Genomic DNA, 57,327 nt, shown 5'->3' with positions numbered 1-57,327 from the left:
TGGTCCGCGTCGCCGATCTGACGCGCCGGGGCTTCATCAACGGCGACATCTCCACCGTGATGAGCCCGCGCACCGTCATCACCTGGGCCCAGAACACGCTGATCTTCGGCGATGTCGGCTTCGCGTTCCGCCTGTCGTTCCTCAACAAGTGCGACGAGGCCGAACGCGCGCAGGTCGCCGAATATTACCAGCGCGTCTTCGGCAAGGACCTGCCCGAGAGCGTGGTGGGGAAGGCGTAAGCGAGCGATGGCCGCCGACACGCCGCTGGAACGGCTGCGCAACGTCCTGGGCGGCACCGCACGGGCGCTGTCGGGCGAGGCGGAGCTGGAGCTGAGCTTCACCTCCGATGCGCCGCGCCAGGATGGCAAGAGCATCAAGGTGCCGATGCCCGCGCGCGGCGTGCCGGTGGAGCAGGTGGGCGAGGCGCGCGGCTTTGCCGATGGCTTCGCGCTGCGGCTGCGGCACCATGACGTGAAGTTCCACCAGCGCACCGCGCCGCAGGAGGCGGTGGCGCGCGCGGTGTTCGACGCCGTGGAGACCGCGCGAGTCGAGGCGCTGGGGTCGCGCGGCTATGCCGGCATCGCGGACAATCTTGAGGCGTCGCTCAACCTGAAGCTGCGCTCCGACCCGATCGCCCGCGCGCGCAATCGCGACGAAGTGCCGCTGTCCACTGCCGTCGGGCTGCTTGTGCGCGAGCGGCTGACCGGGCGCGCGGCGCCGGCATCGGCGGCGATGGGCATGGCGCTGGTCCGCGACTGGATCGAGGAACGCGGCGGCGGCGATCTGGACGCGCTGGGCCTCGCGATCGACGACCAGCGCGCCTTTGCCGCACTCGCGACCAAGCTGCTCCAGGACCTGGAACTCGTCGAGGGCGACCGGGTGCCCGAGGAAAGCGAGGACCAGGACGGCGGCGACGACGAGGAAGGCACCGACGACCAGGACCAGCCCAGCGACGACGAAGGCGATGCCGAAGCCGGCCAGGGCGAAGGCCAGGCCGAGGCGCGCGGCGAACAGCGCGAGTCCGACCAGACCGAGGAAGGAGACCAGCAGGACTCCGAGGCGATGGACGATGGCGACGGCGAGCCGGGCGACGATGGCGAGGAAGGGATGCTCCCCACGCGCCCCAACCGCCCGTGGAGCGACCTGCCGCCGCAATTCGAATACAAGCCGTTCACGCGCCAGTTTGACGAGGAAGTCTCCGCGCTCGACCTGTGCGATGCCGAGGAGCTGGACCGGCTGCGCGCCTATCTCGACCAGCAGCTCGTGCATCTGCAGGGCGCCGTGACCAAGCTCGCCAACCGGCTTCAGCGCCGGCTGATGGCGCAGCAGAACCGCAGCTGGGATTTCGACCAGGAGGAAGGCATCCTCGACGCCGCCCGGCTGGCGCGCGTGATCGTCAATCCGATGCTGTCGCTCAGCTACAAGTCCGAGCGCGATACCGAGTTCAAGGACACCGTCGTCACGCTGCTGATCGACAATTCGGGGTCGATGCGCGGGCGGCCGATTTCGATCGCGGCGATCAGCGCGGACATCCTTGCCCGCACGCTGGAGCGGGTGGGGGTCAAGACCGAGATACTGGGCTTTACCACGCGCGCGTGGAAGGGCGGGCAGAGCCGCGAGAAATGGCTGGCCGACGGGCGCCCGCCCCAGCCGGGCCGTCTCAACGACATCCGCCACATCGTCTACAAACAGGCCGACGAGCCGTGGCGTCGCGCCAAGCGCTCGCTGGGCCTGATGATGCGCGAAGGGCTGCTCAAGGAGAATATCGACGGCGAGGCGCTGCTGTGGGCGCACAACCGGCTGATCGCGCGGCCCGAGGACCGCAAGATCCTGATGGTGATCTCCGACGGTGCGCCGGTGGACGATTCGACGCTGTCGGTGAATTCGGGATCGTATCTGGAGCGCCATTTGCGCCAGGTGATCGGCTGGATCGAGTCGCGCTCGCCGGTCGAGCTGGCGGCGATCGGCATCGGGCATGACGTGACGCGCTATTACCAGCGCGCCGTGACGATCATGGATGCCGAGCAGCTGGCCGGCACGATGGTCGAGCAGCTCGCGGCGCTGTTCGACACCGAATGACGATCGATCCGCCGCCGGGCGGGTTTCGCGGGCCCGTGAAGCGATCGGTGACGATCGCGGGGCACCAGACCTCGATCAGCCTGGAGCCGCTCTTCTGGGACGCGCTGGAGGCGCAGGCGGCGTCGCGCGCGCTGCCGCTCAACGCGCTGGTCGCGGCGATCGATCATGCCCGCATCCAGTCCGACGATCCGCCCAATCTGGCGAGCGCGATTCGCACCTGGCTTGTTGCGACAAATTTGCGACAAGTCTGATAACTCTTCGCAATAGCGTTGACTCTGAGAACGCTTCGCAATAGCTGACCCCGCAAAGATACCGTCAAGGGGGATTTATTTCGTGAAGCGTTCCGCACCTGCCGCGTCGCCGGCCTTTCTTGCGCTCGCCTGCGTCGGCTTCATCGCCAGCGCCCCCGCGCACGCAGCCGAGCCGGACCCGGATCACGGCGCCAAGGCGACCGATGCAGCGGACAACGACGCCCAGGACCGCGAACAGATCCTCGTCACCGGCGCCCGCCAGGAGTTGGAAGGCCCCAAGGCGACGGCGAAGGTGGTCAATACGCCGCGCTCGGTAGTCGTGCTCCCCGCTTCGGTGATCGAGGAAACCGGCTCGGCCACGCTCGCCGATGCGCTGCGCACCGTCCCCGGCATCACCTTTGGCGCGGCGGAAGGCGGCAACCCGATCGGCGACCGTCCCTTCATCCGCGGTTTCGACAGCCAGGGCAGCACCTTTGTCGATGGCGTGCGCGACATCGGCGCGCAGACCCGCGAAGTCTTTGCCACCGAACAGGTCCAGGTGGTGCGCGGCTCCGATTCGACGCTGGGCGGGCGCGGCAGCGCGGGCGGATCGATCAACATCGTCTCCAAGCTGCCCGTCACGAACAATTTCGTCGCCGTGAACGCCAGCCTGGGCACCGCTGATTACAAGCGGCTGACGCTGGACGTGAACCAGAAGCTGACCGACTTCATCGGCGTGCGCGTCGCGGCGATGGTGCACGATCAGGACGTGGCGGGTCGCGACGCGATCTGGTCGCGCCGCTGGGGCGTGGCGCCGTCGATCACCCTCGGCCTGGGCACCGACACCCGGCTGACCGCCGCCTACTACTATCTGGAAAGCCATGAGCTTCCCGACAGCGGCATCCCGTTCCTCTACACGCTGGCCAATGCCCCCGGCACTGGCGAGATCCTGAGCGAGCCGGCAATGGGCGACGTCACCACGATCGCTGGCACCAAGGGCCATGTTTCGCGCTCGAATTTCTATGGTCTCACCAACCGCGATTTCCGCGATGCCAAGACGCATCAGGCGACGCTGCGCTTCGAGCATGATTTCGGTGGCATCACGCTGCGCAACACTGCCCGCTACGGCTTCAACGAACAGAATTACATCTTCACCCTGCCGGACGACAGCCAGGGCAATGTCTATGGCACCGCCGCGACCAACCCGACGACGGGCACGGCAGGCACGCGCGGCGACGTGCTGACCGGCGGTTATGTCTGGGTGCGCGGCAACACCCGCTATGGCTATTCGGAAACGCTGACCAACCAGACCGACCTGTACGGCACCTTTGAAACCGGCGGGATCAAGCATAGCTTCGCGGTCGGCGCGGAAGTGAGCTGGGAGAAGGCGCGACGCGGGGCCTATGTCTCCGCAAACGGATCGACGGTCAGCCCGCGTTGCAACACCGCGACGATCGCGCGCTATTACTGCACCAGCCTGTTCACGCCCAACTATGACGCGCCCTGGGTCAACTATGCCAGCGACACCTCGACCGTGGCGACTCCCATCGTCAAGGGCGCGCCGCTGAGCGAGACCCAGAACGATGCCAGCACGGTTTCGGTCTATGGCTTTGATTCGATCACGCTGCTGCCGCAGCTGATGCTCAACCTCGGCGGGCGCTTCGATCGCTTCAAGTCGAAGGTGACGCCGGGCCAGGCGGCGAGCGCCAACCCGACCACGGCCTTCTCGCTGTCGCGCACGGACGAACTGTTCAACTGGCAGGCGGGCCTGATCTTCAAGCCGACCGCGAATACCAGCCTCTACGCCAGCTACGCCACTGCCGCGACGCCGCCCAACAGCCTGTTGGGCGAAGGGCAGGAAGCCAACGGCCTGGGCACCACGATCGCCGCCGCCGACCTGCTCGACAGCCTGAAGGTGGAAAAGACCAAGTCGTACGAGGTCGGCGCCAAGGCCAGCCTGTTCAACGAACAGCTCGCCCTCGGCATCGCCGCCTTCCAGACCGACACCGACAATGCCCGCGTGACGGGCCCGGGCAACACGGTGGAGTTCGTCGGCAAGCGCCGTATCCGGGGTGTCGAGCTGACCTTCAACGGCAAGGTCACCGAATGGCTGACCGTGTTCGGCGGCTATACCCATCTGGACCCCAAGATCGTCGATGGCGGCATGACCATTCTGACCGCCGCTGCGATCACGCAGACCACCGGTGGTGTCACTACCGTGATCCAGCCTGCAAAGACGCTCGCTGTCCCCTCGGTCAACACCGGGCGCCAGGCGACCCAGACGGCGAAGGACAGCTTCACGCTGTGGGCCGACCTGAAGCCCACCCGCCGGCTGAGCATCGGCGGCGGCGCGTTCTACACCAGCCGGGTGTTCGGCGGGTATCAGGACAACCGTAGCTACACCCAGAATGCAGCGGGAGTGACGACGTTTACGCCGGCGACCAAGGTGATCCTGCGCTCGATCCCCGAATATTGGCGCTTCGACGCGCGGCTGGGCTACAAGGTCAGCGACAATATCCAGCTGAGCGTCAATGTGCAGAACCTGACCGACAAGGTGTATTACACCCAGGCCTATGCCTCGCACTACGCCACGATCGCGCCGGGCCGCTCGGCCTTTGCGACGCTCGGGTTCAAGTTCTGACCGGGTTTCAATCCCTCTCCCCCCAGGAGCTCGCCGCCCGCCTTTCCGGTTCGCCGGAAGCGCGGGCGGCGCTGATTCGCGAAGGTGCCGAGGCGGGCGTGGCCGAGGCGCAGGCGGTCTATGGCCAGATGCTGCTCGACGCGGGCGAACCCGGCGCGGCGTTCGGCTGGTTCAACAAGGCGGCGGGGCAGGGGCATCTGATGGCGCTCAACATGGTCGGGCGCTGCTATGACCTTGGCTGGGGCGTGCGCGTGGACAAGGTGCGCGCTGCCGAATGCTTCCGCATCGCTGCGACGCGCGGGCTCGACTGGGGCATGTACAATTATGCCACCGCCCTGACGCTGGGCGAAGGCTTGACCGAGGACAAGGCGGCGGCGCTCGGCTGGTTCGAGAACGCCGCGGCGCAGGGTGGCGATGCCGCGGCCAAGGCGACCAACTATATCGGCAGCTTCCACGAGGATGGCTGGGTAGTGGCGCCCGACCGTGCGCGTGCCGCCGAATGCTATGGGATCGCGGCCGAGGGCGGCGACTTCCGGGGCATGTTCAACCATGCGCGCATGCTGGCCGAGGCGGGCCGGTTCGACGCGGCGCGCGGCTGGATCGTGCGCTGTGCCGAAACTGCCACCCCGGCCTTTCTTGCCAAGGCGCGCGCGTTCCTGAAGGCGTCGCCCTGGCCCCTGCTGCACGAGGCGCTGTGATGCTGATTACTATTCCCGACCTGCTGAGCGCCGATCAGGTCGCGCGCATCCGTGCCATCATCGACGCAGCGGAATGGGTGGACGGCAATGTCACCTCGGGCGTCCAGTCGGCACTGGCCAAGCGCAACGAACAACTGCCGGAGGGCACGCCGGCGCATGCCGAAGCCGGGGCGATCATCCTGGATGCGCTGGCAGCCTCGCCGCTGTTCGTCGCCGCCGCGCTGCCGCTCAAGGTGTTTCCGCCGCTGTTCAATCGCTACGCGGGCGGGCAGGCCTTTGGCAACCATGTCGACAACGCGATCCGCATCAAGCGCGGCAGCGATTTCCGCATCCGTTCCGACCTGTCGATGACGGTTTTCCTCGAATCGCCCGAGGCCTATGACGGCGGCGAACTGAAGATCGAGGGGCTGTTCGGGACCGAGGGGGTGAAGCTGCCCGCCGGCCATGCCGTGCTCTATCCCTCGTCCAGCCTCCACCGCGTCGAGCCGGTCACGCGCGGCGCGCGGGTGGCCAGCTTCTTCTGGCTCCAGTCGATGGTCCGCGACGATGGCGAACGCCGCATCCTGTTCGAGCTGGACCAGTCGATCCAGGCGCTGGCGGGCAATCTGGGGCAGGGGAATGCGCAGGTGATCGAACTCACCCATGTCTATCACAACCTGCTGCGCCGCTGGGCCGACGCCTGAGGGGAATCTCTCCGGCGCGGCGGGGGAGAGCGGTTTAGCGCGAAGCGCTATTTGGTTCACGCGAAGGCGCGAAGGCGCGAAGATTTTTTCGCGCAGAGGCGCAGAGAGCGCAGAGAGCCTCGCCCCCCGCGCAAAGCGCAGAAATCGCATCCGAGCAACACGCGATGAAGCCGCGATGGCGGAGATACGCTGCCACGGGCGCACCCCCTCTGCGTCCTCCGCGCCTCTGCGCGAAATATATTCTAAAGCGCTTCGCGCCTTCGCGTGCGACCCAATGCGCAGGCTGGACCCGCGCCCCCACCCGGCCACCCATAGAATATTGCTTGGATGGCCGAATGGGAGAGCGGGCCGGCGCCGCTCGCGGTCAGAAGGCGGCGGAGACCGAGAACACGACCTTGCCCGATGCGATCGACGATCCATCCTTGGTCGACGAGAAATTGGGCAGCAGGTAGCGCGAATCGGCGCGGGTGATGTCGGTGCCGACATAGGCGATGCCGAGCACCAGCGGCCCGACGGCGACATCGGCGCCGACCAGATAGTCCAGATACTTGCCGGTCGGCGCGACGCTGGTGCCGTTCGGGCCCAGCCCCGGATTGCCGTCCGAATAGCCCAGATGCGCCTTGGCGGTGATCGGCGAGCCCGGAATGCCCGTGGACAGATCGCCCCAGACGTAGAAATTATCCTCGCTCTGCCCCCGGCTGTACGGCGTGTTCGAGAAATTGCCGAGCGCTTCCTGCTTGGGGGCATAGGCGACGCCCGCCAGCGCCGTCACGGGGCCGAGCGTGGTCGATGCCTTGGCATAGAATTCGGCGAAGTCGGTTTTGTCGGCACCGCCGGGATACATGTACCAGGTCAGCCCGACGTCGAGCGCCGATCCTTCGCCCAGCGGCAGCTTGTAGCCGGCGACCAGGTCGAGTTCGGTGTTCGATCCGCCGAACGTGCCCCACCCGGCCAGGTTCGATCCCCAGGCCGCGACATAGGCGCCGCTTTCATGGCTGATGGTAATGCCGCCCTGGACCGCGATTTCCTCATCGGACTGCGATACCCCGCGGAAGCGATAGTCGGAGACGAGCGCGACCGATCCGCTGACGGTGACGGGCGGCGGCGGGCTGGTATCCTGGGCAAAGGCCGGTGCGGCGATGGCGAGGCAAGCGGCGGTGGCCGTAGCTGCGGCGATAGAACGGAACGTCATGGAACCCCCTTGTGTAACGGTTGGGTGGTCCCTGCCTGCACCCGGTCGCCACAGCCTCTCTGCATGTCTTGCGACACGGGGGCAGGATCGATCCGGATGCCTTTTTACTATGCCTGGCGCGCTGCTGGTTTCTTGCTGAAGCGTGACGAACTGTTGCCGGCGCCGTATCGGCGGGGCTGTTGCATGAAAGCATCGGGCCCGCCTCCAGGGGGTGGAGACGGGCCCGACGGTTGGGTCGAGACTCAGGCGCCTAATGCGCCATGGCGAGCCCGGCGGTCTTGCCCGACGCGCCGTGCAGCTCGACATCGCCGCCGGCGGCGCGGCGGCGTGCCAGCCAGTCCTTCATCAGCTCGGAGCAGGTGTGGTCCATTGCCGAAAGACCCGCGACGTCAAGGCGCACCGGGGCACCGCTCGGCACCGAATCCAGCGTGTCCGACAGGCGCGGCAGCGTCAGGAACGTCGCCCCACCGGTCAGGCGAACGGTTTCGCGGTCGCCATCCTGGTCACGGAACACCTTCAGGCGCAGATGGCGCAGGTTGGGGATCAGCTCCAGCAGCGACAGGCCGATGCCGACCAGCACGCCGGTCAACAGGTCCTGCGTCACCACCAGCACCAGCGTGATCGCCCAGATCGCCACGGGCAGCGCGCCGTAATCGCGGAACAGGTGCTTGGCGTGCTTCAGGTTCACCAGACGATAGCCGGTGACGACCAGCACCGCGCCCAGCGCCGCCATCGGGATTTCGGCAAGGACGAACGGCAGCGCCGCGACCATGCCAAGAATCCAGATGCCGTGCAGGATGGTGGACAGCCGGGTCGTGGCGCCCGCCTGGACGTTGGCCGAGCTGCGCACGATCACGCCGGTCATCGGCAGCGCGCCGGCAACACCGCAGAGCAGGTTGCCGATGCCCTGCGCGCGCAGTTCCTTGTTATAGTCGGTGCGCACGCCGTCGTGCATCCGATCCACCGCCGCCGCCGAAAGCAGCGTCTCTGCGCTGGCGATGAACGCAATGGCAAGCGCCGCGCCGATCACGGCGGGGTCGAGGAAGCGTGCGGCAAAGCCCGAATCGGGCAGCGCGATCGCGCCGGCGATGTTCGCCGGAACGGTAACCCGCGAAACGTCGAGCCCCAGCGTGAACGCGATCAGCGTCGCCGCGACGACGCCCAGCAGCGCGCCGGGGACGAGCCGCAGCGCCTTGGGACGGAATTTCTCCCAGCCGATCATGACGCCGATCGTGACCAGCGCAATGATGATCGCCAGCTCGGCCGCCGCGATGTCGGGGGACAGGCCGAACAGGCGGCCCGGCATCGCCATCAGGTTCTGGAGGCCGCTGGGCAGCGGCTTCTGGTCGAACATGACGTGGAACTGGCCGACGACGATCAGCACGCCGATGCCGGCCAGCATGCCATGGACGACGGCCGGCGAAATCGCGCGGAACCAGCCGCCCAGGCGGAAAATGCCCGATACGACCTGGATCGCACCGGCAAGGATCAGGATGGGACCCAGCGCCGACAGGCCCTGGTCGCGCACCAGTTCATAGACGATCACCGCCAGGCCGGCGGCGGGGCCGCTGACCTGGAGCGGCGAACCCGCAAGCGCACCTACGACGATGCCGCCGATGATGCCGGTGATAAGCCCCTTTTCCGGGGGCACGCCGGACGCGATCGCGATGCCCATACACAGGGGCATCGCGACCAGGAACACGACGATAGACGCCGTGAAATCGCGTCCGACGACGTTCATCGACGGGAGTTTCACTCCGCTGCCTCCGCATAGGTGACGTCCGACGCAATCCGCTGGCCGGCGGCGAGTGCCACGGGCAGGGGCTGGTCTTCACGGATCTGCACGAAACGGCCGGTATTGCCGTCCAGCGCCAGCATCGCGCCCGCGCCGATATCAAAGAACCAGCCGTGCAGCGCGATCTGGCCGCGCGCGATCCCGGCGGCGACCGACGGGTGCGTGCGCAGGTGCGCGAGCTGGGCGACCACATTCTCCATGCTGGCGGTGCGCACCGCTTCGCCGTTCTCCATTTCCGGATAGCCCTGGCGCACGACGCATTCGGCGGCGTGGCTGTGGCGCAGCCAGGCGGCGACGTTGGGCATGCCGTTCAGCATTTCCGGGTTCATCAGCGCCTTCATCGCACCGCAGTCGGAGTGACCGCAGATGATGATGTCACGCACGCCCAGCGCCGCGACGGCATATTCCACCGTCGACGAAACGCCGCCATTCTGGGTGGCGAAGGGGGGCACGATATTGCCCGCATTGCGGCATACGAACAGGTCGCCGGGTGCCGCCTGCATGATATGCTCGGGCACCACGCGCGAGTCCGCGCAGGAAATCATCAGCGCCTTCGGGCTTTGCCCGTGTGCCGCCAGCTTGGCGTAAAGAGCGCTCTGGTCCGGAAAAACCTGCTTCTCGAAACTGAATACTCGGCCGATTAGCTCGTTCACGAAACTGCTCCTTCCAAGACCCGCACGATGCGGGATTAGGAACAGTACGTAAGTGCTCCGCTTTGCCGCAGTGCAGCGGCTACGTTACGAAAGGTTGCTTGGCGGCACTGGCAGGCAGATCTCGGCGCGAAGCCCGCCCTCGGCCCGATTGGTCAGCGTCAGTGTGCCGCGATGCTCGGCCACCGCGCGCACGACGATCGCCAGTCCCAGTCCGAGTCCGATCGTGTCGCGCGACCGCGCCGTGTCCAGCCGGACAAAGGGTTCGAGCACTTGCGCCAGCTGGTCCTCGGGGATGCCGGGGCCGTCGTCCTCGACCGCGATCCGCACCTGATCCGCGTGGCGGGTCAGCGTGATCGTTACCGTGTCGCCATGATGGAGGGCGTTCTCGACCAGGTTGACCAGCGCGCGTTTCATCGCGGAGGGGCGCACTGCCATTTCGAGATGCGCGGGGCCGCGATAGTTGCCGTCACGCCCGCGATCGGCGATCTCGTCGCACAGCGAGGCGCACAGCACGGCCAGATCGATCACGACCAGCTTCTCGCTCTCGCTCTCGCCGCCCAGATAAGCGAGCAGCGACGCGATCATCGCTTCCATCTCGGCGACATCCGCCTCCACCGCGTCGCGCAGCGCATCGTCGGGAATGCCGTCGGCGCGCAGCCGCAGCCGGGCCAGCGGGGTGCGCAGATCATGCCCCACCGCCGCCAGCGCCTGGGTGCGATCGGCGATCAGCCGGTGGATGCGGGCGCGCATCCGGTTGAACGCGCGGATCACGCGGCGGACTTCGCTCGACCCCCCTTCGGGGACTTCCTCTTCGCTGCCGCTGCCGACATTGTCGGTCGCCTGCGCCAGCCGGCGGAGCGGCAACAGCGTCTGGCGCACCATCAGGCCGCCGATCAGGATCAGCGCCGCCGCCGGAATCATCGCCAGCAATACGCGCTCGATCACGAGATTGGGCTGGTGGACCGACTCCTGTGTCGTGAAGTACAGCCAGCTGCCATCCGACAGCCTGAGCCCCCCGGTCGTCACCGCGTCGCGGCCCGGCGAGGCCAGGTTCAGCCGCAGGTCGGCATCGGCCAGCCCCGGCTCCCATCCCACGATCTGGTGGTACATCCGGTCGAGCGAGGGGGCGAGGCGGGGCGGGGGCAGCAGATGCGGCGCCCAGCGAATCTCATAGCGATTGGTGGTCAGTTCGTGCGCCATCGCCGGGCGCTCGATCGCGGGGCGCTCCTCGACCAGCTTGCGCGCGATGACCAGATGCTCGGCCAGCCGCCGCGCCTCGTCGTCCTGGAGCGAGAAGTGGCTCGCGCGTTCGTAGAGCAGCGTCGAGACGCCGAACTCCAGCGTCAACGCGAGCAGCAGGATCGCGAAGATGCGCCCGACCAGCCCGGCCGGGGCGTGGAGCCAGGGCTTCAATCGCGCGTGACCGGCGCGTTCAGCATATAGCCGACGCCGCGCACGGTGACGATCGGCGCATCGACGCCGGTGCCCGAAAGCTTGCGGCGCAGGCGGCTGACCAGCACGTCGATGCTGCGATCCGAACTGTCGCCCAGCCGCGTGCGCGACAATTCGATCAGCCGCTCACGCGCGATGACGCGGCCGCTATGGTCGCACAGCGTGACGAGCAGGTCGAACTCGGCGCCCGTCAGGTCGACGACACCGCCGGTGGGGGACAGCAATTCGCGGCGCGGCAGGTTGATCGTCCAGCCATCGAACTTGAGCAGCCCGCTGGGGCGCTGCGACGGCTGGCGTTCCACGCCGCCCCGGCGCAGCACCGCGCGCACGCGTGCGATCAGCTCGCGCGTGCTGAACGGCTTGGCGATATAATCGTCCGCGCCCAGTTCCAGGCCGACGACCCGATCGGTCTCGCTGCCCTTGGCCGAGAGGAAGATGATCGGCACTTCGCTTTTCTGGCGGATCGCGCGGCACAGGTCGATGCCGCTGGTGCCCGGCAGCATGATGTCGAGCAGCACCAGATCGACGGGCCCCTGGTCGAGCGCCAGCCACATTTCGGGCGCCGAACAGGCCGGGCGTACCGTATAGCCATTTTCCTGCAGCGCGCGCGTGGTCAGCGTCCGCAAGGGCGGATCATCCTCGACCAGTACAATCGTGGGCAGCACGGTTTGGGGCTCGGCAAGGTACATTACGGACAGGGAGGTAGGCATGCGGGCGGGGAGGGTCAACGCGCAAGCAACACTTTGTCATGGCCGCGCCAAGGGGCAGCAAGCTTGGCACCCTAACTCCGGCACTCGTGAAGAACCTGCGAGGAGAGTTCAGGATGCTGAAGTTCGTATTGATCGGTGCACTCGCCATCGCCGCAACCCCGGCGATCGCGCAGGATCGGGCCCATGGCCCGCAACAGGTGAGCGACGCACTCAAGGCCGGCTGCTCGGTGCAGCAGGTCCATGTGCCCGCCGGAAAGATCGGATCGGCCCCGGCCATCGTGCGTTGCGACGCGCAGGCCCAGCTGGCCGTCGCCGATCGTGCTGCCCGCGACGCGAAGCGCGGCGGCACCGACTGAGGCCCCGTCACCCGGGCATGCCCCCCCCTTTGCCCGGGTGACACCCTCTTGCGCCATCAGGCGCCTTACGCCATCAGCCGGTAGCCTACGCCCGGCTCGTTGCGGATCGAGGATTGCGCGGCATCCTCTTCCAGCTTGCGGCGGACGCCGCGCGCGGCGACGCGCAGATACTCGACATCGCCTTCATGGCCCGGCCCCCACACGGCCTTAAGCAGCTGCGCATGCGTCACCACCCGCCCCGGGTGCTTGGCGAGTTCGGCGAGGAAGCCGAATTCCTTGGGGGTCAGGTGCACTTCCGCGCCCAGCCGGCGCACCAGCCGCGCGGCAAGATCGATCTCCACATCGCCGATCCGCACCACCGCATCCTCCGCTTCGGCGGACAGGCGATGGCGCAGTGCGGTGCGGATGCGGGCCAGCACTTCCTCGGTATCGAATGGCTTGGTCACGTAATCGTCGGCGCCCAGGTCGAGTGCGGTCACCTTCTGGTCGGTCGCATCGCGCGCCGAAATGACCAGCACCGCCGCGCCCGTCGCCTTGACCAGCGGCACCAGCTCCAGCCCGTCGCGATCGGGCAGCCCCAGGTCGAGCAGCACCGCGTCGGGCTTGTCGATCTGGAGCGCGGTCATCGCCTCGCGCGCAGTGCCCGCCTCGAACACGCGATAGCCGGCGCGCGCCAGCCCGGCGCCCAGCAGCCGGCGGATCGCCGCCTCGTCGTCGACCACCAGCACCTTGATCGCATTGCTCATTCGCCGGCCTGTCCCTTGCGCAGCCTGGATTCGGGAAAGTGGATCGCGAAGCACGCACCCGCGCGGTCGATGCGGTTCGACGCCGATACGCTGAGGCCCATCGCTTCGGCAAACCCCTTGACGATGGCAAGGCCCAGCCCGGTGCCGCCCTTGCGGTCCGACCCTTCCAGCCGGGTGAACGTCTCGAAGATCCGCGTTTCCTCGCCCGGTGGCAATCCGGGGCCTTCGTCGAGAATGTCGAGCGACAGCCCCTCGCGCTGGCGCCGTGCGGCCACCACGATGGGGGCGCCGGCATCGCCATATTTGGCGGCATTCTCCAGCAGGTTGATGAGGCAGTGGTGGAACAGCTGGGGATCGACCAGCACCAGCGGCAGATCGGGGGCGACGCGCATCTCGATTGCGTGCCCGTCCAGCGCGCGGCGCAGGTCGTGGACCGCCGCCGACACCGCCTCGGCCAGATCGACGGGCTCGATCGCCTGGCGCAGCGCGCCGCCTTCGATCCGCACCATATCGAGCAGGTTGGCGACGAACCGGTGCAGCCGCTCCGCCTCGGTCCGCGCGGCGGCAAGCTGGTCCGCCTGTTCGTCGGACGCGGGGCGCATCTCCGCCAGCATCCCCAGCACGGTCGTCAGCGGGGTGCGCAGATCGTGGCTGACGGACGAGAGCAGTGCGGCGCGCAGCCGGTCGCGCTCCTTCAGCTGGGTGATCGTCGCCATTTCGGCCTCCAGCGCGATCCGCTCCAGCGCGAGCCCCGCCTGGTCGATCAGGCTGAGCAGCAGCGGCAACTGGTCCGAGCGCACCGGTGCGCCGGCATCGGGCCGTGCCAGCCCGAACACGCCCAGCACCTTGCCCCCCGCCGCCAGCGGGTGGAACAGCCATTCGCTGGCGGTGAGCGTGTCCGATCCGCGCCCGGCGGGCTGGTTGTTCTCATAGGCCCAGCGCGCCGCCGCCTGCTCGATCGCTTCCAGCCGCTCGTGCGGCGGATCGGCGGCGACCAGCGCGAGCCCATCGTCGCCCGGCAGCAGCAACAGCGTGTGCACGTCCAGCAACCGCGCGACCTCCGCGCACAATAGCGTGCCGAGCGCGTCGCGGCTGCTCATGCCGGTCAACAGCCCCGAAAAGCCCGCGAGCGCGCTGTTCTGCGCCGCGCTGCGCTGCGCCAGCACCGCCTGTTCGCGCACCCGCGCCGCCAGCTGGCTGCTCACGGCGGCCACGCCCAGCAGCACCAGCACGGTCAGGATGTTCTGCGGGTCCTGGATCGTGAAGGTGCGCGTCGGCGGGATGAAGAAGAAATTATACGCCAGCGACGAGACCAACCCGGTGACGATGCCCGTGCGCAGCCCATAGCGCGTCGCCGCCACCATCACCGGCAACAGGTACAACAGCCCGACATTGGTGATGCTGGCCGAGGCGAAGATGCTCGCCCCCAGCAGCGTGACCAGCGCGGTCAGCCCCAGCGACACGGCATAGCCCGACGCCTTGCCCCAGCCATGCCCGGCGCGCGCGACGCGGCGCCCGCGCGCCGCCTGCTCCTGTGCCATCGGCAGGACGTGGACGGCGACGCCCGGCGTCTCGCGCACCAGCCGGTCGACCACCGAGCCGTGGCGTAGCTCGAACCAGCGCGACCGCGCCGATTTGCCCACGATCAGCTGGGTCGAGCGCGCCTCGATCGTGAAGCGCTTCAGGCCCTCGGCCACGGACTCGGCGGGGACCGAGGCGACCTGCGCGCCCAACTGGCTGGCCAGGTGCAGCGTCGCGGCCAGCCGCGCATTTTCGGCATCGGTAAAGCGGCTCGCGCGCGGCGTCTCGATATGCACCGCCGTCCAGGGCGCGCGCAGTGCGTCGGCGACGCGCTTGGCCGCGCGCACCAGTTCGGGCGCGCCGGGCAGTTCGCTGACCGCGACGACGACCCGCTCGCCCCCGGCCCAGGTGCCCGCCAGCGCGTGGCTGCGCAGATAATCGAGCATCTGCGCATCGACTGCCTGCGCCGCGCGACGCAGCGCCAGTTCGCGCAGCGCCGACAGGTTCGACTTGGAAAAGAAATGCCCCAGCGCGCGGGTGGCCTCGTCGGGGACATAGACCTTGCCCTCCTTCAGCCGCTCGATCAGCTCGTCGGGAGGAATGTCGACGACTTCGATCTCGGCATTTTCCAGCACGCGATCGGGCAGCGTCTCGCGCACCCGCACCTTGGTGAACGAAGCGACGACGTCGTTCAGGCTTTCGAGATGCTGGATGTTGACGGTCGAATAGACGTCGATCCCCGCCGCCAGCAGCTCCTCGACATCCTGGTAGCGCTTGTCGTGGCGGCTGCCGGGGGCGTTGGTGTGGGCCAGTTCGTCGACCAGCACGAGCGCGGGGGCGCGCGCCAGGATCGCGTCGATATCCATCTCGACCAGCGTGTGGCCCAGATGCTCGACGCGGCGGCCGGGGACGATTTCGAACCCCTCCACCTTGGCGCTGGTCTCGGCGCGGCCATGGGTTTCGACCACGCCGATCACGACGTCGATTCCTGCCCGGCGCCGCGCCGCGCCTTCGCTCAGCATCTCATAGGTCTTGCCGACGCCCGGCGCTGCGCCGAGGAACACCTTCAGGCGGCCATGGGCCTCCTGCGCGGCGGCGCGCAGAAGGGCGTCGGGATCGGGTCGGTCGTCGCTCACTCGGCGGCTTGTGCCGCTTGTCCGGGCAGGCTGTCGAGTGCGCGATTGAGCGCGAGGACATTTACGCGCGGCTCGCCCAGAAAGCCGAGCAGCGGCTGTTCGGTCTGGCGCTCGACCAGCGCGCGCAGCGTGGCGACAGGGATGCGGCGTTCGGCGGCGACGCGCTCGACCTGGGAAAAGGCCGCCTCGGGGCTGATATGGGGGTCGAGCCCCGAGGCGGAGGTCGTCACCAGATCGGCAGGGACCGGAGTCGCTGGTGAATGGGGAAGCGCTGCGACATCGGCCTTCACGCGATCGGCCAGGACCTGCGACGTGGGGCCGAGGTTCGAGCCCGAAGAGGCGGTCGCGTCATAGCCCTTGCCCGCGGCGGAGGGACGGCCATGGAAATAGCGCGGGCTGGCAAAGGCCTGCCCGATCAGTTCGGACCCGATGACCTGGCCGTTCGCGCGCACCAGGCTGCCATTGGCCTGTGCGGGAAAGGCGAGCTGGCCGATGCCGGTCAGCGCGGCGGGATAGGCGAGGCCGAGCAGGACCGCGAACAGGATCGTCAGCACGATCGCGGGGCGCAGGGCGGTGGTGAATTCCTTGAGCATTGTCATATCCTTCTTTCCCTCCCCCCACGCGTGGGGGGAGGGGAGACGTTCAGGCGAGGTGGAGCCCCGTCACGGCAAGGTCGATCAGCTTGATCCCGACGAACGGCGCGATCAGCCCGCCCAGCCCATAGACGGCCAGATTGCGCGCCAGCAGCGGGCCCGCCGCCATCGGGCGATACTTCACGCCCTTGAGCGCCAGCGGCACCAGCAGCGGGATGATGACCGCGTTGAAGATGATCGCCGATAGGATCGCGCTGTTGGGCGAACCCAGCCCCATCACGTTGAGCACCGACAGGCCGGGATACAGCGCCAGGAACATCGCCGGGATGATCGCGAAATACTTCGCCACGTCGTTCGCGACCGAAAAGGTGGTCAGCGCCCCGCGCGTCATCAGCAGCTGCTTGCCCAGCCCCACGATCTCGATCAGCTTGGTCGGATCGCTGTCCAGGTCGACCATGTTGCCGGCCTCACGCGCGGCCTGGGTGCCGGTGTTCATCGCGACGCCGACATCGGCCTGCGCCAGCGCGGGCGCATCGTTGGTGCCGTCGCCGCACATCGCCACCAGCCGGCCGCCTTGCTGCTCCTTGCGGATCAGCGCCAGCTTGTCCTCGGGCGTGGCTTCGGCGAGGAAGTCGTCGACTCCTGCTTCTGCGGCGATCGATGCGGCGGTCAGCGGGTTGTCGCCAGTGATCATCACCGTGCGGATGCCCATCCGGCGCAGCTCGGCGAAGCGTTCGCGTACCCCCGCCTTGATGACGTCCTTCAGTGCGATCACGCCCAGCAGGCGGCCGTCCTGCGCCACGGCCAACGGGGTCTGGCCGGACCGGGCGATCTCGTCGCTGCTCTTGCGCAGTTCGGTGGCGGCCACGGTGGTGCCCGCGCCCGGATTGGCGCGCAGCACGGCGTCGACGGCGCCCTTCTGGAGCAGCACGCTGCCGATCTTCACCCCCGACAGCCGCGTCTGCGCGGTGAAGGGGATGATCTCGGCACCCTCGGGCAGCGCCTGGGTGGCGATGCCGAACTTTTCGCGTGCCAGCACCACGACCGAACGGCCTTCGGGGGTTTCGTCGGCCAGGCTCGCCATCAGCGCGGCTTCGGCCAGCGCTTCGGTGCTGACCCCGCCCACGGGGTGGAACGCGCTCGCCTGACGATCGCCGATCGTGATCGTGCCGGTCTTGTCGAGCAGCAGCACGTCGATGTCCCCGGCGGCCTCCACCGCGCGGCCCGACTTGGCGAGCACGTTGAAGCGGACCAGCCGATCCATGCCCGCGATGCCGATGGCCGAAAGCAGCGCGGCGATCGTCGTCGGGATCAGCGTGATGAGCAGTGCGGCCAGCACGGCCACGGGGATGCTGCCCCCCGCATAGCTGGCAAAGCCCGGAATGGTGGCGACGGCGATCAGGAAGATGATCGTCAGCCCGACCAGCAGGATGGTCAGCGCGATTTCGTTCGGGGTCTTCTGGCGCTTGGCCCCTTCGACCAGCGCAATCATCCGGTCTAGGAATCCCTGGCCGGGATCTTGCGTCACGCGCACCACGATCCGGTCGGAAATGACGCGCGTGCCCGCCGTCACGGCCGAACGATCGCCGCCCGCCTCGCGGATCACGGGCGCGCTTTCGCCGGTGATCGCGGCTTCGTTGACCGAGGCGACACCCTCGATCACTTCGCCGTCGGCGGGGATCAGGTCGCCGGTTTCCACCAGCACCAGGTCGCCGCGCTGGAGCGTGGTGGCCGCGACTACGCTATGGTTGCGGCGCGCATCGAGCTTCTTGGCCATCAGCTCGGACTTGGCGGCGCGCAGCGAAGCGGCCTGGGCGCGGCCACGCCCCTCGGCCAGCGCCTCGGCAAAGGTGCCGAACAGCACGGTCAGCCACAGCCAGCCGATCAGCTGGATCTGGAAACCGAACGAGAGCGCATCGGTGCCGATGACGAGCAGCACGGTGAGCAGCAGCGCGACCACGGCGGTGGTGAACAACACGGGGTTCTTCACCAGCTCGGCTGGTTTCAGCTTGCGAAAGGCATCGCCGATCGCCGGCACGACCAGCTTGGCCGAGAACATCGAGGAAGGTGTAGTCATGACGGGATGCCCTTCAGAAAAGCTGGCCGCGGATCATCGCGAGGTGATCGGCGATGGGTCCGAGCGCGAGGCTGGGCAGGAAGGTGAGGCCACCGACGACCAGGATGATGCCGCACAGCAGCCCCACCCACAGCAGGCCGGTGGTCGGGAACGAGCCGGCGCTTTCCGGGGTGTGCCGCTTCGCCGCCAGGCTGCCGGCGATGGCGAGCACGGGGACGATCATGAAGAACCGCCCGATCCACATCGCGACACCCAGCAGCGCGTTGTAGAACGGCGTGCCGGCGGTCAGCCCCGCAAAGGCCGAGCCGTTATTGCCGGTGGCGGAGGCGTGCGCGTACAGGATCTCGGTAAAGCCGTGCGGCCCCTTGTTCAGCGGACCGGCAAGCCCTGCGGGCAGGACAGAGGCGAGCGCGGTGAACCCCAGGATGCACAGCGGCAGCACCGCGATCGCCAGCACCGCCAGCTTCACTTCGCGGCTCTCGATCTTCTTGCCGACATATTCGGGCGTGCGGCCGACCATCAGCCCCGCGACGAACACGCTGAGCAGCGCGAACAGCAGGAAGCCATAGATGCCCGCGCCGACGCCGCCGACGACGATTTCGCCCAGCTGCATGTTGAACAGCGGGATCATCCCGCCCAGCGGGGTGAAGCTGTCGTGCATCGCATTCACGGCGCCGCACGACGCGGCGGTGGTGATGACCGAGAAGAGCGCGCTGGCGGCCGTGCCGAAGCGGACTTCCTTGCCCTCCATATTGCCGCCGGCAACGCCCAGATGGTGCAGGATCGGGTTGCCCGATGCTTCCTGCCAATAGACGATGCCGACGCCCGCGACGAACAGCACCATCATCGCCGCCAGGATCGCCCAGCCCTGGCGCGTGTTGCCGACGGCCTTGCCGAAGGTCCAGGTGAGGCCGACGCCGATCGCGAAGATCGACAGCATCTGGATCAGGTTGGTCAGCGCGGTCGGGTTTTCGAACGGATGCGCGGAATTGGCGTTGAAGAAGCCGCCGCCGTTGGTGCCCAGCATCTTGATCGCTTCCTGGCTGGCGACGGGGCCCAGGATCAGCGTCTGGCGCGCGCCTTCCAGCGTGGTCGTGTCGATCGACGTGGCAAAGGTCTGCGGCACGCCGCTGGCGATCAGGAACAGCGCATAGACGATGCAGATCGGCAGCAGCAGGTACAGCGTGACGCGCGTGCAATCGGCCCAGAAATTGCCGATCGTTCCCGCGCTGCGCCGGGCAAAGCCGCGGAACAGTGCAAAGGCGATGGCGATGCCGGTGGCCGCGCTCAGGAAATTATGGATGGTCAGGCCCAGCATCTGGCTGAGGTTCGACAGCGCGACTTCGCCCGAATACCATTGCCAGTTGGTGTTGGTGGTGAAGCTGACGGCGGTGTTGAACGCACCGTCGGCGCCGATGCCGGCCAGCGCGCGCGGGTTCATCGGCAACACGTCCTGCAGGCGCAGGATCGCATAGGTGAACAGCAGCAGCACGAGCTGGAACAGCAGCATGTGCACGGCATAGGCGCGCCAGCCCTGTTCCTTGTCCGGATCGATCCCGGCCAGTTTGTAGAAGCCGCGCTCGACCGGGCCGAGCACGGTGTGCAGCGGTGTGCGGCGCCCTTCGTACAGGGCGAACAGCCACATCCCCATCGGCTTTGCCAGCGCGATAGTGAGGGCGACGAAGACCAGGATCAGGGTCCAGCCTTGGAGGGTCATGGTGCCGGATCTTTCAAAAACGCTCGGGCCAGACGAGCACGGCCACGAGATAGAGGAGGAGGCCAAGGGCAGTGAGCCCGGCCAGGGCGAGGGACAGCGTCATCGGATGCTCCTCAGGCTTCGTCGCACAGGCGGACATAGGCGAGGGTGAGCAGGAACAGCCCGCCAAGCACCCCCAGCCAGATCAAGTCGTTCATGGGACAGGGTTTCCTTCATCAGCTCCAGTGGCGGCCGGGGATGGGGATCAGGCGGAACAGCCCGGGCCCCTCGACCAGAAAGGCGCCGCCCAGCCCGAGACAGGCAGTGGCGAGAGCGGCGGCGGCAAATTCGATGAGCGTCGCGGCATGGCCGGGCGGGTGCGTCACCGCCCGGTGCAGCCACATTGCGGCAGCGACGCAGAGGCTCAGCAGCACCGCGCCCGCCGCGCGCACCGCGATTTCTTCCCGCCAGCCATGGGTGCCCGTCTCCAGACGGCGCCAAAACATGCGCACCGGTCGCACTCCGTAACTAAAATCGATGGGCGCGATGTGGTGCGGGGGGCCGTTAAGGTTCCACGGGGAAGATTGGGCGCCGCATAAAGAAGCCATAAAGTTTGTGGCGTCCGCGCGCGGGCGTGACTAGCTGCTGCCGATGGACGACTCTCAGGACTCGCACGCACATCAGGAAAAGCTGCCTACCCTCGCGCTGGGCGCGATCGGGGTGGTGTTCGGCGATATCGGCACCTCGCCGCTCTATGCGCTGAAGGAGAGCTTTATCGGCCACCATCCGCTGGCGGTGGACCGGCCGCATATCTTCGGCGTGCTGTCGCTGATCTTCTGGACGATGATGCTGGTCGTCACGATCAAATATGTCTTCATCATCCTGCGCGCCGACAACAAGGGCGAGGGCGGCAGCCTGGCGCTGCTGGCGCTGATCGGGCGCAAGCTGGGACAGAACCGGTGGAGCGCGGCGATCGCATCGCTGGGCGTCATCGCCACGGCGCTGTTCTATGGCGACGCGATCATCACGCCGGCGGTGTCGGTGCTGTCGGCGGTCGAGGGGCTGACGGTGGTGCAATCCGGACTGGCGCCGCTGGTGCTGCCGATCGCGATCGTCATCCTGATCGCGCTGTTCGCGATCCAGTCCCATGGCACGGCGGCGATGGGCAAGATGTTTGGGCCGGTGATGGTGGTCTATTTCCTTGTGCTGGCGGTGCTCGGCGTGATGGGTATCGCCCGCGCGCCGGAAATTCTGTGGGCGCTCAGCCCGCATTATGCCGTGCAGTTCTTCCTGCTCGATCCGAAGCTGGCGTTCCTGGCGCTGGGATCGGTCGTCCTCGCGGTCACCGGCGCCGAGGCGCTGTACGCCGATATGGGCCATTTCGGGCGCAAGGCGATTTCGATCTCGTGGCTGTACGCCGCGTTCCCGTGCCTGATGCTCAACTATCTGGGCCAGTCGGCGCTGCTGCTCACTACGCCCTCCGCAGTGGAGAATCCGTTCTTCCTGATGGCGCCCGACTGGGCGCGGCTGCCGCTGGTCATCCTTGCGACGATGGCGACCGTCATCGCGAGCCAGGCCGTGATTTCGGGCGCCTTCTCGGTCTCGCAACAGGCGGTCCAGCTCGGCTTCCTGCCCCGGCTGCGCATCCTCCACACCAGCGCCAAGGCGGCGGGCCAGATCTATATCCCGCTGGTCAACTGGGCGCTGCTGTTCCTCGTCATCCTGCTGGTGCTGGGCTTCAAGACATCGAGCAACCTTGCCGCCGCCTATGGCATCGCCGTCACGGGCACGATGCTGATCACGGCGTGCATGCTGGGCGTGCTGACCGCCACGGTGTGGAAATGGCCGCCGGTCGTGTCGGTGCTGGTCACGGGCACCTTCCTGCTGGTCGACGGGCTGTACTTCGCATCGAACGCGACCAAGATCCCCGATGGCGGCTGGTTCCCGCTGCTGGTCGCGGCGGTGGCGTTCACGCTGCTGACGACCTGGGCGAAGGGGCGGCGGCTGGTGCGGGCGCGGTTGCAGGAAAGCGCGATGCCGTTCGACCTTTTCATCCGCTCGGCTGGGCTGGCGGCGCAGCGGGTGCAGGGCACGTCGGTGTTCCTCGCCTCCACCGCCGACGGCATCCCGCCGTCGCTGCTCCATAACCTGAAGCACAACCGCGTGCTGCACGAGCGCGTCGTGGTGCTGACCGTCGCGATCGAGGGCGTGCCCCATTTCCCGCAGGAAAAGCGCGCCGAAGTGACCGATCTGGGATCGGGCTTCTACCGCATCGTACTGCGCCACGGATTCATGGACGAAGTCGACGTGCCGGGCGACCTTGCCCGGATCGACGGCGCAGGCGGCCCGTTCAAGCCGATGGAAACCAGCTATTTCCTAGCGCGCCAGACGCTGATCGCCTCCAGCCGCCCCGGCATGGCGATCTGGCGCGAAAAGCTGTTCGCGTGGATGGTGCGCAACGCCGAAAGCGCGATGGAGTTCTTCAAGCTGCCCACCAACCGCGTGATCGAACTGGGCAGCCAGGTCGAGATCTAGGCGCTCAGTTCCCCTGCGAAAGCAGGGGCCCAGGGCCCAGAGCGATTCGCCTGTGTGCCTGGACTCCCGCTTTCGCGGGAGACAGGGCTCGCCCTCAAGCCACTGCCATCAACGTCGCATTGCCGCCCGCCGCCGTCGTGTTGATCGACGTCGACACTTCCTCGAGCAGCCACTCGAGCACATAGCAATCGCCCGCTGCCAGCGCTTCGCGCGTGCGGGTCTGGAACGGGATGATCGCACCTTCACGCTGCGCCAGCAACTGCGCGACGGTCAGCGTGTCACCGGCGTCGCCTTCGACCAGCACCGCCGCGAGATCGGGCGCCTCCAGCGCAGTATCCGCCCAGACGATGCGGGACGCCGCCGCCTCGCCCAGCCCTGCCAGCCATTCCGGCCGCGCAAGCGAGGTCGCGATCACTGCATCGTTGCCGGTCGCCAGCACCGAGGCGAACTGCACCCGCAACCCCTGTGGACTGCGCGCGACCAGCGCGATGCGGCCTCGGGGGTGCAGCGCATAGAGGTTGCGCTCCCCCACCGGCCCCGGCAGCTCGACCGACAGCCCGGTCCGCGCCTGCGCCACCACGGCGCGAAGGGCCTCGGCCTCTTCCGGGGCATGGCCGTGCGCCCATTCCAGCAGCGCCAGCGCGCCGGCGTCGCGGGGCGCCTTTCCCGGCACGTCCGTCGGTGCTGCCTGCGACACCAGCCGCGTCAGGTACAGCGGCCCGCCCGCCTTGGGGCCCGTGCCCGACAGGCCGCGCCCGCCAAAGGGCTGCACGCCCACCACGGCGCCGATGACGTTGCGATTGACGTAGAGATTGCCCGCCCGCACCCGGCGCGTCACCCGCTCGATCGTCGCGTCCAGCCGGGTGTGGAGCCCGAAGGTCAGGCCATAGCCAGTGGCGTTGATCGCGTCGACCAGCGTATCGAGATCGGTGCTGGCAAAGCGGATCACGTGGAGCACCGGCCCGAACACTTCGTGGCTAAGGTCGGCGATCGAATCGATTTCGATGATCGTCGGCGGCACGAAGGTTCCGTGCGCGGTCGCTTCGCCCAGCGCGGCCTGTTCGACGCGGTGGCCGGCAGCGCGCATCGCATCGACGTGACGCAGGATATTGCCGCGTGCCTCTTCGGTGATGACCGGGCCGACATCCACGGCAAGCCGCGCGGGCGATCCGACCACCAGCTCGCCCACGGCGCCGCGCAGCATCTCCAGCGTGCGGTCGGCGATTTCGTCCTGCAGGCACAGCAGCCGCAGCGCCGAACAGCGCTGGCCCGCGCTGTCGAAGGCGGAGGCGAGCACATCGGCCACCACCTGTTCGGTCAGCGCCGAGGAATCGACGATCATCGCATTCTGCCCGCCGGTCTCGGCGATCAGCGGGATCGGCTGGCCCTCGGGCGAGGTGCGCGCGGCAAGCTGGCCCTGGATCAGCCGGGCGACTTCGGTCGATCCGGTGAACATCACGCCTGCCGTCTCGGGGGCGGCGACTAGCGCCGCGCCGATGCGGCCGTCGCCCGGCACCAGCTGGAGCACGCCCTGCGGAATGCCGGCGGCGTGGAGGATGCGAACCGCCTCCGCCGCGATCAGCGGGGTTTCCTCCGCCGGCTTGGCGAGGACGGTGTTGCCGGCGGCAAGGGCGGCGGCCACCTGGCCGGTGAAGATCGCCAGCGGGAAATTCCACGGGCTGATGCAGACGATCGGCCCGAGCGGGGTGGCCCCGCCGAGCGCGGGTGCCTGTGCCGCGTAATAGCGCAGGAAATCCACGGCCTCGCGCACTTCGGCGATGGCATTGGCGGCGGACTTGCCCGCCTCACGAATCAGCAGCCCGATCAGCACCGGCATCCGCGCCTCCAGCGCATCCGCCGCCGCCTCCAGCGCGGCAGCCCGCGCGGCCACCGGCGTGGCGGCCCAGCCCGGCGCTGCCTCCAGCGCGCGCATCACTGCCGCCTGCGCCTCTGCCGGGTCGGCGTCGTAGACAAAGCCCACACAGTCGCGGTGGTCGGCGGGGTTGAGCACCGGGCGCGCCAGGCCATGCGTGCCGGCGCGCCATTCGGTGCTGGCGCTTTCGGCCAGCGCGGGGGTCAGCGCCGACAGCGCGGCGTCGCTCGCCAGATCGAGCCCGGCGGAATTGCGCCGCGTGCCCAGGATGCGGGCGGGCAGGGGAATCGCGTCGTGCGGCGCGCCCGGTTCGGCCATCGCCCGTACCTGCTCGGCGGGATCGGCGATGAGTGCCTCGACGGGCACATCCGGGTCGGCGATGCGATTGACGAACGACGAGTTGGCGCCATTTTCCAGCAGGCGGCGCACCAGATAGGCGAGCAGCGTCTCGGTCGTGCCCACCGGCGCATAGATGCGGCACGGGCGGTCCAGCCGGTCGGCGCCCACCACCTGATCGTACAGCGGCTCGCCCATGCCGTGCAGGCACTGGAACTCATAGTCGCCGATTTTGAAGTCGGGCCCGGCGAGCGTGTAGATCGTGGCCAGCGTCTGCGCATTATGCGTTGCGAATTGCGGGAACACGGCGTCGCGCGCGCCCAGCAGTTTCCGCGCGTTGGCGATGTACGACACGTCCGTGTAAACCTTGCGCGTGAACACGGGATAGTCGCTCAGCCCGTCCACCTGCGCGCGCTTGATCTCGGCATCCCAATAGGCGCCCTTGACCAGCCGCACCATGATCCGCCGCCCGGTGCGCCGCGCCAGCGCGATGATCCAGTCGAGCACCAGCGGGCACCGCTTGCCATAGGCCTGGACGACGAAGCCCAGCCCGTCCCAGTCGCCCAGCGCCGGGTCTTCGGCGAGGGATTGCAGCAGGTCGAGCGAGAGTTCGAGCCGGTCGGCTTCTTCCGCATCGATGTTGAAGCCGATGCCATATCCGCGCGCCTGCGCCGCGAGCGCGCGGACGCGGGGCAACAGCTCGCCCATCACCCGCCCGGCCTGTGCACGGCTGTAGCGCGGGTGGAGCGCCGACAGCTTGATCGAGATGCCCGGCCCCGCATAGACGCCGCGCCCGGCCGACGCCGCGCCGATCGCGTCGATCGCGCGGGCATAATCGTCATAATAGCGCTGCGCGTCCTTCGCGGTCGCCGCCGCTTCGCCCAGCATGTCGTACGAATAGCCGAACCCGCGCGCCTCCAGCGGCTGGGCGCGGCGCAGCGCCTCGTCGATGGTCTGGCCGGTGACGAACTGCTCGCCCATCATCCGCATCGCCAGGTCCACGCCCCGGCGGATCACCGGCGCGCCGACCCGCGCAAGCATCCGTGTCAGCGCGGCGGACAGCCCGGCGTCATCGGCGCTGTCGGCCAGCTTGCCGGTGACGACCAGCCCCCAGGTCGCGGCATTGACGAACAGCGAACGCCCGCCGCCCAGATGCGCGGCCCAGTCGCCGCCGCCCAGCTTGTCGCGGATCAGCGCGTCGCGCGTCGCGGTGTCGGGAATGCGCAGCAGCGCCTCGGCAAGGCACATCAGCGCGACGCCTTCCTGGCTGCTCAGCGCATATTCCTGCACCAGCGCCTGCACGCCCGCAGGCGGACGCCCGCTGCGCAGCCCTTCGATCAGCGTGCGGGCGGTCGCGGCAACCTGTGCGCGCAATTCGGGGGGCAGGGTGGCGGCCTCCACCAGCGGCGGCACGCACACCGGCTCCGGCAGGCGGGCGGCGGCGGTGATCGCGGCGCGTGCCGGGTCTGCGGGGCGGATCGGGGGTGCGAAATCGGCGAAGGGGGCGGACACGGGCGGGCCTTACAAAATGCTGGATGCTGCCATCCTACCATCAAACTGCGCGGCGATCCGTCCAATCGCGCGCTGGCTTTGGGCAGGATCGCCTATATATCGACCGTCAGGCAGACGGAGTGTGCAGCATGAAGGCGGAAACTGGGCAAATCGACCGTTTCGATCGCGCGATCCTCGATGCGCTGGCCGAGGACGGCCGCATGACGGTCACCGATCTGGCGGCAAAGGTCGGGCTGTCCAAGACTCCGGCGCAGGTCCGGCTGCGGCGGCTGATCGACGAAGGCTATATCCTCGGCTTCCGCGCGATGATCGACCCGGTCAAGCTGGGGCTCGACCATGTCGCCTTTACCGAAGTAAAACTGTCCGACACGCGCGAGGCTGCGCTCAAGGCGTTCAACGCTGCCGTGCGGAAAATCCCCGAAGTCGAGGAATGCCACATGATCGCGAGCAGCTTCGACTATCTGCTCAAGGTGCGCACGTCGGACATCCGCCGCTATCGCTATGTGCTGGGCGAGAAGATTTCCGGGCTCCCCCATGTCGCCAGCACCTCCACCTTCGTCGCGATGGAAACGGTGCTCGACGGGCGGGGTTAGCGCTTGCTGCGCGGCTTCCACGTCAGGACGCGCCAGCCATAGCCGATCAGCGCGACGACGACGAACACCACCACCACCGGCGCGATCCAATGCTCGATCGCGTCGAACGTGGTGCCGAGATAATAGCCGACCGCGACTAGGATGAAGTTCCACAGCGCACTGCCCAGCGCGGTGTAGAGCGTGAAACGCCAGAACGGCATGTGCATCAGCCCGGCGGGGATCGAAATGACGGTGCGCCCCAGCGGCATGAACCGGAACACCAGCACCGTGACGCCGCCCCAGCGATCGAAATAGCGGCGCAGCTTCTCGACGTCTTCCCATTCCAGCGTCAGCCAGCGGCCCCAGCGATCGACGAACGGCTTGAACCGGTGATAGCCCAGCCGCCGGCTCACTTCCCACCAGAACAGATTGCCGACGACGCAGCCCAGCGTGCCGACCAGCACCAGCAGCCAGAAATGCATCTCGCCCTGGGCCACCTTGATCCCGGCGACACCCATGATGACTTCGGACGGCACCGGGGGAATCACATTCTCCAGCACCATCAGCAGGAAAACGCCCCAATACCCCCAGTCGAGCCAGTCGGTCATGCCCGTCCGATCAGCCGCGCGCGGCGATGCGGGCTTCGATCGCGTCCCAGATGCGGGCCGCAGTATCGGTGCCGTTGAACTTGTCGATCGCGACGATTCCGGTCGGCGAGGTCACGTTGATCTCCGTCAGCCATTCGCCGCCAATAACGTCGATACCCACGAAAAGGAGCCCGCGCTTCTTCAGCTCGGGCCCGAGCACGGCGCAGATTTCCGCCTCGCGCGCGGTCAGCTCGGTCTTGGCCGCCGACCCACCGACCGCCAGGTTCGATCGGATTTCGCCTTCGCCGGGAATCCGGTTGATCGCGCCGGCGACTTCGCCGTCGATCAGAACGATCCGCTTGTCCCCCTGCGCGACCGAGGGGAGGAACGCCTGGATCATGTGCGGTTCGCGATACGCGGTGTTGAACACTTCGATCAGCGCCGACAGGTTCGCCCCGTCGCTGCCCACCTTGAAGATCGCTTTGCCGCCATTGCCGTGCAGCGGCTTGACCACGATCTCGCCATGCTGCGCCAGGAACAGCCGCGCTTCCTCCAGGCTGCGCGTCACCAGCGTCGGCGGCATGAACTGGGCGTAGTCGAGGACGAAGACCTTTTCCGGGGCGTTGCGCACGCTGGCGGGGTCGTTGACCACCAGCGTCCGGTCCGCAATCCGCTCGAGCAGGTGCGTCGCGGTGATATAGCCCAGGTCGAACGGCGGGTCCTGGCGCATCAGCACCACATCGGCCTCTTCACCCAGGTCGAGCTTCACTGCGTCGCCGAATTCGAAATGGTTGCCGACCACGCGCTGAACCGTCACCGGATGCGCGCGCGTCCACACGCGGCCATCGGCATAGTTCAGGTCTTCTGCCGCATAATGGAACAGCCGGTGCCCGCGCGCCTGCGCCGACAGCATCAGCGCAAAGCTCGAATCGCCCGCGATATTGATCTGGTCGAGCGGGTCCATCTGAACGGCAACGGTGAGCGACATGAGGCCTCCTGAGAATCGCCTTTAGGTGACTTAGTTGAATAAGTCACCCCATCCAGGCGTTCTCGATATGGCGAGGCGGGGTGCGGGGGGCAATGAGGATAACGTCGACGCGGATGTCGTCGCCCGGCCCGGCATAGCGCGACATCAGATATTCCGCCGCCGCCGCGACGCGCGCCAGCCGCCGCTCGTCGATCGCATGGTCCAGCGCCTGCGCCGTCGCGCGGGTCTTGACCTCGACAAAGGCGACCAGCGTGCCGCGCCGCACGACCAGATCGACTTCGCCGGCAGGGGTGCGGACGCGCTGGTCGAGGATCTCCCACCCGTTGTCCGACAGCCACGACGCCGCCCGCTGCTCGCCTTCGCGACCACGCGTTTCCGCAATGCGGCGATCGGTTGTGCTACGCATATACGCTGACTCGTGCCTGTGGATAACTTTGCCTAACATGGCGCAACCGACTCGGACGAGACGGTTTTTTTCATGCTACCAGGGGGCTGGGGCAGACGATGGAATCGAACGAACGTTATTATCGCCGCCGCGCCGCGCAGGAACTCTCCGCCGCGCGCCGTGCGTTGACCGAAGAAGCGATGCAGCGCCGGCGTGCGATCGCCGAATCCTATCTGCGCCAATTGTCCGAACTGACCGGCGCGGACGAAATGCAGGCGCTCAACGCCGCCTTCGCCTGAGCTTTCACGCCTTCATTGCCATCGCCCGCGCATAGAGCGCCTTGCGGTCCAGCCCGAGCTTCTTCGCCACTTCGCCCGCCGCCTTGGCCGGGGGCAGCCGCGTCAGCGCCTCGGCCAGCGCGGCGTCGCCATCCTCGGCGCTGGCGGGCGGGGCCTCGCCCGGCGGGGCAACGATGACGACGATCTCGCCCTTGGGCGGCGCGTCGGCATAGCGCGCCGAAAGCTCGCGCAGGCTGCCGGTGACGCATTCCTCGAATTTCTTGGTGATTTCGCGCGCAACCGCCGCCTCGCGGTCGCCCAGCCCCTCGGCCAGCGCGCCCAGCGCGGCGGACAGGCGCGGCCCCGATTCGTAGAAGATCAGCGTCGCGCGGATCGCGGCAACTTCGGCAATCGCTTCGGCGCGCGCCTGCATCTTGGACGGCAGGAAGCCGACGAACAGGAACCGGTCGGTCGGCAGTCCCGCCAGCGTCAGCGCGGCCACGGCGGCGCAGGGGCCGGGGATCGTCGTGACGCTGTGCCCCGCCGCCCGCGCATCGCGCACCAGCTTGAACCCCGGATCGGAAATCAGCGGCGTGCCCGCATCGGAGACCAGCGCCACCGCTTCGCTCCCCATCCGCGCCACCAGTCCGGGCCGGACGGCATCGGCATTGTGATCGTGATAGGGCGTCATCCGCCCCTTTGCCCCCAGATGGCGAAACAGCCCGGCTGTCACACGCGAGTCTTCGACCGCAACAATATCGGCGCTCAGCAGTATTTCCGAAGCGCGTGGGCTCAGATCACCGAGATTGCCGATTGGGGTGGCCACGATATAGAGGCCGGGCGCTAATTTTGAGGTCATCGGGGAGAGTCATGGCAGACGGTGCAGTGAAACCGCAACGGAGTTTGGCAAACATCCTCCGATCCGCCGCAATTGGCGCAACGCTTTTGCTGGCCGCGTGCGCCGGCGGGCGCGTGATTCCCGAGTCCGAGCGCCCCGCGCCGGCCGCGCGCCCGGTGCCGCGCCCGGCGGCGCCGCTCCAGCCCGGATTGCCCCAGGACGTGGAGCGCCATCGCATTGCACTGCTCGTGCCGCTCAGCGGCCCGAACGCAGGCGTCGGCCGCTCGCTCCAGAACGCGACTCAGCTCGCCATCCTGGACACCAAGAGCGACGCGCTTCGCATCACCACTTATGACACCGGCGCGCCCGGCGGCGCGGCGGCGGCGGCGGAACATGCGATCGCGGAGGGCAATCGCCTGATCCTCGGCCCGTTGCTGGCCGAGGACGCGCGCGACGTCGCGCCGATCGCCAAGCGCGCGCGGGTGCCCGTCCTCAGCTTTTCCAACGATGTGACGGCGGCGGGCGGCGGCACCTTCGTGCTCGGCTATTCGCCCGCTCAATCGATCGAGCGCGTCGTGGACTACGCCGCGCGCAGCGGCATCACCGATTTCGTCGGGCTGATCCCGGCGGGCATCTATGGCGAGCGCGCCTCCACCCCGTTCCTCCGCGCGGTCGAAGGGGCCGGGGGCAAGGTGCTCGCGCTGGAAAGCTATGACGCCCGCCCCGGCTCGCTCAGCGGCGCGATCGCGAAGCTGAGCCGCTCGCCCTATCAGGCGATCCTGATCGCGGGCAGCGCGGAAAGCGCAGTCGCTGCCGTGCCGCTGATCCGTCGCGCCCCGGCGGGCAAGGGCGCTAGGCTGCTCGGCACCGAATTGTGGAACACCGATTCGGGGCTGGGGGCAAAGGCCGTGCTCAACGGCGCATGGTTCGCCAGCGTGCCGGACAATTACTATCGCCAATATGCCGTGAAATACCGCGCGCGCTTCGGCGCCGCGCCCTATCGCCTGTCGACGCTGGGCTATGACGCGGTGCTGCTGACCGTGCGCATCGCCCGCGACTGGCGCCCGGGTGACGAATTCCCGGCCAGCCGCCTGACCGACCGCGACGGCTTTGCCGGTCTCGACGGCGCGTTCCGCTTCGGCCGCGACGGCATCGCCGAACGCGCGCTGGAAGTGCAGGAGGTCAAGGGCGGCACGGTGACGACGGTATCGCCGGCACCGGCGAATTTCGCGGGGAATTGAGGGTCGGTTCAACCCGTCCCTCTTCCTCGCCATACAATAGGGCCGATATTTATCGAATAAGGTGATATTGGATCCAATAGTTTCTGCTCGGATCATGCTGGAGCTTCCAAATATCCCGCCAAAGCTGCATAGCTTGTGCATGAGGGACTTTAATCACGGGCCAAGTCTCTTGGCCTCATCGCTTATTGCTCTACTGCTTGGCGGCTGCGGCGGAGGCGGGTCCGGCTCAAGCGCAAGTCCTGGCTCGATCGCGGTGACCCCGTCTCCTACGGCGACTGCCTCGCCTGCGACGACGACGCCAACCAATCCAGCTGCGGCGCCGACTTTGTTGACGCTTTCTGCGGACACTGCCTTGTCGGGCTATACCGGGAGCAACGGTTATTACCGCGACCTCTCTACCGGGAAGGTCACCTACACAGAGAATCTCTCGATTGGCGCGGGCATGCCGGCTTCGTACTCGGCGCGCGATCGCCGGATCACTGTGTTTTTTCCAGCCTATCTCATCCCAAAAGCGGTGATCAAGGGACCGCCGTCGCTAGTCCTCGATGCGGCAGCTTCAAATCAGACGTTCTCGATATATCGTCAGCAAGCAGACGGGGTTTCCTACGCGCTCAAGGAGCTGAACCTGGGCGCGAATAATATGAGTCTGCCGCTAGTTTACTCAAGCCTCGCATTCATATCGGCTGCCTACCAAGACCCGGCAGATAACATTCTGAAAACAGGTGCGAGCCCGATCGTCTATGGTCTTATCTATGACCGGGTCACGAAGCTGACGAACCTCGGTTCGAGAAATTACAGCGGGTTGTTGCTCGGGCAGGCCAGTGCGACCGGCAGCTCGCATGTTTACGAACTGACGGGGACCGTGCAGTTCAAAATAGACTTCGTCACCAATCGCTACACATCCGAAATTCACGTGTCTGCCAGAGACGACAAATCAGGTGTTTCATTCGATCTCGGTGTTCTCAAATTTGACGAGTCGCCATACCCTCGCCCGGAACCGGACTACTTTCTTGGTTCAATTTCCGGTGCGCATTCGCAGGCCTTTTTAACCGGACCGGCTGGCGAAGAGCTTGTTGGCGGCTTTGACGCTTCGATCGACGACCCGCAAACGCCAGGCGTGAAGCTCATAGTGACCGGTGCTTACGCTGCGAAAAGGTAGGCGGATCACAAAAAGCCTGCCCTATTGGAAATGCGCTCGCCAAAAGGTGTAGGCGGCACATGGAAAATGCCAAAGTCGTGCGGTGTCGGAAAATTGCGCGGTCCAGTCCGCCCAGAAGGGGGCGAGCGTCTAGCGCCCGCTAGTTCGGAATTCCGCTCAGAAGCGCGTAGCTTCACGCTTAGGCACAGGAAGGCGCTCCCTTGAGCGCCCTCCTACACCTTCAACCGCGCAGCGCTTCCAGCAGCTTGTCCGCCGCCGGTCCGGACGAAGCCGGGTTCTGCCCCGTAATCAGCAGGCCGTCCTGCACCACATGCACGCCCCAGTCGCCGGTCCGCTCGAAGCTGCCGCCCAGCGCGCGCAGTTCGGCTTCGACCAGGAAGGGGACGACTTGGGTCAGTCCGACCGCTTCTTCCTCGCTGTCGGTGAAGCCGGTGACGCGCTTGCCCTGGACCAGCGGCGTGCCGTCGGGGTTCTTGACGTGGCGCAGCGCGCCCGGCGCGTGGCAGACGAGGGCGGCCGGCTTGTTCGCCGCCAGAAAGCCCTCGATCAGCGCGATCGAGCCCTTGTCCTCGGCCAGATCCCATAGCGGACCGTGGCCGCCGGGATAGAAGACCGCGTCATAGTCCGCAGGCGTCACGCTATCGAGCCGCACCGTGCTGGCCAGCTGCGCCGTCGCCTCGGCATCGGCTTCGAACCGGCGGGTGTCGTCGGTCTGGCTGTCGGGCGCATTGCTCACCGGATCGAGCGGCGGCTGGCCGCCCTTGGGCGAGGCGAGAGTGATCTGCGCGCCTGCATCCTTGAACACATAATAGGGCGCGGCGAGTTCCTCGAGCCAGAAGCCGGTCTTGCGGCCGGTATCGCCCAGCTGGTCGTGCGATGTGAGGACCATCAGAATTTTCATGTCGGGAATCTCCGTGGGGCCGGCAGCGTCGCGCGGGGGGAGGGGGCGATGCGCTGCCGGGACTGCGGCAGATGGTGGCGTGGCTGCCGCCGCACAAGGGGCGGCGCGCGCGGCCAGGGGCGTCAGGCGGCCACGATCTCGCGCAATATCGCCTCAAGCACCGGCATTCCTGCCTCGCGCACGCGCAGCCTTGTGCCCTCGCGCACCACCAGCCCCTGCGTCTCCATCGTCGCGACCGCGCGCATGTCCAGCGGCGCGGTGCCGCCCGACACGGCATCCACCCGCGTCAGGTCCACGCCCTCGCCTAGCCGCAGCCCCATCAGCAGCGCCTCGACCCCGCGCTCGCGGGGCGCCAGCGGGGTCTCGCTCTGCGCGCCGTGGCCGTTGCGCGCCAGCGCGGCCATCCAGTTCTCCGGCTTTTTGTGGCGCAGCGTCGCCAGGCCGTCGCGCCGGCCATGCGCGCCGGGGCCAATCCCCGCATAATCGCCATAGCGCCAATAGGTCAGGTTGTGCCGGCTCTGCGCGCCTGCGCGGGCGTGGTTCGATATCTCATAGGCGGGCATCCCCGCCGCCGCGGTGATCGCGCGCGTCGCTTCGAACAGGTCGGCAGCGGCGTCGGGATCATAGGCGGCCAGCTCGCCCTTTTCGAACAGCGTGGCAAAGCGCGTGCCCGCTTCGATCGTGAGCTGGTACAGCGAGAGATGCTCGGTGCCGAAGCCGATCGCGCGGCGCAGCTCGGCTTCCCAATCGGCCAGGCTCTGGTCGGGGCGGGCATAGATCAGGTCGAAGCTCACCCGCGCGAACGCCCGCTGTGCGGTGGCCAGCGCGCCCAGCCCCTCGTCCACGCCGTGCGCGCGGCCGAGAAAGCGCAGCGCCTCGTCGTCCAGCGCCTGGAGCCCCAGCGACACGCGGTTCACCCCAGCCGCCGCCAGATCGGCAAAGCGCGCCGCCTCTACCGATGAGGGATTCGCCTCCAGCGTGATCTCGATGTCGTCGGTAAAGGTCCAGTGCTGCCCGGCCGCATCGATCAGCGCGGAGACGGTCGCGGGCGGCATCAGCGAAGGCGTGCCACCACCGAAAAAGATCGACCCCAGCCGCCGCCCCGGCAGCGCCGCCGCCTCATGCGCCAGATCGGCGAGCAGCCCGGCGCGCCACGCTTCCTGGTCCACGGTCTCGCGGACATGGCTGTTGAAGTCGCAATAGGGGCATTTCGACACGCAGAACGGCCAATGGACGTAGAGCGCAAAGGGGGGGGAAGTGTCTGTCATGCAAGGGTCGCGCGTTCCCGTAGCCGGATAACGCGGTGCTGGCAAAGGCCGGCGCTTCGGCACCGGCGCACCATCGCGACGCAGAGCAAAGACGTTGTCGAAAACAAACGATTCAGTCTGCGGGCGGGGTAGGCCGCGCAATTGCTCGAATGAGAATCGCGTTGCATAATAGATTGTGGTAGTTACGGAAATCGAGTCGATTGCAGGGAGGGGTTTATGGAGCCGTTCTTTGGTCAGATCATCCAGGTTGGTTTCAGCTATGCTCCGTCGGGCTGGCTGAACTGCAACGGTGCTTCGATACCTATCGCGCAGAATCAAGCGTTGTTCACGTTGCTTGGAACGAATTTCGGCGGCGACGGGAGGACCAGCTTCTGCGTGCCCGATGCCCGGGGGCGCGCGCTCATCGGCACCGGATCGGCGCCTTCCCTGACTTCCCGCAGCCTGGGCGATCACGGCGGACAGGAACAGACGACGCTTACGGTGTCGCAGTTGCCACCCCATACGCACACGGCCACCTTCGCTTCAACGGGGAGCCCCAAGTTCACCGGTGCGCTGACTGCGATCGCTGGGCTCGAAGACGACCAGACCGCAGAGCCGGCAGCCGGATCCTATCTGGGGAGCGCTGCGGACGAGGATGTCTCGCCCACCTTCTATGTTCCGGCGGACAAGGCGAATGCGCAGGGAACCCAGGTATCGCTCGCGGGCGTGACGGGCAGCATATCGGGCATCGCGGGTACCGTGGACGTCGCGCTCACCGGTGCGGGGTCGCCGGTCTCGACAATGCCGCCCTTCCTTGCGGTGACGACGATCATCGCGACCACGGGTTTCTATCCGCCACGGGAATGATTGAAGCGAGCGTCGTAACCGCGCGGCGGTTCAGGTGAAGAGCGCCTGATACCGCCGCGTCCTGTCCTTGGGCACGATCTGGGTGAGGTGGATTCGATAAGGACCGCCGCGCCCGCAGTCGCATTCGTACGAATCGTCGACCAGCACGACGTTCCAATGCGATTCGAACAGCAATTCGAACGGCGCGCGGAAATCGGTGCCGACGATGGGCGGCATCCGGCGGAGGCGTGCCAGGACGATCTCCACCGGGCGCGGGGCGGTGTTCACCCGTATCTTTCGTCCCACCCAGGGCTCGAAATCCTCCGGCGTCACCAACCTTATCATGGCCCCACTCCCCCAAGCCTGCGGGCATAGTCTGGCGCAGGATCGCCGCGCCGGAAAGCCTTGTCTTATGCAGCGCGGGAAGGAGGGGCTGGAGCGGGTAACGGGAATCGAACCCGTGTATTCAGCTTGGAAGGCTGCTGCACTACCATTGTGCTATACCCGCGAGCCACGGGCCGAGTGCCACAAGCACCCGGCACGGGTCAACGCCCTAAAACGCCCTAAAACGCAAAGGGCTCGTTGATACGTCGTTCGCCGAGCAGGAATGCGTCCGCGACGATCTGGAGCGGGCGGACATCGACTTCGCTCTGCCCGGCCGCGACCAGTTCGGCGAAGCGGGCATAGAGCCCGGCATATTCGCGGTCCGGCGCCTTGCGTTCGGGTTCGCCCGGCAGTTGCAGGATGCTGCCGCCCATCGACAGGCGCATCGTGCCGGCATCGGTGTCGATCTCGATGTCCCAGGTCTGCGGGCCGGTCTGGAGGAAATTGAAGTCGGCGGTGGCGGGGGCAGTGCCGCAGCGCATGGTCAGCCCGGCGGCGAGTGGCGAGGCGCGGCCCTCGGGCACGTCCATCCATGCCGATTCGACGATCAGTGCGTCGGGCAGGATGGCCGTCGCGATCGACAGCGCGTTGATGCCGGGATCGAACACGCCGAACCCGCCGGCGGCCAGGATCCATTCCTGCCCCGGATGCCAGCGGCGGATGTCCTCGCGCCAGGTGATGCGCACCGCCTGAATCTGTTTGTCGGCCAGCCACGCCTTCGCCGGGGCGACGCCCGCCGCCTCACGCGAATGCCAGGTGGTGAACAGCGTGACGCCGCGCGCCTGCGCCCGCGCCGCGAGCGCGGTGATTTCGGAAAGTGCGGCGGCAGGGGGCTTTTCGAGCATGACGTGCAGCCCCGCATCGATCGCGGCCACTGCCTGGGCATAGCGCCCCTCGGGCGGGGTGCAGAGCGAGACCGCGTCCAGCGCATGGCCACCGGCGATCAGCGCCTGAATATCGCTATGTGCCGGCACTCCGTCGATATGCGCATGCCGGCTCGCAGTCGCCACCAGTGCAAAGCGCGCGTCGCCGGCAAGCGCCGGCAAATGCTGGTCGCGCGCGATCTTGCCGATCCCGACCAGGCCCAGCCTGATCGCCTTCCCGTTCCACTCCGTCATCTTGTTCCGATCCGTTATACGATGGCGCCCCGCAGGGCTGCGGGCGCTATTTACTCCGACAAAGGCCGGGCGCAAGCGCAGCGCGCGGCGCGGTCAGAGCTTGTTTGAAAATGCGCTGGTGCCGCCTTGAAATTCGCTCTTTCGCGAATTTTCAAACGGTCTCTCACGCGTCGGCGGCTTCGTGCGCGGATTGGTCGATCAGCTCGAGAACGTCGCCGATCAGCGCACGCATCGCCGCGCGTGCGGCATCCGGATCGTGGACCGCGATCGCATCATGCACTGCCTCATGGTCGGCCACGCTCGCGCTGCGCCCCTTGATTCGGTTGGTGAAGCGGATCGACGTGCGCAGCGCAGTGGAGACCACGTCGCGGAACTGGGCGTAGAACGGGTTGCCCGACGCCCGCAGGATCGCGACGTGAAAGGCGATGTCCGCTTCCAGCGGGTCTTCCAGGCCGCGCTCGGCTTCCTCCATGCGCGCGAGCCCGGCGGTGATCTCGCGCAGCGCGGCGGGGTTTGCGAATCGCGCGGCCAGCGCCGCCGCTTCGGGCTCGATCGCGACGCGCAGCTGGTTGAACTGCCGGAGCAGCTCGACCGAGAATTTGCGCTCGAGCAGCCAGCGCAGCACGTCGGTGTCGAACAGGTTCCACGCCGCCGCCGGGCGGATCACCGTGCCCTGGCGCGGTCGCGCGCTTAGCAGGCCCTTGGCGGTCAGCATCTTCACCGCCTCGCGCGTGACCGATCGGCTGACGCCGTGCTGCTTGGCAAGCTCGGCTTCGGTGGGAAAGGGCTGGTGCTCGTAATGGCCCGTCACGATGGCGCGCCCCAGGCTGTCCAGCATGCCATAGGTCAGGTTGCGGCCCAGCGACGGCCTGGCATCTTCGCTGTCCAGCCGGGGATAATTGATCGACATCCGGTACTCCCACTCTCGCCGCGATGCTTGCGCGGAGGTCCGCGGCTCGCTTTGCCCCTGTGCAGCGTACCGCAGTGGCGCCGCTGGACAAGGGGAATAAATAAGATAAATGAGCGGCGCCGGCATCGATCCGGGTGCGACGAGAGGATGCGATGATGTTTGGCCCGCGCTTTCTTGCCATCGACTGGGGCACGACCAACCGGCGGATTTTCCGGATCGAGGACGGCCGCGTCGTCGCGACCGAGCGCGATGCCAAGGGCGTCACCGCCGTCAGCGATTTCGCCGCAGAGGCAGCAGCGATCCGCGCGGCATTCGGCGATCTGCCGATGCTGCTGGCCGGCATGGTCGGTTCCAATATCGGCTGGCAGGCGGTGCCCTATGTCGCGGCCCCGGCGGGCGTCGCCGAGATCGCCGGGGGGCTTTTGTGGATCGACGCGCGCACGGCGATCGTGCCGGGTATCTCCACGCTGGCGCAGGGTCGCGCCGACGTGATGCGCGGCGAGGAAGTCCAGCTGCTGGGCGCGGTCGCCGCCGGGCTGGTGCCGCCCGATTCGCTGCTCGCCCAGCCGGGCACCCATTGCAAATGGGCCGAGATGGCGGACGGGCGCGTCGCCGATTTCACCACCGCCATGACCGGCGAGTTGTTCGCGCTGCTGCGTAGCCACGGGTTGCTGGCGGCGCAGCTGGGCGGCGAGGTCACGCCCGGCGCGGCGTTTCTGGAAGGCGTGGCGGAGGGCGCGCGGGGCGATCTCGCCGCGTCGCTGTTCGGCATCCGCGCCGCGAAGATGCTGGGCCGCCGCGACGATTCGGACGCGCCCTCTTATTGCAGCGGGCTGCTGATCGGCGCCGATGTCGCGGCGCGCATCGCCCGCACGGGGCATGATTGCATCCACATCCTCGCCGATCCCGCGCTCGGCGCGTTGTACGCAGCGGCAGTGGAATCGCACGGCAAGCGCACCCAATTGGTGGACAGCCACGCGGCCTTCGTCGCGGGCATTTTGGAAATCGGAAAGCACATCGCATGACAGACCTGACCGCATTCGACGCCGGCTTTGCCCGGTGCCCGCTCGTCGCCATCCTGCGCGGCGTCACGCCCGATACGGTCGAGGCGATCGGCGATGCGCTGGTCGATGCCGGCTTCACGCTGATCGAAGTGCCGCTGAACTCGCCCGATCCGCTGGACAGCGTGGCGCGGCTGGCGCGGCGCTTTGCCGGGCGCGCAGTGATCGGCGCGGGCACCGTGCTGCGCGTCGCCGATGTCGCGGCGGTGCAGGCGGCGGGGGGCACCATGGTCATTTCGCCCAACGCCAATCTGGAGGTGATCGCGGCGAGCGCGGCGGCGGGGATGGTCTCGCTGCCCGGCATCGCGACCCCGACCGAAGCCTTTGCCGCGCTGGACGCCGGCGCCTCTGCGCTCAAGCTGTTCCCGGCCGAGGCGGCGAGCCCCGTGGTGCTCAAGGCGATGCGTGCCGTGCTCCCCCGCGACGTGCGCGTGCTCCCGGTCGGCGGCATCACGCCCGACACGATGGCGCCGTGGCAGGCCGCAGGCGCCGCCGGCTTCGGCCTGGGCTCGGCGCTGTTCAAGCCCGGCATGACCGCCGAACAGGTCGGCGCCAACGCCCGCGCCTTCATCGCCGCGCTAGGGTAAGCGGCCTCCCACGTTCCCGTGCTGCATGCTCCCCGGTGTTCCCCCGCGAAAGCGGGGGCCCAGGGTTGGATAGTATATCGCTTGGCGACTCTGGGCCCCTGCTTGCGCAGGGGAACGAAGGGCGCGGTTTTACTGTGCTCTATGCCTGCCCGAAGGGGCCGGCGGCTGTCGTTTCCTTTAACGCATCGCCACTCGACGTCCGATGCCGCTGCAAGGCCCGTGCTGCATCCTCGCCCCCATGTTCCCCCGCGAAAACGGGGGCCCAGGGTTGGATAGTATATCGCTTTGCGACTCTGGGCCCCTGCGTACGCAGGGGAACAGGAAGGACGCGGTTTTACTGCGCCGCATAGCGCGCGCTGCATGGTCCCCGGTGTTCCCCCGCGAAAGCGGGGGCCCAGGGCGGATAGTGTATCGCTTGGCGACTCTGGGCCCCTGCTTGCGCAGGGGAACGAAGGGCGCGGTTTTACAGCGCTCTATGCCTGCCCCACGGGGCCGGCGGCTGTCGTTTACTTCAGCGCATGCCACTCGACGTCCGATGCCGCTGCAAGGCCCGTGCTGCATCCTCGCCCCCATGTTCCCCCGCGCAAACGGGGGCCCAGGGTTGGATAGTATATCGCCTTGCGACTCTGGGCCCCTGCGTGCGCAGGGGAACCGGATCGGCTTTACTGCGCCGGTGTCTGCCCCACCGGCCCGTTCGCCGTTGCCTCGATCAGCGAATCGCCGCCCAGCGTGCGGTACAGCGTCACCAGATTGCTCGCCCGCACCAGCTGCGTCGACAACAGGTTCCGCTGCGCCGAGTACAGCGATCGCTGCGCGTCGAGGCTGCCGAGGAACGTGTCGATCCCGCCGCGATAGCGCGCTTCGGCGAGGCGATAGGTGTCGGCGGCGGCGTCGGCCTGCGCGCGGCTCGCGCGTAGCTGCTCGCCGATCGTGCCGCGCCGCGCGAGTGCGTCGGACACTTCGCGGAAGGCCGTCTGGATTGCCTTTTCATAGGTCGCCAGCGCCGCGTCGCGCTGTGCTTCGCTCAGGTCCACGCCCGCCCGCGCGCCGCCGGCACTGAAGATCGAATAGCTTGCGCTGCCGCCGCCCGACCAGTTGAAGCCGTTGCCGCTGAACAGGCCCGTCAGCGCGTTGCTCGCCAGCCCGAGCGCGCCGGTCAGCGAGATGCGGGGGAACAGCGCGGCGCGCGCCGCGCCGATCTGCGCATTGGCCGCGCGCAGCGTATATTCGGCCTGCACCACGTCGGGCCGCCGCAGCAGGATGCCCGAATCGATTCCGGCGGGCAGTTCGGCGATCTGCGGCGTGGCCTCGTCCAGCGTGGCGGGGAGCAGTGCCGTGTCCACCGGCGTGCCCAGCAACAGCTGGAGCGCGTTGATGTCCTGCGCCAGCGCGGTGCGTTGCTGGGCGATGTCGGCGCGCGCGGTCTCCAGCACCTGTTCGGCCTGGCGCAGGTCGGTGCGCGGGGCGATCCCGCCGTCCAGCCGCGCCTTGGTCAGCCGCACGCTCTGTTCGGCATTCGCGGCTGTCTGCTGCGCGACGGCCAGCAGGCTGGCGTCGGCGGCATAGGTCAGCCAGGCATCGGCAATGTCACCGATCAGAGTCAGCCGCGTCGCCCGCGCACCCGCTTCGCTGGCGAAATAGCGGTTCTGCTCGGCGCGGGTCAGCGATGCGACGCGCCCGAACAGGTCCAGCTCGAATCCGGTGATGCCGATGTCCGCCGTGAAGCTGCTGCGCGCCGCCGTGCTGCCGCCGCTGGTCCCGCTGCGCTGCCCGCCCGATTCGGTCGCGCCGACGCTCGTCGCCACGTCGGGAAAGCGATCGGCGCGCTGGACGCGATATTGCGCGCGCGCGGCGCGGATATTGGCAGCCGCGACCTGGAGGTCGCGATTATTGGCGAGCGCCTGACCGATCAGCGTCTGGAGCCGCGCGTCGCGGAAAATGTCGCGATAGGTCACCGTGGGCAGTGCGGCATCGCCCTGCACCGGATAGGCATCGCCGCTGGGCCAGGACGGCGGCACCGGGGCCGCCGGCTGGACATATTTCGGCTCCATCGAACATCCGGCCAGCGCCGTGCCGAGCATCAGGATTGCCAGCCGCTTCATGCCGCGCGCTCCGGGTTCTGGGGGTGGAGGCGCCCGCGGATCGCCTTCAACCCGTCACGCACGCCGCGCCGCACCAGCACGAAGAACAGCGGGATGTAGAAGATCGCCAGGATCGTCGCGGTCAGCATGCCGCCGATCACGGCGGTGCCGATTGCGATGCGGCTGTTCGCGCCCGCGCCGGTCGAAATCGCCAGCGGCAGCACGCCGAAGATGAACGCCAGGCTGGTCATCAGGATCGGGCGCAGGCGCAGACGGGCGGCTTCCAGCGCGGCGTCGATGACGCGCTTGCCTTCCTTTTCGGCGCGCTCGGCGAACTCGATCATCAGGATCGCGTTCTTCGCGGCCAGCCCCATGGTCGTCAGCAGCCCGATCTGGAGGTACACGTCGTTCTGCAGTCCGCGCAGCGTGACGGCAAAGATCGCGCCGACAAGCCCCAGCGGAATGACCAGCAGCACCGCGACCGGGATCGACCAGCTTTCGTACAGCGCGGCCAGACACAGGAACACGACGATCAGCGAGATGCCGTACAGCAACGGCGCCTGCCCAGAGGACAATCGCTCCTGATAGGACAGCCCGGCCCAGGCGACGCTGGTGCCCGGAATCTGCGCCGCCAGCTGTTCCATCCGGTTCATCGCCTCGCCCGAGCTGGTGCCCGGCGCCGGCTGGCCCTGGAACTCGAAGGCGGGAATGCCCTGGAACCGCGACAGCGTAGTCGGCGCGGTCGCCCAGCTGGTCTGGGCGAAGGACGAGAAGGGGGCCATCTCGCCGGTGTTCGATCGCACGAACCACTCGTCGATATTGCTCGGCGCGGCCCGGTACTGCGCATCGCCCTGGACATAGACACGCTTCACGCGGCCGCGATCGATGAAGTCGTTGACGTAACGCCCACCCCATGCGGTGGCGAGCGTGTTGTTCACGTCGGTCTGGCTCAGCCCAAGCGCGGCGAGCTTTTCGTTATCGACATCGACCTTGAGCGTCGCGACATCGGGCAGGTCCGACAGGCGGACCGATGCGAGCAGCGGGTCCTGGTTCGCGGCGGCGAGCAGCTTGTCGCGCGCGGCGGTGAATTGCTCGCGCGACATGCCGCCGGCGTTCTGGAGTTCCATCGTGAAGCCGTTGGACTGGCCCAGCCCCCGGATCGCGCCGGGGACCAGCGCGAAGACCTGTGCGTCGCGGAAATTGCGGAACGCGGCGGAGGCACGCGCGACGATCGCGTCGGCGCTGTTTTCCTTGCCCTTGCGCTGGCTCCAGTCGGTGAAGTTCAGGAATCCCTGGCCCGTGTTCTGCCCGCTCGCCCCGCCACCGCCGCCGCCGCCGGTGACGGTGAACATCGTGCCGACATTCTTGGCCTCGTTCTCGCGGAAATAGCGTTCCAGCGCCTGCTGCACTTCCATCGTGCGGCCTTGCGTCGCGCCGGCGGGCAGGCGGAACTGGAGCTGCGCCGCTCCCTGGTCCTCGGTCGGCAGGAAGCCGGTGGGCAGGCGCGTGAACATCACCACCAGCAACGCGACGACGCCCGCGTACAACAGCAGGAACAGCCATTTGCGGTTCACCACCGTCAGCACCGACGCGGTATAGCGCTCGACGCCTTTGTTGAAGCCGTTGTTGAACCCGTCCTTGGCGCGGGTGAAGAAATGGCCGACGCGGGGGAAGCGGCGCTCGACCCAGCCGGGTTCCTGCGCATGCTTCTGCTTGAGCAGCGTCGCAGTCAGCGCCGGGCTCAGGATCAGCGCGACCAGCACCGACAGCACCATCGCCGACACGATCGTCACCGAGAACTGGCGATAGATCACCCCCGTCGATCCGCCGAAGAACGCCATCGGCAGGAACACCGCCGACAGGACCAGCGCGATCGCGACCAGCGCGACCTGGATTTCGTCCATCGATTTGATGGTCGCCTCGCGCGGGGTCATGTCGGGGTTCTCTTCGAGCAGGCGCTCGACATTCTCGACCACGACGATCGCGTCGTCGACCAGCAGGCCGATCGCCAGCACCAGCCCGAACAGCGTCAGCGTGTTGATGCTGAACCCCAGCGCATAGAACACGCCGAACGTACCCAGCAGCACCACCGGCACCGCGATCGTGGGGATCAGCGTCGCGCGCCAGCTTTGCAGGAACACGAACATCACGATCACCACCAGGATGATCGCTTCGATCAGCGTCTTGACGACTTCGTCGATCGACAGCTTGATGAACGCCGTCGTGTCGTTGGCATAGGCGTATTTGAAGCCGGCGGGGAAGGTGCGCGAGATCTTCTCGACCTGCGCCTTGACGAGCTCGGCGGTCTTGAGCGCGTCGGCGCCCGGCGCCAGCGAAATCGCGATGCCCGCGCCCGGATGGCCGTTGACGCGGCTGACTGCGTTGTAGCTCTCGGCCCCCAGCTCGATCCGCGCGACGTCGGACAGGCGCACGGCGGCGCCGCTGGTCTGCGTCTTGAGGATGATCTTGCGGAACTGTTCGGGGGTCTGGAGCCGCGACTGTGCGGTCACGGTCGCGTTGAGCATCTGGGTATTGGGCTGCGGCTGTCCGCCGATTTCGCCGGCGGCAACTTCGGTGTTCTGGTTCTGGATCGCGGTGATGACGTCGCTCGGCATCAGCGCATAGCTCGCCAGCCGATCCGGGTTCAGCCAGATCCGCATCGCATAGGCCGATCCGAACACATTGGTGTCGCCCACGCCCTCGACTCGCGCCAGCTGGTCCTGAAGGTTGGACGCCAGCCAGTCCGACACGTCCTGGTTGGTGCTGCGGTCGGTCTCGTCATAGACGCCGACGAGCAGCAGGAAGTCGGGGTTCGACTTGGTGACGCGCAGGCCTTGTTGCTGCACCTGTTGCGGCAGCCGCGACAGCGCCTGCTGGACCTGGTTCTGCACCTGGACCTGGGCGATGTCGGGATCGGTGCCCTTTTCGAACGTGGCGGAGATCGTCACCGACCCGCGCGAGCTGGACGAGGAGCTGAAATACAGCAGCCCGTCGATCCCGGTCAGCTGTTGCTCGATCACCTGGGTGACGCTGTTCTGCACGGTCTCCGCCGACGCGCCGGGATAGCTGGCGCGGACGTTGACCTGGGGCGGGGCGACGTCGGGATACTGCGCGATCGGCAGCGAATAGATCGCCCCCAATCCCATCAGCATCACGATGATCGCGAGCACCCATGCGAAGATCGGCCGATCGATGAAAATCCGCGACATCAGCGATCAGCCGCCCTTGCTCTGGGGCGCGCCGGGGGCGGCGCCCTTGGCGTCCTTGGCCGGCGCCTTGATATTCTGTGGCGTCGTGGCGGGCACGGGGCGGATTTCGGCGTCGGGGCGGACATTGGCCAGCCCCTGAACGATCACCTTGTCCCCCGGCGCCAGCCCCTGAGTCACCACCCAGTTGGCGCCCGCGGTGCGATCGGCGATCACGGTGCGGGCGACGGCGCGGTTGCCTGGCCCGACGATATAGACGGTGGCGTTGCCGCGCGGATCGCGCGACAGCGCGGCCTGCGGCACCAGGATCGCCTGGGTGTCGATCGCCTGGTTGAACAGCGCCCGCACGAACATGCCGGGCAGCAGCACGCCTTCCGGATTATCGAACCGTGCGCGCAGCGTGACCGTGCCGGTGCTGGCGTTCACCATCACTTCGGAGAATTCGACGACGCCTGAACGGGCGAATTCGCTGCCGTCCTCCAGCTTCAGCCGCACCGCCGCGCTGGCGGGCACGACGCCGCCCTTGGCCATCGCCTTGCGCAGCGCCAGCATCTCGGCGCTCGATTGCTGGATATCGACGAAGATCGGGTCCAGCCGCTGGATCACAGCCAGCGGATCGGTCTGGTTCGTCGTCACCAGCGCGCCTTCGGTCACCAGCGATCGGCCGATGCGGCCCGTGATCGGCGCGGGGACGCGCGTGAAGCGCAGGTTGATCTGTGCGGTCTGCAGCGCCGCGTTGTTCTGTGCCACGGCGGCGGTCGCCTGGCGCGCCTGGGCGGCGGCGTCGGTATAATCCTGCTGGCTCACCGCCTGCATATCGGCCAGCGGGCGATAGCGCTCGGCCTTGACGCGCATCGCATCGGCATTGGCGCGCGCGCTTTGCAGGTTGGCGGAGGCCTGTGCCACCTGCGCCTGATACAGGCTGGGGTCGATCTGGTAGAGCGTCTGCCCCGCGCGGACGATCGTGCCTTCCTTGAACAGCCGCTTTTGCAGGATGCCCGCCACCTGCGGCCGCACTTCGGACGTCTGATAGGCCGTCACCCGGCCCGAAAGCTCGGCGGAAACCGGCACCTGCGATGCCTGGACGACGACATAGCCGACCTGTGCCGGGCCGCGCGCGGCGGCCCCCTTTTGCGCAGCGCCCTGCGTGCCGCTGCCACAGGATGCCAGCGCCAGGCCGGCGGTCGCCAGCAACAATCCGGCGCGGAAGGGGGAAGTCGATGGGGAGTGAGGCAATGGGTCTACCCGCTACGGCGCGCCTGCGAACAGGTGCTGTTCAGTCGAGAACCCGCTCATAGGCGCACGGTTGCAGGCGTTCCACACAAGAAATGTCGCAGAATTGTCGCAGCGCGGCAACGCGGTGGCGCCCGGCTGGAAAGGGAGTGGCGAAACCGCGACGATCGGCCTAGAAACCCCGCCGAAATGGCACGTATAGAAACCCCCAAGCGCATCCGGGGCACCCAGGACATTTTCGGCGACGAGCAGCGGCGCTTTGCGACCGTTCTCGACGCATTCGATCGTGTCCGGCGGCTCTATTGCTTCCAGCGACTCGAGATTCCGATCTTCGAGGCGACCAACGTCTTTGCCCGATCGATGGGCGAGACCAGCGACGTCGTCTCGAAGGAGATGTACACGTTCGAGGATCGCGGCGGCGATTCGATCACGCTGCGCCCCGAATTCACCGCCGGCATCGCGCGGGCGTACATCACCGAGGGGTGGCAGCAATATGCCCCGCTCAAGCTGGCGACCTCGGGCCCGGTGTTCCGGTACGAGCGCCCGCAAAAGGGCCGCTTCCGCCAGTTCCACCAGATCGACGCCGAGATCATCGGCGCGCCCGAACCGGCGGCGGACGTCGAACTGCTCGTGCTGGCCGACCAGCTGCTCCACGAACTGGGCATCGCCGATGGCGTGACGCTTCAGCTCAACACGCTGGGCGATGCCGCGACGCGCGACGCCTGGCGCACCGCGCTGGTCGCGCATTTCGAGGCGCACCGGGCGGAGTTGAGCGAGGACAGCCAGACCCGGCTGGACAAGAATCCCCTACGCATCCTCGATTCCAAGGACCCGCGCGACCGCCCGATCGCCGACAGCGCGCCGGACATCGACGCCTATCTGACCGACGAGGCGGCGGCGTTCTTCAAGAGCGTGACCGACGGGCTCGACGCGGCGGGGGTCAAGTGGACCCGCAACGCGCGGCTGGTGCGCGGGCTGGATTACTACCGCCACACGGCGTTTGAGTTCGTCACCGACCGGCTGGGCGCGCAGGGTACCGTGCTCGCGGGCGGGCGCTATGACGGGCTGATCGGCAGCCTGGGCGGGCCGGAGACGGCGGGCGTGGGCTGGGCGGCGGGCGTCGAGCGGCTGGCGATGCTCCTGCTGGATGAGCGATCCACGGAGTCCCCGCTGCTTTCGGTCATCCCAAACGATGACGGTGATAGAGACGCAGCCATCGCGGTGGCGGCAGCGCTGCGTGGCGGCGGCGTAGAAACGCATATTGCATTCGCGGGCAAGCTGAAACGGCGATACGAGATTGCTCGAAAGGTATCTGCTGCGGCGACGCTCCATGTTGTTGTTCGACTGGACCATCCCGACGAGTTTGTTGTGCGGTTAAGCGCGCCGAATGGTCCAATAGATGCGGCAATCGTGGCGCGTGCGTATGAGGCTCTGAGCGCGCGGTTCGATATTGAGCGCATCGAGACGGCAGATGACGGTTACAAGGCGGACGCTATTCTTCGGCCGACGCAAGGCGCCGCATGACCTCCACCTCCGCAAATTGCAGTGCGCGCCCAAATCCTCGTCACCCCGGCCTTGCGCCGGGGCCCCGCTTCTTCGGCCGGCCCGCGATGAACAGCTGGGCCCCGGGTCAAGCCCGGGGTGACGGTGAGGGGCGGGCGCCAGCCTCCGCCCGCGCGACACGCAACGGGAACAGGGGCGCGCGATGACCTCCATTCCCGCAGACCGCATCGCCGCCATCGAGGCGCGGCGCGACGAGTTGCAGGCGTTGATGGCGACCGGCGACTTGCCCGGCGAGCGCTTCGTCCAGGTGTCGAAGGAATATGCCGAGCTGGAGCCGGTCGCGGCGGCGGCGGGCGAAGTGCGGCGGCTGCGCGCCGAGGTCGAGACGCTGACGCTGATGGAGGAGGACGGCGACCCCGAAATCCGCGACATGGCGCGTGACGAGATGCAGGCGATCCGCGACCGGCTGCCCCAGGCCGAGCGCAGCCTTGCGCTTGCGCTGCTCCCCCGCGACGCCGCCGATGAGCGCGCGGCGATGCTCGAAATCCGCGCGGGCGTGGGCGGCGACGAAGCCGCGCTGTTCGCGGGCGACCTGTTCCGCATGTACCAGCGCTATGCCGATCGCATGGGCTGGCGCGTCGAGCTGATCTCCGCCAGCGCATCGGATGCCGGCGGATACAAGGAAGTGATCGCCAGTGTCACCGGCGCGGGCGTGTTTGCCCGGCTCAAGTTCGAAAGCGGCGCGCACCGCGTCCAGCGCGTCCCCGCGACCGAGGCGGGCGGGCGCATCCACACCTCTGCGGCGACCGTCGCCGTGCTGCCCGAGGCCGAGGAAGTCGATGTGAAGATCGACGACAAGGACCTGCGCATCGACATCTATCGCTCGTCCGGCCCCGGCGGCCAGTCGGTCAACACCACCGACAGCGCGGTGCGGATCGTCCATATCCCGACCGGCCTGACCGTGATCCAGCAGGACGAGAAGTCGCAGCACAAGAACAAGGCCAAGGCGCTCAAGGTCCTGCGCACGCGGCTGTACGAAATGGAACGCGAGCGGCTCCATGCCGAGCGTGCCGGCGCGCGCCAGTCGATGGTCGGATCGGGCGACCGGTCGGAGCGCATCCGCACCTATAATTTCCCGCAGGGCCGGGTGACCGATCACCGCATCAACCTGACCCTCCACCGTCTGCCGGAAATTCTGGAGGGTGAAATGGACGAGCTGATCGGCGCGCTGATCTCGCAGGACGAGGCCGACCGGCTTGCGCAGCTGGATGGGTGAGATCCTCCCCGGAACGGGGAGGGGGACCGCGCGCGAAGTGCGGGGTGGAGGGGGAGCGCCACAAGCGGCTTCCTCTGCGGCAAATCCCCTCCCGCATGCGGGAGGGGGCAGGGGGAGGGCCCCCGGCCTCCAGATCGGGTGTCGCCTGTCGTGAGCGAGGGCCTGCCCCCCAACCCCCTCCCGCAAGCGGTAGGGGGAGTGCGCGCAGCCCTTGTCGCCGCCACCACTGCGCTCGCCCCCACGTCCGACACCCCTCGCCTCGACGCCGAGCTGCTGATGGCGCACGCGCTGGGCATCACGCGCAACGACCTGCTGCTCCGCCATCTCGACGCGCCCGAGCCCGCGGGTTTCGCCGCGCTGCTCGACCGGCGTCTCGCCCATGAGCCGATCGCCTATATCACCGGCACCCGCGCTTTCTGGACGATCGACCTGGCCGTCGGCCCCGGCGCGCTGGTGCCGCGTGCGGACAGCGAGACGCTGATCGAGGCGGCGGTCGCGCATTTCGGGGCGCGGTCGCCGGCGCGCATCCTCGATCTCGGCACCGGGCCGGGCACGTTGCTGCTCGCCGCGCTCGACCAGTGGCCGCAGGCGAGCGGCCTCGGCATCGACGCGTCGGACGCCGCGCTCGGCTATGCGCGCGCCAATGCCGATCGGCTGGGGATGGCGGCGCGCGCCGACTTCCGGCTGGGCGATTGGGCGGCGGATATTGCCGAGCGTTTCGATCTGATCCTCGCCAACCCGCCCTATATCGGGACAGGCGAAGACCTGCCCGCCGAAGTGCGCGACCATGAGCCGGCAAGCGCGCTGTTCGCGGGCGCCGACGGGCTCGACGACTATCGCCGGATCGTCCCGCAACTGCGCGGAGTGCTGGCGGAAGGGGGCTGCGCAGTGCTCGAGATCGGCTGGACCCAGGGCGAGGCGGTTTCTGCACTTGCTTTGGAACAGGGGCTGGCGCCAACCGTCTATAAGGACTTGGGGGGGCGTCCCCGCGCGGTGTTTCTGACTTGAATGCAGGGGCCGGCACCACATATTCCGCTTGGAGATTGGTGCGGCTCGGGCTAAGAACGGCACCGGGGCAAGGCACCTTCAACCAAGTTGTTGAAATAAAGGGCTTCGGTCCACTCCAGGTCATGTGCGCCACTGCAGTCCGGTGGCCTATGGCAGACGGGATGCGCCGGTCGGCGCGCCCCGCAAATGTAACTCGCATCCGGGACCCTCGATGAATCGACGGACGGCCTAGGTAAGACAGGACACAGAGACCTTGATGAACAATCGTCAGGCAAACGGCCGCCGTCGCGGCCGTGGCGGCCAGCAGCAGCGCCAGGGCGGAAACCCGGGCCAGCAGGGCAACGGAAACCGGATCGACAATCGTGCACGCGGCAATGCCGCCCAGTTGCTCGAGAAGTACAAGAACCTCGCCCGCGACGCGCAGATGCAGGGGGATCGGGTCAACGCCGAATATTACCTCCAGTTCGCCGATCATTACTTCCGCGTGCTGAGCGAAACCCGCTCGCGCTTCGAAGAACAGAATCCGAACCAGAACCAGGGCCGTCGCCCCAGCAACGACATTGACAGCGACGACGACGACTTCGATTTCGAAGCCGACGGCAACCGCAACGACGACCAGTCGCAGCAGCGCGAAGAGCCGCGCCAGCAGCAGCGCGAAGCCCGCGAACCGCGCGAACAGTCGCGCCGTGAGCCGCGCGAGGGTCGTGAGCCGCGCCAGGATCGCGAGCCCCGCCAGGATCGGGAGCCCCGACAGGATCGCGAACCGCGTCAGGATCGTGAGCCCCGTCAGGACCGCGAAGCGCGCGAGCCGCGCCAGGACCGCGAGCCGCGCCGCAACGGCTACGTCAATGGCGACACCAACGGCGCCGCGCACACCAGCGCCCCGGCCGCCGAGGCAGAGGCTTCGGTCCCCGTCGATGCGCAGGAAGCGCCCCGTCCGCGCGCCCGCACGCGCACCCGTCGCGCCGAAGCCCCGGTCGAGGCCGAAGCGTCCGCCGGTATCGACGTCGCGATCCTTCCACCGGCATTCGGTGTCGAAGCCACTGCCGATGCGGAGGGCGATGACGCGCCGAAGAAGCCGCGCCGCCGCCGCGTTGCCAAGAGCGACGACGCCGAGGTCACGGCCTGAAATTCACGCGGGTCATTTGGACCTAGCTTTGTAATATCAAGCTGCTAGCATCCTCTCCCAAGGTCATTGGGGGAGGATGCTTTGCGTTGGACGGCTCTATGGATCGCGGCCCTGCCGGTCGCCGCCCACGCCCAGACCGCCGCGGTGCCGGCGCCCGATCAGACTGCGCAGGGCGATGTCGCGGTCACCATCTACCAGAACGGCCAGTCGCTGGTGCAGGACGTGCGCCAGCTCGACCTGAGCGCCGGTCGCACCCGCCAGGAATTTCCCGACGTATCGGCGCAGATCCGCTCGGAGACCGTCACGCTGTCCGGCCCCGGCATCGGCATTGTCGAACAGAATTTCGACTATGACCTGCTGACGCCGCGCAAGCTGATGGAAAAGGCGGTCGGTTCGGTCGTCACGATTGTGCGCACCAATCCCGCGACGGGCGCCGAGACGCGCGAACAGGCGCGGGTGCTGGCGGCCAATGGCGGCATCGTCCTCCAGATCGGCAGCCGGATCGAAGTGCTGCGCGACGACGGGCTGCCGGTGCGCGTGATCTTCGACAAGGTGCCGGAGAATCTGCGCGCGCGCCCGACGCTGTCGGTCACGCTCCAGGTCGCCCGCGCCGGGCGCGTGCCCGCGACGCTGACCTATCTGACCCCCGGCCTTGGCTGGACCAGCGACTATGTGACGCTGTTCGATGAGGCGAAGGGCACCATCGACATGCAGGGCTGGGTGACGCTCACCAACAGCACCGGCACCGATTTCCGCAACGCCGATGTGCTGCTGGTGGCCGGCAGGACGGCCGGTCCCCGGACACCGAGAGTGGATTTCAGTGATGCCACGATCGAGCAGGCCGGCACCGAAAGCGGCACGCGCGAACGGCTGGGCGATTATTATCTCTATCCGCTCGCCGCCCGCACCACGATCGCCAATGCCCAGCAGAAGCAGGTCAGCTTCCTCGACGTGAAGGGCGCTGCGGCGCGCAAGGCGTATGAGTGGAGCAATGGCTGGCTGGGCACGCAATCCGATCCGCGCAGCGCATCGACCGTGCTCAAATTCTCGACGTCGCGCGAAGGCGGGCTGGGCGACCAGCTGCCGTCCGGCACGATCCGCGTGTACATGCGCGACGCGCGCGGCGACCCGCAGTTCATCGGCGAGAGCCGAGTCGATGCAGCCCCGATGGGATCGGCGATGGCGATCCGCACGGGCGACGCGTTCGACGTGAAGGGCACGGCAACCGTGGTCGAGCGCAAGCGGCTGTCGTCGACGCGCTGGCAGACCACGATGCGCTACGACTTCACCAATGCCCGCCCCGCCGAAGTGACCGTGGACCTCGCCCAGAACGGGCTGTGGGGCGATGCGCGCATCACCGAACAGAGCCTGACGGGAACCCGCGTCTCGGCCGAACGCATGGAGTGGAAAGTGCCGGTGCCCGCCAATGGCAAGGCATCGGTGACAATAGTGTTCGATACCCGCTACTGATCCGATGCGCCGCATCGCCTCCCTTCTCGGCCTGGTGTTCGCCGCGTCGTCCGCGAGCGCGCAGGGGCTGGTCGAATCGCCCGCGCCGGATTCGGTATCGGTAACGGTGTATCGCGCCACCGAGGCCAATGCCGAAAGACGGCGGCGATACGGGCAATGGCCCGACGGCTATGCGCTGATCACCGAGGTCCGCACGATCCGGCTGCCGGCGGGCGAATCGGTCATCCGCTTCGTCGGCGTGTCCGAAGGGATGATGCCCGAAACCGCGATCGTCACCGGGCTGCCGCGCGGCGTGGGCGAGAAGAATCGCGACGCGCGGCTGCTCTCGCCCGCCGCACTGATCGACGCGTATCTCAAGCGCCGCGTGACTATCCGCCGCACCGATCGCGCGACGGGGAAGGTCCGCGAGGGCGAGGCCGTGATCCAGTCCGGCCCCGGCGGCGGCGTGGTGCTGACCACCGACGAGGGGGTGGAGGCGCTGGGCTGTTCGGGGCTGCCCCAGGCGCCGGTCTATCCCGGCATTCCCGCCGATCTCTCCGCCAAGCCGACGCTGTCGGTCACGACCAACAGCGCGGCGGCGACGACCGTGACCGTCCAGCTTTCCTATCTGGCGCAGGGGTTCGACTGGTCGGCGCACTATGTCGCGCGCGTGGCCGAGGATGGCGAGAGCTTCAGCCTGTTCGCCTGGCTCACGCTGGTCAATGCGGGCGGGCAGGGGTTCGATCAGGCGCACACCAGCGCGGTTGCCGGCGCGCCGAACAAGGAGGCGGCGGCGCGCCTGCCGCAGGGGCTGCTGCCGGAACTGCACCTGCAATGCTGGCCGATGGATACGACGAGCACGCCGGGCGAGCCGCCCGCGCCGCCGGCACCGCCTGCGCCCGTCTTGCCGATCGTGCTGGCGCGGGCGGAGGACATCGTCGTCACCGGCTCGCGAATGGGAATGATGGCGCCCGCCCCCGTCATGGTCGCGCAGCAGGAGGATCTGGGCGACCTCAAACTCTATCGCATTCCCGAACCCGTCACCGTCGCCGCGCGCAGCACCAAACAGGTGGCGATGATCGACCGCCCCCGCGTCACCTTCGCGCGCATCTACAAGGGCGCGTTCGAGCCCACCGAGCTCGACGACGAGCCCGAGAGCGTCGAGGCCGCGCGCGTGCTGCGCACCGAGAATCGCGAGGGGCAGGGGCTGGGCCTGCCGCTCCCCGCCGGCGGCGTCGCGATCTTCGAGGAGGGGCGCGGCGAATCGCTGCTGGTCGGCGAGAGCGCCCTGACGGATCGCGCGATCGGGGAGGAAGTCGAACTCGAAACGGGCACCAGCACCGATGTCCGCTACACCGTCACCGCGCTGCCCCGTTCGACGCGCCGCCATCCCTATGCCGTGGAAGTGACCAACGCCCGGTCGACGCCCGAGGTCTTCGAGCTGCCCATCCCCTATGTGCTGGCCAAGACCAGCGCGAAGCTGGTCGAGCGCAAGGGCATCAAGACCTGGCGCGCTACCGTCCCGGCCAATGGCAGCGCGCGGCTTACGTTCGTGCTGAAGGTCGACCGTTAGTCGAGATCCACTTCGTCCTTCAGCAGATCCTCGACCTCGGCATCGCGCCCCGATCCCGAGCTGAGGAACATCAGCCCCATCAGCGCGGCGGCCAGCATCACCGTGAGGAAAACGCCAAGGAAAGTGGCGATCGCAGTGACGAGGTACAGCTCACCCATCGACCAGTAGAGCGCGCCTTCCGCCAGCAACGCGGCCAGCATCGCGACTCCGCTCATCCACCACAGGATGCGGCGAAACCGGCCCCACGCAAAGGCGGCGTAGTCGGGGTCATCCAGGCTGTGGCGCGGCCCATCCATCGCTTTCCTTTGCAGGCGAATCGTGGGAGACTCAACCGCCTAGACCCACAGAAGAGGAGACGGGCGATGACCATCGCGGCAATCCTGGGCGGCAAGGGCGGAGAGGTGGTTTCGATCTTTGGCGATCGCACCGTGGCCGATGCCGTGGCGTTACTGGCGGAACGACGGATCGGGGCGGTTCCGGTAATGGAAGGCGACGCGATCGCGGGCGTCTTTTCCGAACGCGACGTAGTCTATTGTCTGAAGAGTCACGGTCCCGCGGCGCTCGACTTGTCGGTGGCACAGGTGATGACGGCGCCTGCGATCACCGTCACTCCCGACGAAAGCGTGCTCGGCGCGCTGGCGCTGATGACGCGGCGGCGCATCCGCCACCTGCCCGTGGTGCAGGACGGCCGCTGTGTCGGCTTCGTGTCGATCGGCGATCTGGTGAAGTATCGGATCGAGCGGATCGAGGCTGAGGCGGAGGCGATGCGCAGCTATATCCAGGCGGTCTAACCCGCCCGGTTGCGCACCATCGCGACGATCGCGGCCACCATCGGGCGTGCGAACACCATCAGCCACCCGGCATAAGTGAGCGCGCCCGTGGCGACGAGAATCGCGAGCCGAACGACGGGCGGCAGCGGCGGCAGCACCTGGTCCGCCAACATGACTGCGCCCGCCATAACGCTCGCCGCCACCAGCGGCGGTGCGAGGGCTTCGGCAAGCGTGCGCAGCCGCACGCCGATCACCGGCAGCGTGCGCCAGGTCGAAATCGCGAGATAGACCGGATAGGCGACGAACCATGCTGCGATCAGCCCCGGCAATCCCCAATGGACGCCGACGCCAAAGGCGACCGGCAACAGCAGCGCGCCGGTTGCGCCGTTCCACGCGCTGATCCCCGGGCGCCCGCGCGCGTCGCTCGCCGGCGCATACAGCACCTGCAGCGTCATCATCGGCATCGCGAGGGCCAGCCATTGCACCACCGGCGCGGCCTCGCGCCATTTGGGGCCCAGCACGACTTCGACCAGCGGATAGGCCGTCACCGCCAGCCCGAAATAAAAGGGGAGGGCCGCGACCATGATCAGCCGCACCGAACTGACGAACGCCGCCGCCACCGCCGCCGGATCGTCCTTGAGCTTCGCATAGGCGGAGAAGGCGACTTCGTTCAGCGGCGGCACGAACTTGGATACGAAGATCTGGGTGAGGAACAGGCTGGTCGTGTAGATGCCCAGTGTGTGCGGATCGAACAGCCGGCCCGCGATGAACACATCCGCCTGGCTCTGCAGGAACCAGAAGATCTGCCCCGTGGCCATCACCCCGCCATAGCGCGCGATGTCGCCGGCGCCGCGAAAGTCGAAGCTCGGCCACATCAGCGATCGCGCGGCCCAGGTCATGCCGATGGCGCGCACGCCGAACAGCGCGATCGGCGCGGCGACCAGCGCCCACACGCCCCATCCCAGGAAAGCCCCGGCCAGCGCAGTGACCGCGCCGGCAATGCCCGAGGCGAAGTTCACCTGTGCCTGCCGCCGGAAATCCATCGCGCGTGCGAGCAGTGCATAGGGCAGGGCAATGAACGGCGTCGCGAGGTACAGCAGCGCCTGCACGCGCAGCAGGTCGGCGACCATGGGCTGCCGGTAATAGGCTGCGGCGAACGGCGCGCAGGCAAACTGCGCGGCACCGAGACCCAGGTTGAGGAGGATCAGCATCCCGAACAGTTGGCGTTGCGCGTGCCGGCTGGCGTCGCCGCGCTGAATCAGGGCGCTCGCCAGCCCATAGCCGTTGAGCATGTTCAGCAGGACGAGCACCACCTGCGTCATGGCGAACAGGCCATAGTCCGAAGGGCTCAGCACGCGGATGACGACGAACGTCGACGCCCAGGTGAGCATCTGGCCCAGGATCTGGGTGCCCGAACGCCAGATTACCGCGCTGCGGACCTGGTTCCGCAACGATTCGGACGACTGATTCGGGGGGATTGGGCTTGATTCGGTCACTAACCCACAATGCCGGGCATCCATTGAGATCGCGTAAAGCACGGTTTTCCGCCGTTTTCGGGGTCTGTTTCGAAAAAAAGACAGAAAGTTCCAAAACGCTGTTGACCGAATCAAAAGCCCCGCATAGAAGCCACTTCACCGCAGCGGTGGCCCACACGGGACGCCAACGCGGTCACCGAAAAGCAGGCGCAGGCCCGCCCCGAGAAAAAGGGGAAAGGGAAGGCGTCGGCGTTTTGCGCTCTTTGACATTGTGATTTAGATGAAGGGACATGTGGGCGGCGGCTCCGGTTCTCAACGGCCTCAAGGCGTTTGGGATATCGGTTAAAGCTAAGCTGCTCTTACATGTCTTTCACGTTTCCATACGTAATTGATTTTGTGCAGAGCGGCTCCTTGAGATGCTGGTTTGGCTGGGGAATTCCACCTCGGTTGGATTGGACATAAACTTGAGAGTTTGATCATGGCTCAGAATGAACGCTGGCGGCATGCCTAACACATGCAAGTCGAACGAAGGCTTCGGCCTTAGTGGCGCACGGGTGCGTAACGCGTGGGAATCTGCCCTTGGGTTCGGAATAACAGTGAGAAATTACTGCTAATACCGGATAATGTCTTCGGACCAAAGATTTATTGCCCAAGGATGAGCCCGCGTAGGATTAGCTAGTTGGTGTGGTAAAAGCGCACCAAGGCGACGATCCTTAGCTGGTCTGAGAGGATGATCAGCCACACTGGGACTGAGACACGGCCCAGACTCCTACGGGAGGCAGCAGTGGGGAATATTGGACAATGGGCGAAAGCCTGATCCAGCAATGCCGCGTGAGTGATGAAGGCCTTAGGGTTGTAAAGCTCTTTTACCCGGGATGATAATGACAGTACCGGGAGAATAAGCCCCGGCTAACTCCGTGCCAGCAGCCGCGGTAATACGGAGGGGGCTAGCGTTATTCGGAATTACTGGGCGTAAAGCGCACGTAGGCGGCTTTGTAAGTTAGAGGT

General features: G+C 67.5%; 49 protein-coding genes, 1 tRNA gene and 1 rRNA gene (2 of these 51 running past the window's edge). 23 read left to right on the top strand and 28 right to left on the bottom strand.

Translation table 11 applies throughout. From position 1 onward, the window contains the following. From cobS to ACG3SL_RS15705, 6 genes are all read left to right on the top strand, one after another. Positions 1-239, top strand: the 3' end of a protein-coding gene (gene cobS / locus ACG3SL_RS15730) for a cobaltochelatase subunit CobS (protein WP_448662113.1). Its footprint begins 766 nt before the window's first position; 239 of the gene's 1,005 nt are visible here — the last part of the coding sequence; its start codon lies off the left edge, out of view; it ends in the stop codon at positions 237-239. Positions 240-246: 7 nt separating this feature from the next. Further along, positions 247-2,079 carry a cobaltochelatase subunit CobT gene (cobT, locus tag ACG3SL_RS15725; RefSeq protein ID WP_448662112.1) on the top strand — a complete coding sequence of 611 codons (1,833 nt, stop codon included), beginning with the start codon at positions 247-249 and terminating at the stop codon, positions 2,077-2,079. Beyond that, entirely contained in the window at positions 2,076-2,330 is a 255-nt protein-coding gene (locus ACG3SL_RS15720) for a ribbon-helix-helix domain-containing protein (protein ID WP_448662111.1), read from the top strand. The genes cobT and ACG3SL_RS15720 overlap by 4 nt, the downstream gene beginning before the upstream one ends. 82 nt (positions 2,331-2,412) lie before the next feature. Then, positions 2,413-4,950, top strand: coding sequence for a TonB-dependent receptor (locus tag ACG3SL_RS15715; protein ID WP_448662110.1), 2,538 nt, complete (start codon positions 2,413-2,415; stop codon positions 4,948-4,950). A 98-nt stretch (positions 4,951-5,048) separates the two neighbouring features. After that, positions 5,049-5,648 (top strand): tetratricopeptide repeat protein, encoded by a 600-nt coding sequence (locus ACG3SL_RS15710; protein ID WP_448662109.1) that lies wholly within the window; start codon positions 5,049-5,051, stop codon positions 5,646-5,648. Next, positions 5,648-6,331, top strand: coding sequence for a Fe2+-dependent dioxygenase (locus ACG3SL_RS15705; protein ID WP_448662108.1), 684 nt, complete (start codon positions 5,648-5,650; stop codon positions 6,329-6,331). Before ACG3SL_RS15710 ends, ACG3SL_RS15705 begins: the two co-directional genes overlap by 1 nt. A 364-nt stretch (positions 6,332-6,695) precedes the next feature. On the opposite strand, the gene ACG3SL_RS15700 is transcribed toward ACG3SL_RS15705, so the two are convergent. From ACG3SL_RS15700 to ACG3SL_RS15680, 5 genes are all read right to left on the bottom strand, one after another. Then, positions 6,696-7,523, bottom strand: coding sequence for a TorF family putative porin (locus ACG3SL_RS15700; RefSeq protein ID WP_448662107.1), 828 nt, complete (start codon positions 7,521-7,523; stop codon positions 6,696-6,698). A 250-nt stretch (positions 7,524-7,773) separates the two neighbouring features. Then, positions 7,774-9,264, bottom strand: a complete 1,491-nt coding sequence (locus tag ACG3SL_RS15695; RefSeq protein ID WP_448662106.1) for a SulP family inorganic anion transporter — start codon at positions 9,262-9,264, stop codon at positions 7,774-7,776. A gap of 11 nt (positions 9,265-9,275) precedes the next feature. Beyond that, positions 9,276-9,971 (bottom strand): carbonic anhydrase, encoded by a 696-nt coding sequence (locus ACG3SL_RS15690; RefSeq protein WP_448662105.1) that lies wholly within the window; start codon positions 9,969-9,971, stop codon positions 9,276-9,278. Positions 9,972-10,055: 84 nt separating this feature from the next. Continuing rightward, on the bottom strand, positions 10,056-11,384 hold the full coding sequence (locus ACG3SL_RS15685; RefSeq protein ID WP_448662104.1) for an ATP-binding protein: 1,329 nt from the start codon (positions 11,382-11,384) through the stop codon (positions 10,056-10,058). Beyond that, complete coding sequence (locus tag ACG3SL_RS15680; protein WP_448665144.1) at positions 11,381-12,112, bottom strand: response regulator transcription factor; 732 nt, start codon at positions 12,110-12,112, stop codon at positions 11,381-11,383. The genes ACG3SL_RS15685 and ACG3SL_RS15680 overlap by 4 nt, the downstream gene beginning before the upstream one ends. Before the next feature lie 134 nt (positions 12,113-12,246). On the opposite strand from ACG3SL_RS15680, the gene ACG3SL_RS15675 reads away from it, so the two are divergent. Next, on the top strand, positions 12,247-12,489 hold the full coding sequence (locus ACG3SL_RS15675) for a hypothetical protein (protein WP_448662103.1): 243 nt from the start codon (positions 12,247-12,249) through the stop codon (positions 12,487-12,489). A 65-nt stretch (positions 12,490-12,554) separates the two neighbouring features. Here the strand turns inward: ACG3SL_RS15675 and ACG3SL_RS15670 are convergent, their stop codons facing one another. The 7 genes from ACG3SL_RS15670 to ACG3SL_RS15640 all read right to left on the bottom strand — a co-directional run bounded on the left by ACG3SL_RS15670 (position 12,555) and on the right by ACG3SL_RS15640 (position 20,764). Next, on the bottom strand, positions 12,555-13,235 hold the full coding sequence (locus ACG3SL_RS15670; protein WP_448662102.1) for a response regulator: 681 nt from the start codon (positions 13,233-13,235) through the stop codon (positions 12,555-12,557). Then, the gene (locus ACG3SL_RS15665) at positions 13,232-15,892 is read right to left on the bottom strand and encodes a DUF4118 domain-containing protein (protein ID WP_448662101.1); all 2,661 of its coding nucleotides are present in this window, start codon (positions 15,890-15,892) and stop codon (positions 13,232-13,234) included. Before ACG3SL_RS15665 ends, ACG3SL_RS15670 begins: the two co-directional genes overlap by 4 nt. After that, on the bottom strand, positions 15,889-16,485 hold the full coding sequence (gene kdpC, locus ACG3SL_RS15660; RefSeq protein ID WP_448662100.1) for a potassium-transporting ATPase subunit KdpC: 597 nt from the start codon (positions 16,483-16,485) through the stop codon (positions 15,889-15,891). Before kdpC ends, ACG3SL_RS15665 begins: the two co-directional genes overlap by 4 nt. Before the next feature lie 49 nt (positions 16,486-16,534). Then, positions 16,535-18,562 (bottom strand): potassium-transporting ATPase subunit KdpB, encoded by a 2,028-nt coding sequence (kdpB, locus tag ACG3SL_RS15655; RefSeq protein ID WP_448662099.1) that lies wholly within the window; start codon positions 18,560-18,562, stop codon positions 16,535-16,537. Between the two features lie 13 nt (positions 18,563-18,575). Beyond that, entirely contained in the window at positions 18,576-20,279 is a 1,704-nt protein-coding gene (kdpA, locus tag ACG3SL_RS15650; RefSeq protein ID WP_448662098.1) for a potassium-transporting ATPase subunit KdpA, read from the bottom strand. A 13-nt stretch (positions 20,280-20,292) separates the two neighbouring features. Beyond that, positions 20,293-20,382: a potassium-transporting ATPase subunit F gene (locus ACG3SL_RS15645; RefSeq protein WP_448662097.1), complete on the bottom strand. Its 90-nt coding sequence runs from the start codon at positions 20,380-20,382 to the stop codon at positions 20,293-20,295. A gap of 112 nt (positions 20,383-20,494) precedes the next feature. Next, positions 20,495-20,764 (bottom strand): hypothetical protein, encoded by a 270-nt coding sequence (locus tag ACG3SL_RS15640; RefSeq protein WP_448662096.1) that lies wholly within the window; start codon positions 20,762-20,764, stop codon positions 20,495-20,497. Positions 20,765-20,909: 145 nt separating this feature from the next. On the opposite strand from ACG3SL_RS15640, the gene ACG3SL_RS15635 reads away from it, so the two are divergent. Continuing rightward, complete coding sequence (locus ACG3SL_RS15635; RefSeq protein ID WP_448662095.1) at positions 20,910-22,793, top strand: potassium transporter Kup; 1,884 nt, start codon at positions 20,910-20,912, stop codon at positions 22,791-22,793. A 94-nt stretch (positions 22,794-22,887) separates the two neighbouring features. Here the strand turns inward: ACG3SL_RS15635 and putA are convergent, their stop codons facing one another. Then, positions 22,888-26,514, bottom strand: a complete 3,627-nt coding sequence (gene putA, locus ACG3SL_RS15630) for a trifunctional transcriptional regulator/proline dehydrogenase/L-glutamate gamma-semialdehyde dehydrogenase (protein WP_448662094.1) — start codon at positions 26,512-26,514, stop codon at positions 22,888-22,890. 128 nt (positions 26,515-26,642) lie between these two features. Here putA and ACG3SL_RS15625 point away from each other — a divergent pair, with 128 nt between their 5' ends. Continuing rightward, positions 26,643-27,107 carry an Lrp/AsnC family transcriptional regulator gene (locus tag ACG3SL_RS15625; protein ID WP_448662093.1) on the top strand — a complete coding sequence of 155 codons (465 nt, stop codon included), beginning with the start codon at positions 26,643-26,645 and terminating at the stop codon, positions 27,105-27,107. Here the strand turns inward: ACG3SL_RS15625 and ACG3SL_RS15620 are convergent. The 3 genes from ACG3SL_RS15620 to ACG3SL_RS15610 are packed head-to-tail and all read right to left on the bottom strand — an operon-like array spanning position 27,104 to position 29,067. Then, on the bottom strand, positions 27,104-27,694 hold the full coding sequence (locus ACG3SL_RS15620; RefSeq protein ID WP_448662092.1) for a DedA family protein: 591 nt from the start codon (positions 27,692-27,694) through the stop codon (positions 27,104-27,106). The two genes, ACG3SL_RS15625 and ACG3SL_RS15620, sit on opposite strands and share 4 nt — an antisense overlap. Before the next feature lie 10 nt (positions 27,695-27,704). Beyond that, the gene (gene gshB / locus ACG3SL_RS15615) at positions 27,705-28,661 is read right to left on the bottom strand and encodes a glutathione synthase (RefSeq protein ID WP_448662091.1); all 957 of its coding nucleotides are present in this window, start codon (positions 28,659-28,661) and stop codon (positions 27,705-27,707) included. Positions 28,662-28,704: 43 nt separating this feature from the next. Beyond that, positions 28,705-29,067: a YraN family protein gene (locus ACG3SL_RS15610; protein WP_448662090.1), complete on the bottom strand. Its 363-nt coding sequence runs from the start codon at positions 29,065-29,067 to the stop codon at positions 28,705-28,707. A gap of 98 nt (positions 29,068-29,165) precedes the next feature. On the opposite strand from ACG3SL_RS15610, the gene ACG3SL_RS15605 reads away from it, so the two are divergent. Beyond that, positions 29,166-29,345, top strand: coding sequence for a hypothetical protein (locus tag ACG3SL_RS15605; RefSeq protein WP_448662089.1), 180 nt, complete (start codon positions 29,166-29,168; stop codon positions 29,343-29,345). 4 nt (positions 29,346-29,349) lie between these two features. On the opposite strand, the gene rsmI is transcribed toward ACG3SL_RS15605, so the two are convergent. Next, positions 29,350-30,183: a 16S rRNA (cytidine(1402)-2'-O)-methyltransferase gene (gene rsmI, locus ACG3SL_RS15600; RefSeq protein ID WP_448662088.1), complete on the bottom strand. Its 834-nt coding sequence runs from the start codon at positions 30,181-30,183 to the stop codon at positions 29,350-29,352. Positions 30,184-30,194: 11 nt separating this feature from the next. Between rsmI and ACG3SL_RS15595 the strand changes: the two genes are divergently transcribed. Then, the gene (locus ACG3SL_RS15595; RefSeq protein WP_448662087.1) at positions 30,195-31,403 is read left to right on the top strand and encodes a penicillin-binding protein activator; all 1,209 of its coding nucleotides are present in this window, start codon (positions 30,195-30,197) and stop codon (positions 31,401-31,403) included. A gap of 352 nt (positions 31,404-31,755) precedes the next feature. Beyond that, complete coding sequence (locus ACG3SL_RS15590; RefSeq protein ID WP_448662086.1) at positions 31,756-32,562, top strand: hypothetical protein; 807 nt, start codon at positions 31,756-31,758, stop codon at positions 32,560-32,562. 220 nt (positions 32,563-32,782) lie between these two features. Here the strand turns inward: ACG3SL_RS15590 and ACG3SL_RS15585 are convergent, their stop codons facing one another. Continuing rightward, positions 32,783-33,463 carry a type 1 glutamine amidotransferase domain-containing protein gene (locus ACG3SL_RS15585; protein WP_448662085.1) on the bottom strand — a complete coding sequence of 227 codons (681 nt, stop codon included), beginning with the start codon at positions 33,461-33,463 and terminating at the stop codon, positions 32,783-32,785. Between the two features lie 122 nt (positions 33,464-33,585). Beyond that, complete coding sequence (gene hemW, locus ACG3SL_RS15580) at positions 33,586-34,731, bottom strand: radical SAM family heme chaperone HemW (protein ID WP_448662084.1); 1,146 nt, start codon at positions 34,729-34,731, stop codon at positions 33,586-33,588. A gap of 216 nt (positions 34,732-34,947) precedes the next feature. Between hemW and ACG3SL_RS15575 the strand changes: the two genes are divergently transcribed. Then, positions 34,948-35,577 carry a phage tail protein gene (locus ACG3SL_RS15575; RefSeq protein WP_448662083.1) on the top strand — a complete coding sequence of 210 codons (630 nt, stop codon included), beginning with the start codon at positions 34,948-34,950 and terminating at the stop codon, positions 35,575-35,577. A 30-nt stretch (positions 35,578-35,607) separates the two neighbouring features. Here the strand turns inward: ACG3SL_RS15575 and ACG3SL_RS15570 are convergent, their stop codons facing one another. From ACG3SL_RS15570 to ACG3SL_RS15555, 4 genes are all read right to left on the bottom strand, one after another. Then, positions 35,608-35,901 carry a DUF6916 family protein gene (locus ACG3SL_RS15570; protein WP_448662082.1) on the bottom strand — a complete coding sequence of 98 codons (294 nt, stop codon included), beginning with the start codon at positions 35,899-35,901 and terminating at the stop codon, positions 35,608-35,610. 89 nt (positions 35,902-35,990) lie between these two features. Further along, a tRNA-Gly gene (locus ACG3SL_RS15565) sits at positions 35,991-36,064 on the bottom strand. 55 nt (positions 36,065-36,119) lie between these two features. Then, complete coding sequence (locus ACG3SL_RS15560) at positions 36,120-37,058, bottom strand: Gfo/Idh/MocA family protein (RefSeq protein ID WP_448662081.1); 939 nt, start codon at positions 37,056-37,058, stop codon at positions 36,120-36,122. Between the two features lie 163 nt (positions 37,059-37,221). Then, positions 37,222-37,968: a FadR/GntR family transcriptional regulator gene (locus ACG3SL_RS15555; protein WP_448662080.1), complete on the bottom strand. Its 747-nt coding sequence runs from the start codon at positions 37,966-37,968 to the stop codon at positions 37,222-37,224. A gap of 152 nt (positions 37,969-38,120) precedes the next feature. On the opposite strand from ACG3SL_RS15555, the gene ACG3SL_RS15550 reads away from it, so the two are divergent. Then, complete coding sequence (locus ACG3SL_RS15550; RefSeq protein WP_448662079.1) at positions 38,121-38,993, top strand: 2-dehydro-3-deoxygalactonokinase; 873 nt, start codon at positions 38,121-38,123, stop codon at positions 38,991-38,993. Then, positions 38,990-39,616, top strand: a complete 627-nt coding sequence (locus ACG3SL_RS15545; RefSeq protein ID WP_448662078.1) for a 2-dehydro-3-deoxy-6-phosphogalactonate aldolase — start codon at positions 38,990-38,992, stop codon at positions 39,614-39,616. Before ACG3SL_RS15550 ends, ACG3SL_RS15545 begins: the two co-directional genes overlap by 4 nt. Before the next feature lie 662 nt (positions 39,617-40,278). On the opposite strand, the gene ACG3SL_RS15540 is transcribed toward ACG3SL_RS15545, so the two are convergent. From ACG3SL_RS15540 to ACG3SL_RS15530, 3 genes are read right to left on the bottom strand one after another with little or no spacing between them, the layout of a single operon-like run. Then, positions 40,279-41,718, bottom strand: coding sequence for an efflux transporter outer membrane subunit (locus tag ACG3SL_RS15540; RefSeq protein WP_448662077.1), 1,440 nt, complete (start codon positions 41,716-41,718; stop codon positions 40,279-40,281). Beyond that, positions 41,715-44,906, bottom strand: a complete 3,192-nt coding sequence (locus ACG3SL_RS15535; protein WP_448662076.1) for an efflux RND transporter permease subunit — start codon at positions 44,904-44,906, stop codon at positions 41,715-41,717. The genes ACG3SL_RS15540 and ACG3SL_RS15535 overlap by 4 nt, the downstream gene beginning before the upstream one ends. 6 nt (positions 44,907-44,912) lie before the next feature. Beyond that, the gene (locus ACG3SL_RS15530) at positions 44,913-46,097 is read right to left on the bottom strand and encodes an efflux RND transporter periplasmic adaptor subunit (protein ID WP_448662075.1); all 1,185 of its coding nucleotides are present in this window, start codon (positions 46,095-46,097) and stop codon (positions 44,913-44,915) included. 228 nt (positions 46,098-46,325) lie between these two features. Here ACG3SL_RS15530 and hisS point away from each other — a divergent pair, with 228 nt between their 5' ends. The 6 genes from hisS to ACG3SL_RS15500 all read left to right on the top strand — a co-directional run bounded on the left by hisS (position 46,326) and on the right by ACG3SL_RS15500 (position 54,074). Beyond that, on the top strand, positions 46,326-47,660 hold the full coding sequence (gene hisS, locus ACG3SL_RS15525) for a histidine--tRNA ligase (protein ID WP_448662074.1): 1,335 nt from the start codon (positions 46,326-46,328) through the stop codon (positions 47,658-47,660). 181 nt (positions 47,661-47,841) lie between these two features. Next, positions 47,842-48,915: a peptide chain release factor 1 gene (prfA, locus tag ACG3SL_RS15520; protein ID WP_448662073.1), complete on the top strand. Its 1,074-nt coding sequence runs from the start codon at positions 47,842-47,844 to the stop codon at positions 48,913-48,915. Between the two features lie 198 nt (positions 48,916-49,113). Further along, positions 49,114-49,923 (top strand): peptide chain release factor N(5)-glutamine methyltransferase, encoded by an 810-nt coding sequence (gene prmC / locus ACG3SL_RS15515; protein WP_448662072.1) that lies wholly within the window; start codon positions 49,114-49,116, stop codon positions 49,921-49,923. Positions 49,924-50,179: 256 nt separating this feature from the next. Beyond that, the gene (locus ACG3SL_RS15510; RefSeq protein ID WP_448662071.1) at positions 50,180-51,052 is read left to right on the top strand and encodes a DUF4167 domain-containing protein; all 873 of its coding nucleotides are present in this window, start codon (positions 50,180-50,182) and stop codon (positions 51,050-51,052) included. Between the two features lie 81 nt (positions 51,053-51,133). After that, positions 51,134-52,522 carry a DUF4139 domain-containing protein gene (locus ACG3SL_RS15505; protein WP_448662070.1) on the top strand — a complete coding sequence of 463 codons (1,389 nt, stop codon included), beginning with the start codon at positions 51,134-51,136 and terminating at the stop codon, positions 52,520-52,522. Between the two features lie 4 nt (positions 52,523-52,526). After that, positions 52,527-54,074, top strand: coding sequence for a DUF4139 domain-containing protein (locus ACG3SL_RS15500; RefSeq protein ID WP_448662069.1), 1,548 nt, complete (start codon positions 52,527-52,529; stop codon positions 54,072-54,074). Here the strand turns inward: ACG3SL_RS15500 and ACG3SL_RS15495 are convergent. Further along, the gene (locus tag ACG3SL_RS15495; RefSeq protein ID WP_448662068.1) at positions 54,071-54,370 is read right to left on the bottom strand and encodes a hypothetical protein; all 300 of its coding nucleotides are present in this window, start codon (positions 54,368-54,370) and stop codon (positions 54,071-54,073) included. The genes ACG3SL_RS15500 and ACG3SL_RS15495 overlap by 4 nt on opposite strands. A 66-nt stretch (positions 54,371-54,436) precedes the next feature. On the opposite strand from ACG3SL_RS15495, the gene ACG3SL_RS15490 reads away from it, so the two are divergent. Continuing rightward, positions 54,437-54,865 (top strand): CBS domain-containing protein, encoded by a 429-nt coding sequence (locus tag ACG3SL_RS15490; protein ID WP_448662067.1) that lies wholly within the window; start codon positions 54,437-54,439, stop codon positions 54,863-54,865. Here ACG3SL_RS15490 and ACG3SL_RS15485 read toward each other — a convergent pair. Beyond that, the gene (locus tag ACG3SL_RS15485) at positions 54,862-56,364 is read right to left on the bottom strand and encodes a lipopolysaccharide biosynthesis protein (protein ID WP_448662066.1); all 1,503 of its coding nucleotides are present in this window, start codon (positions 56,362-56,364) and stop codon (positions 54,862-54,864) included. The genes ACG3SL_RS15490 and ACG3SL_RS15485 overlap by 4 nt on opposite strands. Positions 56,365-56,779: 415 nt before the next feature. On the opposite strand from ACG3SL_RS15485, the gene ACG3SL_RS15480 reads away from it, so the two are divergent. Then, positions 56,780-57,327 (top strand): 16S ribosomal RNA (locus ACG3SL_RS15480); it runs 939 nt beyond the window's last position.

It is taken from the genome of Sphingomonas degradans, assembly GCF_053502645.1.
The sequence above is the reverse complement of the archived record's forward strand: the minus strand, read 5'-3'. Positions and strand labels throughout refer to the sequence as shown.

Bases quoted from the DNA above. Each gene is read 5' to 3' on its own strand.
- ACG3SL_RS15675 (WP_448662103.1), top strand. From the start codon at position 12,247: ATGCTGAAGTTCGTATTGATCGGTGCACTCGCCATCGCCGCAACCCCG.
- ACG3SL_RS15550 (WP_448662079.1), top strand. From the start codon at position 38,121: ATGATGTTTGGCCCGCGCTTTCTTGCCATCGACTGGGGCACGACCAAC.
- ACG3SL_RS15495 (WP_448662068.1), bottom strand. From the start codon at position 54,370: ATGGATGGGCCGCGCCACAGCCTGGATGACCCCGACTACGCCGCCTTT.
- hisS (WP_448662074.1), top strand. From the start codon at position 46,326: ATGGCACGTATAGAAACCCCCAAGCGCATCCGGGGCACCCAGGACATT.
- ACG3SL_RS15540 (WP_448662077.1), bottom strand. From the start codon at position 41,718: ATGAAGCGGCTGGCAATCCTGATGCTCGGCACGGCGCTGGCCGGATGT.
- ACG3SL_RS15585 (WP_448662085.1), bottom strand. From the start codon at position 33,463: ATGAAAATTCTGATGGTCCTCACATCGCACGACCAGCTGGGCGATACC.
- cobT (WP_448662112.1), top strand. From the start codon at position 247: ATGGCCGCCGACACGCCGCTGGAACGGCTGCGCAACGTCCTGGGCGGC.
- kdpA (WP_448662098.1), bottom strand. From the start codon at position 20,279: ATGACCCTCCAAGGCTGGACCCTGATCCTGGTCTTCGTCGCCCTCACT.
- ACG3SL_RS15640 (WP_448662096.1), bottom strand. From the start codon at position 20,764: ATGTTTTGGCGCCGTCTGGAGACGGGCACCCATGGCTGGCGGGAAGAA.
- ACG3SL_RS15570 (WP_448662082.1), bottom strand. From the start codon at position 35,901: ATGATAAGGTTGGTGACGCCGGAGGATTTCGAGCCCTGGGTGGGACGA.
- prfA (WP_448662073.1), top strand. From the start codon at position 47,842: ATGACCTCCATTCCCGCAGACCGCATCGCCGCCATCGAGGCGCGGCGC.
- ACG3SL_RS15625 (WP_448662093.1), top strand. From the start codon at position 26,643: ATGAAGGCGGAAACTGGGCAAATCGACCGTTTCGATCGCGCGATCCTC.
- ACG3SL_RS15635 (WP_448662095.1), top strand. From the start codon at position 20,910: ATGGACGACTCTCAGGACTCGCACGCACATCAGGAAAAGCTGCCTACC.
- ACG3SL_RS15545 (WP_448662078.1), top strand. From the start codon at position 38,990: ATGACAGACCTGACCGCATTCGACGCCGGCTTTGCCCGGTGCCCGCTC.
- kdpC (WP_448662100.1), bottom strand. From the start codon at position 16,485: ATGCTCAAGGAATTCACCACCGCCCTGCGCCCCGCGATCGTGCTGACG.
- ACG3SL_RS15620 (WP_448662092.1), bottom strand. From the start codon at position 27,694: ATGACCGACTGGCTCGACTGGGGGTATTGGGGCGTTTTCCTGCTGATG.
- ACG3SL_RS15605 (WP_448662089.1), top strand. From the start codon at position 29,166: ATGGAATCGAACGAACGTTATTATCGCCGCCGCGCCGCGCAGGAACTC.
- ACG3SL_RS15695 (WP_448662106.1), bottom strand. From the start codon at position 9,264: ATGAACGTCGTCGGACGCGATTTCACGGCGTCTATCGTCGTGTTCCTG.
- rsmI (WP_448662088.1), bottom strand. From the start codon at position 30,183: ATGACCTCAAAATTAGCGCCCGGCCTCTATATCGTGGCCACCCCAATC.
- ACG3SL_RS15720 (WP_448662111.1), top strand. From the start codon at position 2,076: ATGACGATCGATCCGCCGCCGGGCGGGTTTCGCGGGCCCGTGAAGCGA.
- gshB (WP_448662091.1), bottom strand. From the start codon at position 28,661: ATGTCGCTCACCGTTGCCGTTCAGATGGACCCGCTCGACCAGATCAAT.
- ACG3SL_RS15670 (WP_448662102.1), bottom strand. From the start codon at position 13,235: ATGAGCAATGCGATCAAGGTGCTGGTGGTCGACGACGAGGCGGCGATC.
- ACG3SL_RS15705 (WP_448662108.1), top strand. From the start codon at position 5,648: ATGCTGATTACTATTCCCGACCTGCTGAGCGCCGATCAGGTCGCGCGC.
- ACG3SL_RS15560 (WP_448662081.1), bottom strand. From the start codon at position 37,058: ATGACGGAGTGGAACGGGAAGGCGATCAGGCTGGGCCTGGTCGGGATC.
- ACG3SL_RS15490 (WP_448662067.1), top strand. From the start codon at position 54,437: ATGACCATCGCGGCAATCCTGGGCGGCAAGGGCGGAGAGGTGGTTTCG.
- ACG3SL_RS15700 (WP_448662107.1), bottom strand. From the start codon at position 7,523: ATGACGTTCCGTTCTATCGCCGCAGCTACGGCCACCGCCGCTTGCCTC.
- ACG3SL_RS15680 (WP_448665144.1), bottom strand. From the start codon at position 12,112: ATGTACCTTGCCGAGCCCCAAACCGTGCTGCCCACGATTGTACTGGTC.
- ACG3SL_RS15535 (WP_448662076.1), bottom strand. From the start codon at position 44,906: ATGTCGCGGATTTTCATCGATCGGCCGATCTTCGCATGGGTGCTCGCG.
- ACG3SL_RS15555 (WP_448662080.1), bottom strand. From the start codon at position 37,968: ATGTCGATCAATTATCCCCGGCTGGACAGCGAAGATGCCAGGCCGTCG.
- ACG3SL_RS15510 (WP_448662071.1), top strand. From the start codon at position 50,180: ATGAACAATCGTCAGGCAAACGGCCGCCGTCGCGGCCGTGGCGGCCAG.
- hemW (WP_448662084.1), bottom strand. From the start codon at position 34,731: ATGACAGACACTTCCCCCCCCTTTGCGCTCTACGTCCATTGGCCGTTC.
- ACG3SL_RS15575 (WP_448662083.1), top strand. From the start codon at position 34,948: ATGGAGCCGTTCTTTGGTCAGATCATCCAGGTTGGTTTCAGCTATGCT.
- ACG3SL_RS15645 (WP_448662097.1), bottom strand. From the start codon at position 20,382: ATGACGCTGTCCCTCGCCCTGGCCGGGCTCACTGCCCTTGGCCTCCTC.
- ACG3SL_RS15485 (WP_448662066.1), bottom strand. From the start codon at position 56,364: ATGGATGCCCGGCATTGTGGGTTAGTGACCGAATCAAGCCCAATCCCC.
- kdpB (WP_448662099.1), bottom strand. From the start codon at position 18,562: ATGACTACACCTTCCTCGATGTTCTCGGCCAAGCTGGTCGTGCCGGCG.
- ACG3SL_RS15500 (WP_448662069.1), top strand. From the start codon at position 52,527: ATGCGCCGCATCGCCTCCCTTCTCGGCCTGGTGTTCGCCGCGTCGTCC.
- ACG3SL_RS15595 (WP_448662087.1), top strand. From the start codon at position 30,195: ATGGCAGACGGTGCAGTGAAACCGCAACGGAGTTTGGCAAACATCCTC.
- ACG3SL_RS15610 (WP_448662090.1), bottom strand. From the start codon at position 29,067: ATGCGTAGCACAACCGATCGCCGCATTGCGGAAACGCGTGGTCGCGAA.